The organism is Klebsiella sp. RCJ4 (assembly GCF_009025755.1).
Taxonomy (GTDB): domain Bacteria; phylum Pseudomonadota; class Gammaproteobacteria; order Enterobacterales; family Enterobacteriaceae; genus Klebsiella; species Klebsiella michiganensis.
The window spans coordinates 49,415-107,085 of the sequence record NZ_WCIN01000049.1; the positions used below are offsets into that span (position 1 = coordinate 49,415).

Genomic DNA, 57,671 nt, shown 5'->3' on the forward strand with positions numbered 1-57,671 from the left:
CAGGCGCGTCAAGCGCCGCCTCCGGGAGAGTTTCATACAGCAGCGGGGATATCTCTGAAACAACGTGAGATGCAGCGATGCCCTGGCCCCCGCTGAAATCGGCGAACCGGAGGGCCGAAGACAAGGGCTGGCCGCCAGGGATGGCGGACAGAGGCGAATCGAGACAGCGATGTCGAGTTGAGCCGACCGCAGGCTGAGGTCCGGGAGGTGAGCGCAGTGCGCAGCACCGATTTCTTTGCGGGACCGCGGGGATTGTAAAGGGGGAGACGGTTTTCTCCCCCTTTACCCGTTCACCTACCACGGTGAGACATTTTCTGCGAAATAGCGGTGAACGGAACCCCTACCACACCGTCCCGGAGGCGGCGCTTGACGCGCCTGTCCGGGCTACTCAATCAGCCTCCCTCAGGCTCCGGACCTGGAAATCCCGGGTCGCGGCGTAAACGCCTTACCCGGGCTACTGCCCCGCAGGCAGCTGGAAACCCGTAGCCCCGGTAAGCGCAGCGCGACCGGGGAGAGCGGCCGTTTATACCACCCGCGCGTACTGCAGCATCACCTGCAGCAGCACGTTCGCACCGGCCTCAACGTGCTCCGGCGACGCATACTCAATTTCGTTGTGGCTGATCCCGTCCTTGCAGGGGATAAAAATCATCCCGGTCGGCGCCAGATAGCTCATATACACCGCGTCGTGCCCGGCGCCGGAGACAATCTCCCGCGCCGGATAGCCCAGCCGCTGCGCGGCGTCGGCGATTGCCGCCTGGCACTCCGGGTGGAACGGCGCCGCCGGATAGTGGCTCACCTCTTTCAGCGCCACCTTCAGGCCGCTCTCCCGCTCAACCCCGGCGATAAACGCCCGCAGCTGGCGGTCCATCTCATCCACCAGCGCATCGCTGAGATTACGCATATCAATCGAAAAAGTGACCTCTCCCGGCACCACGTTGCGGCTGTTCGGATAGACCTGCACCCTCCCTACCGTACCGCGCCCCTCGTCGCTGCGCCCGGCGATCGCCACGACCTCCTGCATAATGCGGGTCGCCGCCTGCAGCGCATCCTGACGCAGGCGCATCGGCGTCGGTCCGGCGTGGGACTCCTGGCCGGTCACCACGCAGTCATACCAGCGGATCCCCAGCACGCCCTGCACGATACCGATAATTTTCGCTTCATCCTCCAGAATCGGCCCCTGTTCAATATGCGCTTCAAAGTAGGCGCCAATCGGATGATCGCCCGGCGTCTGGCTGCCGATATAGCCGATGCGCGCCAGCTCCTCGCCCACGGTTTTACCGTCCGCATCCTGCGCGGCATAGACTGTTTCTAGCGGGAATACCCCGGCAAACACCCCGGAGCCCATCATCACCGGCACAAAGCGCGAGCCCTCTTCGTTGGTCCAGAACACCACTTCAATCGGCGCTTCGGTTTCGATATGCCGATCGTTCAGGGTGCGCACCACCTCCAGCGCCGCCAGCACGCCGTAGTTGCCATCAAATTTGCCGCCGGTGGGCTGGGTATCAATATGGCTGCCGGAGACAATCGGCGGCAGCGCCGGATTACGCCCTTCCCGGCGCATAAAGACGTTGCCGATTTTATCGACGGTGACGCGCATCCCCGCCGCCTGCGCCCAGCTAATCACCAAATCCCGCCCCTGGCGATCGAGATCGGTGAGCGTCAGACGACAGCAGCCGCCCTTCGGCGTGGCGCCGATTTCCGCCAGCGCCATCAGCGACTCCCACAGACGCTCGCCGTTAACCCGGCAGTCGGTGGTTTCGGTCATCGGGGTAAAAAGGACATCACTGCTCATTTCGGTCTCCTTGCATAAACGCGGCGGCCAGCTCGACAAGCAGACGATCGCTGCCGCGCGGGCCTAAAAATGACATCCCCAGCGGCAGACCGCCCGTCTGGGCGACCGGCAGCGTCACCTGCGGACGTTGGGTCATCACGGAAATTAACAGCAGGTCGTGAGACAGGCGCCGGACCGCTTCTATCTCTTCGGCCTGCGCCGTCAGCAGCGGCGCGCCATCGGGAACGGTCGGCATCACCAGGACCGCATCGCCCAGCTGCGCATCCCACCAGGCGGTAAAACGCTCGCGCAGCTGGCAGGCGGCGTCAAACTGCGCGCGGGTGACCGCTTTGCCCCAGAAAAAGCGCTCGCGGACGTCCGGGCCTAGCTGCAGACCATAGCGCTCAATGGTTTCGCCCTGCGCCTGCCACGCTTCGTAGCCCTGAATCTGGCGGAAGGCGAGATAAATATCGTCCGCGTCGGGCAGCGGCGCGTCGAGCGGCGCTAACGGGCCGAAAAAGCGCGCCAGCCGTTGGCGGACCGGCAGCAGCGCCTGCTGGCTGCGCAGCGGCAGGCGGGAAAACAGCCCATCGTGGCAGGCCAGCCGCACGCCGTTGAAATCCGCGCGTTCAGCATCGAACAGACAGGCGGCGACGGCGGAAAAGACCTCCGGCGAGCGGGCAAAGAAGCCGCAGGTGTCCATGGTGGCGCACAGCGGCTGGCAGCCGTCGAGGGAGAGACGGCCGTGGGTTGGACGCAGGCCAAACAGTCCGCAGTAGCTCGCCGGCGTGCGTACCGAGCCGCCGGTATCGCTGCCGAGGGCAAAGTCGCACGCCGCGTTCGATACCGCCGACGCCGAGCCGGACGACGATCCGCCGGGTATATGATTCGGCGCGGCGCCGTTGCGCGGGGTACCGTAATGCACGTTGTGCCCGCTCATCGAATACGCCAGCTCGCTGGTATGGGTTTTGCCGATAAAGCGCGCGCCGTTATCTAACAGCTTTTGCACCACCGGCGCGGTGCGGTTTTTAATCCCGGACAGCGCCAGCAGGTGCGGATTGCCCCCGCCGGTGGGGTAGCCCGCCACGTCGAACAGATCTTTGACCGCAAAGGTTAAGCCGCTCAGCGGCCCGCTGAGCGCATGCGCCACCGGATGCGGCGGATAGGGCATAAAGGCGCGAATGTCGTCCTGCATGATGGTTTCCTCCTGGCCTCAGGCGTAAAGCGCCTGGTTTTCAACGGACGGGCTCAGCTCACGCCAGCGATGGCAACTTACCACGTGACGCGGCCCGGCCGGTTCGGTCGTCGGCTGGCTTTGCGCGCAGGCGGGGCGCGCGTGTGGACAGCGTTCGGCAAACGCGCAGCCCGGCGGCAGGCGCGAGAGATCCGGCGGTGAGCCGGGGATACAGTGCAGCGCATCGCCCTTTTTCAACCCCTCTTTCGGCCGGCTGCCCAGCAGCACCTGGGTATAGGGATGGCGCGGACGATACAGAATCTCCTCGATCGACGCCTCCTCCACGATGCGCCCGGCGTACATCACCGCCACCCGGTCGGCGATCTCCACCGCCGCGCCGATATCGTGGGTCACAAATATAATCGACAGATCGCGCTGCTTTTGCTGCTCGCGCAGCAGAATCAGGATCTGGATTTGCACCGTGGCATCGAGGGCGGTGGTCGGCTCATCTGCCAGCAGCAGCTGCGGGTTGCAGGAGAGCGCGAGGGCAATCATTGCCCGCTGGCGCATCCCGCCGGACATCTCGTGCGGGTAAGCATCCAGCCGCCGCTCGGGGCTCGGAATGCGCACCTGACGCAGCGCCTCCAGCGCCCTTTCCCGCGCCGCCTGCCGCGACAGGCCTTCATGGCGACGCAGCCCCTCGACAATCTGCTGGCCCACGGTATAGACCGGGTCGAAGGCCAGCAGCGGCTCCTGGAAAATCATCGCGCAGCGCGCGCCGCGGTAGCGCCGCAGCTGCCCGGCGCTCATGTTCAACACATCCTCTTCCCCGACCCTCAGGGTACCGGAAAGCACGCTGCTTTTCGGCGGGTGCAGCCGCATCAGGGCGCGCAGGGTGACGCTTTTCCCGGAGCCAGACTCGCCGATCAGCGCCATCACCTCGCCTTTTTGCACATCAAAGGAGACGCCGTTGACCGCGTTGACCGTCTGACCGTCGCGGCGAAACTCAACCCGCAGGTCGCGGATATGGACGTAGGCTTCATGCGACATGGCTGACCTCCTGAATGGCGATATTTTGATGCCAGGGCGACGCGGGCTGCGCCATCAGGCAGGCGCTCTGGTGCCCCTCGCCGACGCTTTCGAGCGTCGGTTTCACCTCGGCGCACACCGCTCTGGCGTGCGGGCAGCGGGTATGAAAGCGGCAGCCGGAGGGCGGAGAAATCGGGCTGGGCGGATCGCCGCTCAGCGGCGAGGTTAAGGTGCGATTGTGCGGGTCCATCGACGGCATCGAGCTTAACAGCGCCCGGGTATAGGGGTGGGCCGAGGCGGTAAACAGCTGCTCCGCCGGGCCAATCTCCACCACCTCGCCGAGATACATCACCAGAATGCGGTCCGACAGCCAGCGCACCACGTGCAGATCGTGGCTGATAAACACATAGGTCAGCGCCAGCGTCCGCTTCAGCTCCTGCAGCAGCTGCAGCACCTGAGCTTCCACCGACTTATCCAGCGCCGAGACGGCCTCGTCGAGGATCACCAGACGGGGCTTCATCGCCAGCGCGCGGGCGATATTCACCCGCTGGCGCTGGCCGCCGGAAAGCGCGTGCGGATAACGATGGGCAAAACGTTCCGGCTCAAGGCCGACGTGCGCCAGCAGATAGCGGGCGTACTCGCTGGCCTCTTTGGCGCTGACGCCGTGTACCCGCTGGCCGAACGCAATGCTCTCTTCCATGGTCATGCGCGGGTTGAGCGAGGCGTAGCTATCCTGGAAAACCATCTGCACCTGGCGGCGATACGCTTTCATCGGCAGGCGCGATGAGCCCACCTCCAGACCATCGAAGATCAGCTCCCCGCTGTCCTGCTTAAGCAGCTGCATCAGCAGCCGCGCGGTGGTGGATTTACCGCAGCCCGACTCCCCCACCACGCCGAGGGTTTCGCCTTTGATCACCGAAAAACTGACGTCGTCCACCGCCTGCACCACTTCGCGCGCTTTGCCGCCGCCGGCGGGAAAATGTTTCAGCAGATTGTTGACCTTCAGCAGCGGCTGCGCCGGTCCGCCGAGGTCGATATTGATAAAGGGTTGCATCGCTTACTCCTTAATCGCCATTGCCGCACGCAGGCGGTCCGCGAGGATATTGAACGAAATGGAGGTGATAAAAATCATCAGGCCGGGCAGCGCCGCTACCCACGGCTGGGTATAAATCGCCGTACGCAGGGTGTTCAGCATCAGCCCCCATTCCGGCTCCGGCGGGCGAACCCCGAGACCGAGAAAAGAGAGCCCGGAGGCGAGGATCATGCACACCGAAATCAGGCCGGTGGAGAAGACGAAAATCGACCCCAGCACGTTGCCCAGCACCTGGACGCGAATAATGGTGAACGCGCTGGCCCCGGTGGCCCGGGCGGCGTCGATATAGTCCATATGCCGCACCTGCGCGGTGACGCTTTCGGCGATACGCGCCACCTGCGGCACGAACACCAGGGTCAGCGAGAGCAGCGCGTTACCGATCCCCGCCCCCAGCGCGCCGGAGAGCGCGATCGCCAGCAGCACCGAGGGAAAGGCGTAAAACACGTCCACGGTGCGCATAATCAGGGTGTTGGTTTTACCGCCCGCATAGCCGGCGATAATGCCGATCGCCCCGCCGATGAAAAAGGCGAACACCACCGGGACAATCCCCATAAACAGCGACAGCCGGGTGCCGAGAATCAGCCTTGATAGCATATCGCGCCCGAGCTCATCGGAGCCCAGCGGAAAGCCGTCGGCGCCAATCGGTTTGAGGCGTAAAAACATCGACGTTTGATACGGATCTTTCACGATTAGCCAGGGACCGAACAGCGCCAGCGCCAGCAGGATGAGAATGATCGCGCCGACGAATACGCCGCCCGGGTCGCGCAGCAGGCGGCGAAACACGCCGCGCCAGTAGCCTTGTCTGGCAACCGTCGCGGCAGAGACGGTAATGCCTTTGGTCGTCACGGTATCCACCATCGTCAGCTCCTCTTAATTCGCGGATCGAGACTGGTTTGCAGAATATCCACCAGCAGATTGAGCAGGACAAAGAACAGCGCCAGTACCCAGATGGTGCCCTGCAATAGCGGCAGATCGCGCTGGAAGATAGCGGTGTTGAGCAGCAGACCGGTGCCGGGCCAGGAGAAGACGGTTTCCACCAGAATCGAGCCGCCCATCAGATAGCCGACCTGCAGCCCCATCACCGCCAGCGCGGTCGGGGCGGCGTTTTTCACCACGTGCAGAAAGATCCGCGACTCGTTGAGCCCCCGGGCGCGCAGGCCGACGATAAACTCCTGGCTGAGAATGTCCGCCACCTGCGAGCGAACGGTGCGGGCGATAATGCCGGTCGGGATCACCGACAGCGTGAAGGCCGGCAGCAGCATAAACTGCAGGTGTTCCCAGTTCCACTGCCAGCCCACCTCGCCGATTGGCCCGCCGCCGGTCGCCGGCAGCAGCGCGAATTTGACGCTAAAAACGATGACCAGCAGCATCCCCAGCCAGTAGTGCGGTACGCTGACGCCAAACACGGATAGCACCGAGGCCAGACGGTCAATAATGCTGTTACGAAAGTAGCCGGCGACAAAACCGAACAGACTGCCCAGCGCAAACCCGATCGCCGTCGCCAGCAGCGCCAGACGCAGAGAGTAGGCGACCGCCGTCATCACTTCATCGATGACCGGGCGCCCGGTAGCGACCGACATGCCCAGATCGCCGTGCAGCGCCCGCCATAGCCAGTGCACAAACTGCAGCGGCAGCGGTTTATCAAAGCCGTAGGCCTGCATTAAGGTCTGACGCAGCGATTCCGAAGCGTCCGGCGGCATCACCGATACCAGCGGGTCGCCCGGCGCTATCTGCACCAGCATAAAACAGATCACCGCGACCCCGAGCATGGTGGGGATGGCCAGCAGGATGCGATATAGCAGCGTATTGATCATCTCTTGCTCCCGTGTCGATTACTCTTTTTTGCTCACCAGGCTGAGGTCGATAAACCAGCTTTGCGGCTGTACCACACCGGTGACGGCTGGCGATATCGCCCTTGGTCCGACATCGTGGGCGACGAACAGGAACGGCACCTGATCGACCAGCGCGGCGTGCAGTTCACCCGCGGCTTTATCCATTTCAGCCGGGGTAAACGCGTGTTTCACCGCCGCCGCCAGCTTTTCGGTTTCCGGGGTCGAGAAGTAGCCCCAGTTGGTCGCCACCGGCGGGAAGGCCTTCGCGGTGGAGAAGCGGATCATGCCGAAATAGGGATCGTTAACCGCGGCGCTGACGTTGATCGCGTCGATCCCTTTCGCCGACGGATCTTTCGCCCCGAGACGCCAGTTGGTAAACAGGGTGTTCCATTCGTTGACCTTAATGTCGACGTTAAAGAAGCAGCTTTTCAGGCTCTGCTGGATGTACTCGTTCATCGGCAGCGGCTGCATCTGCCCGGAGCCGGAGGCCGAGGTGGCGACCGTGACGTGCAGCGGTTTCCCGGCGCTATACCCGGCTTCGGTCATCAGCTTACGGGCGGTATCCGGGTCATATTTGATCTGGAAGGTGGGTTTACCGTGCCACGGGCTGCCGGCCTCGTAGACGCCGGTCGCTTCGGTCATATAGCCGCCGAGATAGCTTTTGAGCTCCGCGCGGTTCAGGCACAGGTTGGCGGCTTTGCGCACGCGAATATCTTTCCACGGCGAGCCCTCTTCGAAGGAGAACTGCCACGGCCACAGGTGCGGCTGGGTGTTGGCGTAGATTTTAAAGCCCTGGGCTTTTATCTGATCGACCGCGTCCGGGGCCGGGGCTTCGATCCAGTCCACCTGCTTCGAGAGCAGCGCCGCCGTGCGGGCGTTAGCTTCCGGCAGCGGGATCAGCACCACTTTGTCCACTCGCGGAATGCGATCTTTGTTCCAGTAGTCGGGGTTCTTATCGAGGATCAGCTGCTGGCGAGGAACCAGTTTTTCCATTTTGAACGGACCGCTGCCCACCGCGTGGGCGGCGAACTCGGTCCACGCCTGCTTACTACGCGCGGCGGCATCGCCGGCGTTTGCCGGCACCGCGTCATACAGCTTCTGCCACGCCGTCGGCGAAACGATAAACAGGTTGGTAAGGTTGTACGGCAGCAGCGCGTCCGGTTCGGAGGTGGTCAGCGCCACGGTGTGGTCGTCAATCTTTTCCGCGCCGGTCAGGGTCGGCATGCGTGAGAGGGTGTTGCCTATCTGGCCCGGGGCATACTGCGGCGCGGCTTTATTCAGCACCTTATCCACGTTCCAGACGATGGCATCGGCGTTGACCGTTGAACCATCGTGAAACTTAACGCCCGGGCGCAGGGTGAAAATCCAGCGGCTTTGATTTTGCGGGTCAACGTGCCACTCGGTCGCCAGCCCCGGCACCAGGCCGCTGGGCTTTTCTCCCTGAGAGAGATCCCATTCAACGAGGGCGTCGTAGAGCGGAATGCCGGTGAAGCGATTGCCCTCAAAGCCCTGATCGGGCTGGCCGAGGGTCAAAGGGATATCGGCGGCGGTCATGGCGATCCGCAGGGTTGAGGCATTGGCCGGCAAAGAGGCGATCAGCGCCAATGCTCCGCTAACAGCAACGGCGAGATGGCATTTACGCGAAAATATTTTTTTCTTCAGCATCACATTGTCCCTGTTAAATAAAAGTCGCTATTTAACAGGCAAGATACATACCAGTTCTGAACGCGCGGGGAATAAGCGTGAAATGGCTTATAAAATAAGAATGACTTATATCATCTATATGATTTTATTTAAAAAATAGAATAACCTTATCTTTTTGCACCACCGGCGGGAATTCTGTTGCAGGATTGCACCAGCCTTACTTTCTTTTTAAAGGGATAATCACGTGGCGTTATTTTCTATAAATTAAATTCATAATGTCCGGCAGATCATCATTTTGAGGCGTTGTCTTCTATACTTTCTGATAAAGAGAAAGAGGGAGTCGCCATGCCGTTACCTGATTTTCACCGCTCCGAGCCGTTTACCCTTGGCATCGAGCTGGAGCTCCAGGTCGTCAACCCGCCGGGCTTCGATCTGAGCCAGGACTCTTCTGCGCTTATTGATGAGGTCCAGGGCACGCTGAAAGCGGGCGAGGCCAAACATGACATCACCGAAAGCATGCTGGAAATCGCCACCGGCGTCTGCCGCGATATCCACCAGGCCACCGCGCAGCTGAGCGCGATTCAACAGGCGGTGCTGCGCGCCGCCTCCCGCCATCATGTGCAAATCTGCGGCGGCGGAACGCATCCGTTTCAAAGCTGGCAGCGTCAGCAGATCAGCGATAACCCGCGCTACCTGAAAACCGTCGAGCACTTTGGTTACCTGGCGAAGCAGGCGACGATCTTCGGCCAGCACGTGCACGTGGGGTGTCAAAACGGCGATGATGCCATCTATCTTCTGCACGGCCTGTCGCGCTTCGTACCGCATTTTATCGCGCTGAATGCGGCATCGCCCTGGCTCGACGGGACCGATAGCGGCTTTGCCTGTTCGCGGCTTAACCTTTTTGCCGCCTATCCTGATAACGGCCCGATGCCGTGGGTAAATAACTGGCAGGCTTTTACCGGTCTGTTTCGCCGTCTTAGCTATACCAGCATGATCGACAGCATGAAGGATCTGCACTGGGATATCCGCCCCAGCCCGCGCTTTGGTACCGTCGAAGTCCGGGTGATGGATACGCCGCTGACGATTGCTCAGGCGGTGAATATCGCCGGGTTTATTCAGATCATCGCCTGCTGGCTGCTGACGGAGCGGCCGTTTAAGCATCAGCCCGAGGATTATCTGCTCTACCCCTTCAACCGCTATCAGGCCTGCCGCTACGGGCTCGATGGGATCAATACCGATGTTAACGGCGGCGAACAACGAACATTGCGCGAAGAAATTTTACAGCTGGCGGATAGGCTGGCCCCCAGCGCCCACAAGCTGAATGCCGGCAGCGCGCTGGAGGCGATTGTGCGCCAGGCGAAGCAGGATCACAGCGAGCCGCAGCAGATGCGCGAGTTCGTCGCCAACGGCGGTTCATTGATCGGGCTGGTACAAAAGCACTGCGAAATCTGGACGGCGTAGCGGCGATAAAACGCTATACTGCACGCTTTCGTCGTCTGTCTGGAACCTGTCGTGCGCTTTTTCTCTCTTCTGCCGCTGCTGCTGTTATCCCTGCCCGCTTTCGCCAGCGGGAAGTGCTCGCTGACCGACCCGTCGCTGACGCTGCAAAGCTATACCGTTGATCCGCAGCGCGAACGCATCGTGATGTACTGGCAAAAAGAGGACGGCAAAGCCTGGGGATCGCTGCGCTCCCTGCTGGCGGATATCGACCACAACGGACAGGTGCAGATGGCGATGAACGGCGGAATTTATGATAAAGCCTATGCGCCGCTGGGGCTGTATATCGAGAAAGGCAGGCAGCTGACCCCGCTTAACCGCGCTTCCGGCGGCGGCAACTTTTTTATTCGTCCCGGCGGGGTGTTTTATCTGCGCGGGCAAAACGCGGGGATTGTCAACATCGATAAATTCAGGCCGTCGCCGGCCATCCGCTACGCCGTGCAGTCCGGGCCGATGCTGATTGAAAACGGCAAGATCAACTGGCGGTTGAAGCCGTCCGCCAGCTCGCGCAAGCTGCGTAACGGCGTGGGCATCACCGGCGATGGCAAAGTGGTCTTTATGCTCAGCGCGCGCGAAACCAATTTCTATGATTTTGCCTGCTACGCGCAGTCCAGGCTCAACGTGCGCCAGATGCTCTATCTCGACGGTACCATTTCGAAGATGTACCAGAAAGGCGGCAGCGTGCCGTGGCAGTACCATCCGTTCGTCACCATGATCGCGGTGGAGAGCAGATAGTTTTCATAACATCGTCTGCGGGGAGTAGCCCGGGTAAGGCGTCTACGCCGCGACCCGGGATTTCCGGGCCCGGTGCCTGAGGGAGGGAGATTGGGCAGCGCCGCCTCCGGGACGGTGTTGAGGGGTTCCGTTCACCATCAAGTCGCAGAAAATGTCTCATCGAGGCACGTGAACGGGTAAAAGGGGAGAAAACCGTCTCCCCCTTTACAATCCCCGCGGTCCCGCAAAGAAATCGGTGCTGCGCACTGCGCTCACCTCCCGGTCCTCAGCCTGCGGTCGGCTCAACTCGACATCGCTGTCTCGATTCGCCTCTGTCCGCCATCCCTGGCGGCCAGCCCTTGTCTTCGGTCCTCCGGTTCGCCGATTTCAGCGGGGGCCAGGGCATTGCTGCATGACACGTTGTTTCAGAAACATATCCGCAGCGGCATGAAAATCTCCCGGAGGCGGCGCTGCCGCGCCTGTCCTGGCTACGGATTACCGGCAATCTGCGGCCCGGTAGCCCGGCTAAGCGCAGCGCAAGCCGGGAAGAAGCCACAGCAATACCACGTCGCGGCATATTCCCCGGGTTGCGGCGTAAACGCCTTACCCGGGCTACGGGTTATCGGCAATATGCAGTACTGTAGCCCGGACAGGTCCGGGCCACCTACATCCGGCGGTGGGCCCACTCGCGCAGCCGCTGGAACAGCACGTACAGCGAAGGAATAAACAAAATGCCGATTACCGTCGCCACCAGCATGCCGCTGAACACCGTGGTACCGATAATCCGCCGGCTCTGCGCCCCGGCGCCGGTGGCAAGCATCATCGGCACAATCCCGATGATAAAAGAGACCGCCGTCATCATTACCGCGCGGAAGCGGCGGGTCGCCCCTTCGCGGGCGGCATCGACGATCGACATTCCCTCTTCGCGCTTCGCCCGGGCAAACTCGACGATCAAAATCGCGTTTTTCGCCGCCAGCGCGATCAGCAGCACCAGACCTATCTGTACGTACACATCGTTGGCATAACCGGCCCACCAGAGCCACAGCAGCGACCCGCCGATGGCGAACAGCACCGACAGCATCACGCTCGCCGGCAGCGTCCAGCTCTCATACTGGGCGACGAGGAACAGCCACGCCATCGCTACCGCCGCCAGCACGATCCACACCGCCTGGTTACCGGTCTGCTGCTCCTGCCAGGAGATGCCGCTCCAGGCGTAATCATAACCGTGCGGCAGGTTCGCTTGTAAAATCTGCTCCATCACCGCCATTGCCGTCCGGCTGCTGACGCCTTCGGCCGCCGACCCGCTCACCGATACCGACGGGAACTGGTTATACTGCTGAATAAACGGCGCGCCCACCGTCGGCGTAATCGTCACCAGATTACTCAGGCGAACCCGCTCGCCGCTGTCGCTGCGCACGTACAGCTCGCTTATCTGCTCTGCCCGCTCGCGCCACTGCATCTCGTTTTGCATCACCACGTGGTAGACACGATTGTTGATGCTGAAATCGCCGGCGCGGGTGCCGCCAAACGCGGTTTGCAGGCTGCTGAAAATCCTCGCCACCGGTACGTTCAGGCGGGCCGCCTGGTCGCGATCGACGGTGAGCGTCAGCTGCGGCACGTTGCTGCTCCAGGTGGTAAATACCCGGCTCAGCTGCGGGTACTGGTTAGCCGTCCGCAGCACCTGATGCGTCACCTGCTCCAGCTCCGCCGGCGATTGTCCGGCCTGGGCCAGAATGCGTAAATTAAACCCGGAGGCGTTGCCCAGCCCCGGCAGCGTCGGCGGCGCAAAAGTCATGATCGTCGCCTCCGGTAGCCCCATCAGCTGGCCCTGCACCTTTTCCATCACCGCCTCCAGCGGCGGCCGCTGGTGCCAGTCCTTCAGCATCACCGAGATAAATCCGCCGTTTGAAGCGCTGGTACCGTTGAGAATATTAAAACCGGAGACCTGAATCACATCCTCAACCGCCGGATTCAACAACAGCAGCTCGCGCGCCTGGGCCATCACCGCTTCGGTACGCTCCAGCGAGGCAGCTTCAGGCAGCTGCACGCTGGCAAAGAAGTAGCCCTGATCTTCCTGCGGCAGAAAACCCTTTGGCATAGTGGTAAAGCTAAACACCACCACTCCGGCCGCCGCCATCGTCGCCGCCAGCGCCAGCCAGGGGCGACGATTCATCCTCCCGACCAGACGCCCGTAACCATCGCGCACCGTATCCAGACCGCGGTTAAAACCGCGCCAGATGGCGGCTGGCTGCTGCGGCCGCGGACGCAGCAGCAGCGCGCACAGCGCGGGCGTCAGGGTCAGCGCCACCACGCTCGACAGCGTCACCGCCGTCGATAAGGTCACCGCAAACTGGCGATACAGCTCGCCGACGATCCCCGGCAGCATCGCTACCGGCACAAACACCGCCAGCAGCACCAGAGTTGTGGCGATCACCGGCCCGGCGATTTGCCGCAGCGCCTCGGCGGTCGCGGCGCCGCGATCCAGCCCCTCCGCCATTTTCGTTTCCACGCTCTCCACCACCACGATGGCGTCATCCACCACCATCGTCAGGGCGAGAATAATCGCGAACAGGCTCAGGGTATTGGCGCTGTAGCCCAGCGCATAAAGCACGGCAAAGGTGCCGATAAGCGACACCGGGATCGCCAGCGCGACAATCAGCGTTGCCCGCCAGCTCTGGAGGAACAGCGAAACCACCACCACCACCGCCATAAGGGTCAGCGCCAGCGACACGCCGATCTCTTTGATCGTCGCCGCCACAAAGCGGGTGGTATCAAACTTCACTTCCCAGGTGAGATCCGCCGGGAAACGCGCGTGCAGCCGGGTCAGCTCAGCGCGCACCGCGGTGGCGACCTGCAGAGCGTTGGCGGTGGGCGTCGGATAGATACCGAGATAGGCGGAATCTTTACCGTTCAGCTGCGCGCCGGAGCTGTAGCTGCGCGCGCCCAGCTCAATGGTCGCCACGTCAGACAGGCGCACCAGCTGGCCGCGTTCGCCGCTGCGAACCACAATTTGCCCGAAGCCGGCGGCGTCGCTGAGTCGCCCGATACCGTTGATGGTCAGCGTCTGCAGCTGGCCGTTAAATACCGGCGGCGTCCCCACCTGCCCCGCCGCGCCCTGCACGTTCTGCTCGCGCAGCGCCTGGGCAATATCGTCGGTTGTGATATTCAACGCGTTCATGCGGTCGGGCCGCAGCCAGATGCGCATGCTGTAGTCGCGCGCGCCGAACATCTGTACTTCCCCGACGCCGGGTAGACGCGCCAGCGCCTCGCGCACCTGAGTGCTGGCGTAGTTGCTGACAAACAGCGGCGATAGCGTGCCGAGCGGCGAATAGAGACTCACGCCCATCAGCAGGTTCGTCGCCCGCTTGCGCACCTGTACGCCGTTCTGCTGCACGTCGGCAGGCAGCTGCGCCACCGCCTGCGACACGCGGTTCTGCACATCGATCGCGGCTAAATCGGCATCGGTCCCGGCGGCAAAAGTCAGGCTCAGGCTGTAGGTCCCCTCATCGGAACTGGTGGACTCCATATAGAGCATATGATCGACGCCGTTGATCTGGGTCTCCAGCGGCGCGGCAATGGCTTCCGCCACGTCCGCCGCGCTGGCGCCCGGCCAGCTGGCGCTAACGTTGATGACCGGCGGCGTAATCTGCGGATACTGCTCGACCGGGATCAGCTTCAGCGAGACCGCGCCGACAAAGGTCATCAGCAGCGCAATCACCATCGCAAAGCGCGGGCGACGGATAAAAAATGTGAGCATCGCCTCTCCCTTATTCACTCAGCAGCTGAACGGCCGCGCCGTCACGCAGGCGCTGGGCGCCTTCCGTCACTACGCGCTCCCCCGCTTTCAGACCATCGGCCACCACGAAGCTTTGGCCATGCTGACCGGCGGGCGCTAAACGGCGCATCGTCACGGTGTTGTCCGCCGTCAGTACCCAGCAGTAAAAGCCCAGCGCATCCTGCTGTAGCGCAGAGGCCGGGATGATCGGGCTCTCCTTAAGCTGCTGCGGCCGGAAGAAAACCGTGACGTTGCCGCCCGGCAGCAGACGGTGCTGCGGGTTGGCAAACTCAGCGCGCAGCGCCACGCTGGCGGTGCGGCTATCAATACGGTTATCGACGGAGGTCAGGGCGCCGACTTCACGCCGTCCATCGACATCCACCTGCGCCAGCCACGCCTGCTTTAGCGCGGCGATATCCGTGTGCTGCCCCGCTTTCGCGAAAAAGGCGGTTTCATCCAGCGAGAACGCCACGCGAATGGGATCAAGCTGGACCACATCGACCAGCACGCCGCTGGCGGGATTCACCAGACCGCCGACGTGAAAAGGACTATGGCCGACGCGCCCGGTGACCGGCGAGGTAATGCGGGTGTAGCCGAGCGTAATCTGCTGGGCGGCAATGCGCGCCCGGGCCTGCTCGACGGCGGCGGCGGCGACATCGCGCTGCATCTGCGCGGTGTCTACGTCGTTGCGGCTGATTGCGTGGTTATTTTTCAGCTGCTGGTAGCGGCTCAGCTGCTGCTGGGCCTGGCGTAGCGAAGCCTGCGCGCTTTTCAGTTCAGCCTGGGCGAGCGCCAGCGCGGCTTTCGGCTGGGCGTCATCCAGCGTAAACAGCGGATCGCCCTGGTTGACGTACTGCCCATCCTGGAAGTGGCGCTGCACAATCTTTCCTTCGGTGCGGGCGCGAATATCGACGGCGTGAATGGCCTCAACTCGGCCGGAGATTTGCCGTTCATCGGCATGCGGCGCGTTTTCCACGGTGGCGACGCGCACCGGAATAGCCGGCGCGGCGGCGGCAATAAGCGCGTAGCCTGCCAGGCCGCAGGCCAGCAGGGCGGAGCGGATAATCTTGTTCATGGGGAATTCCTTACGACGATGCGGCGTCCCTCCCCCCTCAGGAGAAGGGACGCCGGGCGGGTCAGACACGCTATGCGGCTTTGCGGAAACGACGGGTCAGGCGCTTCTCAACTTCCACCACCAGGAACATCGCGATACCGATGACCAGCGTGATGAACCAGTAGCGCAGCGGCAGCCCTTCGGTGCCAAACATCGTCTGCATCACCGGTACGTAGATGATGACCAGCTGCATCAGCAGCAGCACGCCGCTCACCAGCCAGATGCCTTTGTTGCGCAGCAGTCCCATGCTCAGCGAGAAGCTGTCGCTGCTGCGGCAGTTAATCATATAAACCCACTGTGCGGTGACCAGCATCTGCAGCAGGACGGTGCGGATAAACTCCGGACTGTGGCCGCGCGGCGCCAGCCAGGCTTCAAGCATAAAGGCGGCGACGGCGATCATGGTGCCGACGAAAGCGACGCGCCAGACGGCGAAGGCGCCCATAACGTGCTGGCCGGTTTTACGCGGCGGCCGGTTCATGGCGTTGCGCTCGGCGGCTTCAAACGCGAGGCCGAAGGAGAGCGTCGCGGAGGTGGCCATGTTCATCCACAGAATCAGCACCGGCGTCAGCGGAATGATGTTCCCCGCCAGCAGGGCGATGATAATCAGCAGCCCCTGCGCCAGGTTGGTCGGCATGATGAACAGAATGGTCTTCTTCAGGTTGTCGTAGACCCGACGCCCCTCTTTGACCGAACTGGCGATGGTGGCAAAGTTGTCGTCGGTCAGGACCATGTCGGCGGCCTCTTTGGTCACCTCGGTGCCTTTAATCCCCATGGCGATCCCGACGTCGGCCTGGCGCAGCGCCGGGGCGTCGTTGACGCCGTCGCCGGTCATGCCAACTACTTCGCCGTTATCCTGCAGCGCTTTTACCAGGCGCAGCTTGTGCTCCGGGCTGGTACGGGCAAAGATATCGTACTCAACGGCGGCTTTCGCCAGCTCGGCGTCGTCCATGTGCTCCAGCTGATAGCCGGTCATCGCCTGGCTGCTGTTGGTGATCCCCAGCATCTGGCCAATGCTCATCGCCGTCTGCGGGTGGTCGCCGGTAATCATCTTCACGCGGATCCCCGCGTTCTGGCAGGCGTGGATAGCGTCAATCGCTTCCGGACGCGGCGGGTCCATCATTCCGGCAATGCCGAGGAAGACCAGACCTTCGCGCAGATCGTCGTGGGTCAGCGTGGTGCTGCCAACGGTGGCCGGTTTGTAGGCGGCGGCGACCATACGCAGGCCCTGGCGGGCAAAGCGCGCCATCTCCTCTTCCCAGTACTGCGGCTCGAACGGCACCGCCCCCTGCTTGCTCAGCTGATGGCGGCACAGGGCAAAAATCACGTCCGGCGCGCCGGTAATCAGCACCTGCTCGACGTCGCCCATTTTCTGGTGGGTCGCCATGTACTTGTACTGCGAGTCGAACGGTATCTTCGCCACCAGGCGCGCGTCGACGGGCGCAAGCTGCGCTTTCGCCGCCAGCACCTTCAGCGCCCCTTCGGTCGGCCCGCCGGTAATGCCCCACAGGCCGCGCTCGTCCTGAATCATCTGGCTGTCGTTACACAGATCGATGGTGCGCAGATAGGTTTCCAGCACGCTGCCCGGTTTAATCTGCACCGGCTCGTTGCTGCCTTCCAGGCAGATGTTACCCTGAGGCTCGTAGCTGTCGCCTTCGACGCGGTAGCAGCAGTCGGCGGTGATGATCGCTTTGACGGTCATCTCGTTCATCGTCAGGGTGCCGGTTTTATCCGAGCACACCACGGTCATGGCGCCCAGGGTTTCCACCGTCGGCAGCTTGCGGATAATCGCCCGCTGACGCGCCATCGCCTGTACGCCCAGAGAGAGAATAATCGAGATAATCGCCGGTAAGCCTTCCGGCACGGCGGCCACCGCCAGGCTAATCAGGGAGAGCAGCAGCTCGCCGAGAGGAATGTCGCGCAGCGCGAGGCTGAAGACGAACAGCGCGGCCATCATCGCCAGGATGATAACGAAAATCGCTTTACCGAGCTTATCCATCTGCACCAGCAGCGGCGTGCGGTGCTTCTCAATCCCCGCCATCATCTGGTTGATGTGGCCGAGTTCGGTCTCCTGACCGGTTGCGGTCACCACGCCAACGCCGCCGCCGGCGCTGATGGTGGTGCCTGAGAAGAGCATATTGGTACGGTCGCCCAGCGGCAGTTCGCCTTCCAGCGCGTCGGTGGTTTTATCCACCACCGTCGACTCGCCGGTGAGAATCGCCTCTTCGACCCGCAGATTATGGCTCTCAATCAGGCGCATATCGGCAGGTACGCGGTCACCCGCGCGCAGTATCACGATATCGCCCGGCACCAGGTCGCGGGTCGGGATGGTTTCATGCTTGCCGCTGCGCTGCACGCGCGCGTCGCTGGAGAGCATATTGCGGATGCCCTGCAGCGATTTTTCGGCGTTGCTCTCCTGGATATGGCCGATCAGGGCGTTGATCACCGTGACGCCCAGGATGACGAGCGTATCGACCCAGTGGCCCATGACCGCGGTGAGCGCGGCGGCGGCCAGCAGGACAAAAATCAGGACGTCGTTAAAGTGGGCAAGGAAGCGCAGCCAGGCCGGCTTGCCTTTTTTCTCCGGCAAGGCGTTGGGGCCGAAGGTCTTCAAACGCTCGGCGGCCTCGGCGGCGCTTAGGCCGTTGGCATGGCTTTTATTCTGCGCCAGCACCGCATCAACCGTCTGCTGATATGCGCGGCGTGGCGCGACATCCCCTGAGGGGGTGGTATTATTAGTTTTGATCGTTTTGGTCAAAATATATCTCCCTTAAAATTCCGTGAGGCGGAAAGCCTGGAATCATTCCGGGCCAATGAGAAAAATTTCAAACAGGCGGGAGATAATTTGAGCTTGCGCAATATTTACTCTCTCGCCAATACAAAATTTATGGTAAGTTAATTCTATAAAACAACTATTGCAGAATATTAATAAACCAAAACTAAACGAGGTCTACTATGTTTGGAATCTATCGCGGACGCCGTCTGGTGCTGTACATCCTGCTGGCCATTATTATCGCTACACTTGTAGGATATAGCACCTATACTTTTGTAAAAGCGCTGGCTTAATAATGACGTTAATTTACATTGCAATGTAATTAACTTAATCACAAATATTACCAAAATAATTAACATGGGAATAAACGAGGACGTTTAAATATAATATCTAATGCGTATTATAATTACGTACGAAACGATATTGCATTGATTCTCTTTTTACCGGACAATATGTTTTTAACTGATGATTAACAAATAATGAAACATCCGCTAGAAACGCTCCTCAGCGCCGCCGGCATTTTGCTGCTGGCTTTACTCTCCTGCCTGCTGCTGCCGGCGCCCTCGCTGGGCCTGACGCTGGCGCAGAAGCTGGTTGCGACATTCCATCTGATGGATCTCAACCAGCTTTATACCCTGATCTTTTGCCTGTGGTTTTTAGCGCTGGGCGCCATAGAGTATCTGCTGCTGCGCTGGGTCTGGCGTCGCTGGTTTTCCCTTGAGCGCTAAGCCGGTCAGGTCGCGCATGCCGTTGACCAGCGCTTCGCACCAGGCGGCGTAATCGTGGCCGCTGGAGGAGGGATGAAAGCTCACCGTATAACCCTTCTCTTTTAGCACCCGCTCAAATTCAAGCGTATTGGCATAAATGCCGCCGTCCGGCCCGCTGGTTTCGAATTTCCCCGCCTGCAGCCAGAAGCGCACCGGATAGCGCGGCGACTGCTGGTACTGGCGGGTCAGCCAGCCGGCCTCCTCCCCTTGCGGCGCCCACCAGTATGACCCGGACAGGCTCAATACGTTGCCAAACTGCCGGGGGTAGCGCAGCGCTACCCAGGACGCGGCCAGCCCGCCGTAGCTGGACCCGGCAACCACGGTTTTTTGCCGGGTCAGGCTGATCCCCTGGCGGTTCAGCCAGGGCAGCAACTCATGGGCCATAAAATCGGCAAAGTGCGGATTTGGCGGCAGCTCCTTCGCCCGTCGCGAATGATCGAGACTATCGATAAACACCACGTTAATCGGCGGCAGCCGGTGACTGGCGATCAGGGCGTTCAGCACGTTGGCGAGGCGGTATTCGTGCTGGTAAGTTTTACCGTCAAAGAGCAACAGGGTCCAGCGCGCGGGCTGCGGCAACCGCGGGCGATAAATCAGCACTTCCCGCGTATTTTGCAGAAAGTCGCTGCGCAGCTGATGGCGGGTTAAGGTTCCGTAGCGTAGCGGCTGCGCCATACGCTGGGCGGTGCAAAAACGCGCGGCGTTGAGGGCCAGCAGAGAGTGGCGATTCCAGCGGTCGTGGGCGGCATTGATGCTGTTCGGGTTGAGCGGGTCAGCCTGGGCGCTGACCAGAATCGCCCGCCGCTGCTCCCGCGCGCTGCCGGTTACCTGCGGCACGTCCGGGGCCAGCTTATACTGCATGAGGGTATCGGCGGGCACCACGTAGCTGCGAAACCAGACGTCAGAATCCCCGAGGCGAAACAGCGGATCGTGATCCCCCGCCGGCGAACCCAGAATAAACACGTTGCGGCTCGCCCCGCGCCACAGGAAAGTTACCCGCTTATGGCCGGCGTCCACCGGTTCCACCATTGGCGTCCCTTCCCGCTCGCGCTCCTGCCAGAAATGCGCCGTTGAACCTCCCGCCGCCAGTTCACGCTTCAGCCGCAGCAGGCGCGGGCTGACCGGATCCAGCGGCTGAACTTTGGCCAGAGCGGTGGTTTCCCGCATCTGCCACTGAAAGCGCCAGCGCGCCCCCTCTTCGCCGTGCAGCACCAGCGAGGAGGCGCGATTTACCGGCAGAGAAAACAGCAGGGTTTGCTCGCCGTCCGCCGGACCGCCCGTCAGCAGCGTGCGCAGACGGCGGTTATTGTCATCCAGCAGTCGGGCATCGGTGACGCCGGAGAGGGTCGCCGCGACGTAGTTCTCGCCCAATGTCGGCAGGTCAAAACAGACCTCGCCGCTGGCGTCGAACTTCCCCTCCAGTTCCCCCTGTAACGAAGGAGATTCGCAGTTCATCGCCGCCGCCGGTAGGGTACTCATGCCAATCAGCAGGCCGCTCCACGCCGTCTTCATTAGCCAATAGTTCCTTGTAAGAATTTGTTAATAACGCTAATGCAAATAATAACTATTTGCAATAACATTAACACCGTTAATGATAACCGCCGGTCGATTCCCCTCGACTCGGGCGTTTTTTGATGGCGATTCAACCAAGGATAAAAAATAAACATGTTTAAATATAATAAGATAACAGCTTTCTGGGCCGCGGGCGTGGCGGCATCTCTGTTTGGCGGGCCGGCGCTGGCAGCGGAGGAAACGATCGTCGTCACCGCCGGCAGCGGCGAGGATCCTACAGCGCCGCTGAAGGGAATAGTGGCGACAAAAACCCTGTCGGCAACAAAGACCGCTGCGGAGATCGTCAAAACGCCGCAGTCGGTATCGGTGGTCACCCGCGATCAAATGCGGGCGCTGGACGTCACCTCGGTTTCCCAGGCGCTGCGCTATAGCGCGGGCGTTTTTACCGAATACCGAGGTTCATCTAACCGCAACGACGAAGTATTCGTGCGCGGCTTCAGCTACGTGCCCAAATTCCTCGATGGCCTGAGCTACGGTGCCACCGCCTCGTCACAAACCGGCACTTTCGACCCGTGGCTGCTGGAACGCGTCGAGCTGGTGCGCGGCCCGGCCTCGGTGCTGTTTGGTCAGGTCAACCCCGGCGGGCTGATTAGCATGACCAGCAAACGCCCGACCAGCCAGCCAATTCATGAGGTACAGTTCCGTACCGGCAATAACCAGCTCGCCGAAGGGGCTTTCGACGTTGGCGGCCCGCTGAGCGATGACGGCCACCTGCTCTATCGCCTGAACGGGATCGCCCGCACCCAGAATAACCAGATCGATGACTATAAAGAGACGCGGATGGCTATCGCCCCCGCCCTCACCTGGTATCCTGATGACGCCACGCGCTTTACCCTGTTAACCAGCTATCAGAAAGACCCGGACGCCGGCTACCGTAACTTCCTGCCGCGTTACGGCACCGTGGAAAGCGTCGACGGCAGCTATATTCCTCGCGATTTTAACGTCAGCGATCCCAGCTACAACCAGTCGTGGCGTGAACAAACGATGATTGGCTATGAATTTGATCACCAGCTCAACGATACCTTTACTCTGCGCCAGAACGCCCGCTACGCCACCATCAAACAGAAGTATCGCTACCTGGTTTATTCCACCAGCGCCGCCAACAGCTCGGTACTCTCCCGCCGCGCCCAGCATGAACAGCGTCAGACCGATGAGTTTGGCATCGATAACCAGCTTGAAGCGCAGTTCGCCAGCGGTCAGGTGGCGCATACGGTGATTGGCGGTGTGGATTACAAAACCAGTAAGGATAAGCAGTACCTTGGTCGGGCCGGCGGCTCGCAGTACGATATCGACTGGCGCAGCCCGACCTACGGGGTTAGCGTCGATGAAAGCGTCTTCAGTCCCGCCACTAATGAACAGCAAAATCTCGACCAGGTTGGGGTGTATATTCAGGATCAGCTGAGCTGGCGAAACTGGGAACTGTTAGTTTCCGGGCGCTACGACTGGGCGGAAGTACGCACCACCGATTTTACCGACGCCAGCAGCACCCAGCAGAATGATAATAAGCTCACCTGGCGCACCGGCCTGCTGTACGCCTTTGATTCCGGTCTTTCCCCCTATATCAGCTACAGCACCTCCTTCGAACCTAACCTACAGACCAACCGCGCGCCGGGCGTCGGACCATTCGATCCCAGCGAAGGCAAACAGGTAGAGGTGGGTCTGAAATACCAGCCTGACCCAAACGCGTTAATGACCCTCGCGCTGTACGATCTGACGCAGAGCAACGTCGCGACCTACAACAGCGCGGCCGGGTGGTTTGAAAACAGCGGTAAAGTGCGCTCGAAAGGCGTTGAAGCCGAAGCGCACGCGACGGTCTTCGATAACCTCAATCTGATCGCGTCTTACACCTATACCGACGCGGAAACCGTCAATACCACCGTCGTCGGTACCGAAGGGAAAACGCCGGCACGCATTCCGACCCATATGGCTTCGGCGTTCACCAGCTATACCCTGCCGGACGGCGCGTTAAAAAGCCTGACCGCGGGCGTTGGCGTACGCTATATCGGCACCAGCTACGGCGATGCGAAAAACACGTTTAAAGTACCGGCAGTGGATCTGTACGACGCTATGGTCAGCTATGAGTTAGGCGAGCTGAATTCGAGCCTGAAAGGGGCGAAAGTGCAGTTCAACGTCAACAACCTCGCCAATACCAAATACGTGGCCTCCTGCGCCAGCGATAGCGCCTGCTTCTACGGCATTGGTCGGACGGTGACGGCGACGGTCAACTACGCCTGGTAAAAAAGCGTCCGCCGGTCTTCCCCCGGCGGGCGCTTTTCAGTGCGCGCGGCTGTGATTTTCTTTACGGTAGGCACCCGGCGGCTGATTAAACGTGCGGGTGAAGATGCGGGTAAAGGTTTGCTGCGAGTCAAAACCGTATTTCAGGCAAATATCGTAGACCCGCTGATCGGTATCGCGCAGATCGCGGGCCGCCAGCAGCAGCTTACGCTCGCGGATATAGCGCCCAAGACTCTCCCCTTTATACTGTAAAAACAGTCGTTGCAAATGCCACTTCGAATAACCGGCGTGGCGCGCAATATCGTCAATACGTAGCGGCTGATGCAAATTATCATCAATCCACTCGACGATAGTATCAATGACCTGAGCGGAAATAGTCATATGTCCTCTCTCCTCCTGAACCACTCTCATCGTTAGCGCCACCAGGCGTTAAATGATTGCGTTTTATCAGCGACCCAAACCGGCTCACCCAACATTGGCGTCAGCAGTCGCCACGGTCGCCCTGTGCTGGCCTCCGCCAGCCTTTTGTACGGATCGTCCCATGTGTGTTTTGCCAGCACGAAGCGCCCGGCGTGACCCGGCAGTACCGCGCGTGCATGAACATCGTCAGCGGCTTGCGCCGTCTCTTCCGGCATCATGTGGATGTACTTCCAGTCCTGGTCATACTGACCGTTTTCCATGATCGCCAAATCCACTTCGCCAAACTGTTCGCCGATGGCTTTAAAGTGCGGGCCGTAGCCGCTGTCGCCGCTGTAGTAAATTTTCTGCTGCGGGGTAACGAACATAAAGCTGGCCCACAGGGTCTGGTTGCGCTTGAGGCCGCGGCCGGAAAAGTGGCGCGCGGGCAGGACGTGTACCGTCAGCTCATCGCTCACCTGCAGCGACTGATTCCAGTCCGCCTCGCTGATGATCGCGCTCTCCATTCCCCAGTAGCGCAGGTGCGACCCCACGCCCAGCGGCGTCACCACGCGCTTGACCTTCGGCATCAGAGCTTTGATGGTGGCGTAATCGAGGTGGTCGTAATGATCGTGCGAGATAATCAGCAGGTCGATATCCGGCATGCCCTCAGCGTGCCACGGGTAATCCCCGGCAAAGGCCTTATTAATAAACGAAAACGGTGCGGCATAGTTGCTAAATACGGGATCGATCAGGATGCGTTTGCCCGCCAGCTGCAGGTACCAGGAGGAGTGACCGAGCCAGACCATCACGTCCTGCCCTGACGGCAGGCTGGCCAGATCGGTGTTCACCAGCGGCAGCGGCTGCGCCGGTCTGGCATTTTCACGTTTGGCGACCAGAAACTCCCACCATGCGGCCAGCATATTTTTTTGCCCGGTAAACCCCGGCGTCGGAAGCTGATTGTGAAACTGACCGTCGTGATAGTGCGGCGACTGCTCCACCAGGCTGAGCTGCGCGCCCTGCGGCGCCTGACCAAATCCGGCATTTAACACAAACGGCAAAGTTGTTGCTGACGCTAATAACATGATGGCGACCACGCTGAAAGTGACACGGTTCATATCCTGACCTGGCGAAATCCCCCTTCCTGGAGGTTTTTGTTATAAGGCTTGATTATGAGTGAGTAAGCACTCATTATTAGGAAGAAGCTGAAAGTCGTCAAGACGATTTTCAAATTTTGACAGACAGCGTTGCAGCGCCCATGCCGGGCGTGCTTAGATCGTGGTTTTATTATGAGTGAGGTAAAGTGTAGTGGCTCGTCCTAAGAGTGAAGATAAAAAGCAAGCGTTACTGGAGGCAGCAACCGCCGCCTTTGCCCAATCGGGAATCGCCGCCTCAACCTCCGCCATCGCCCGCAGCGCAGGGGTTGCCGAGGGTACGCTGTTTCGCTACTTTGCCACCAAGGACGATTTGCTCAACGAGCTTTATCTGACCATAAAAGCAGACCTGGTTCAGACAATGATAGCGGGTCTCAACCCGAACGAAACCCGGCCAAAAGAGAACACGCGCAATATCTGGAATAGCTATATCGGCTGGGGCGTACGTAACCCCATGGAGCATAAAGCGATTCGCCGGATGGCGCTGAGTGAACGGATCACCGACGAAACCCGCAACCGCGTCCAGGAGATGTTTCCCGAGCTCAATGAACTGTGCCAGCGCTCAATCAAACCCGTTTTTCAATCCGACGAGTACCGTACCTTCGGCGATGCGTTGTTTCTTTCGCTGGCCGAAACCACCATTGAATACGCCAGCCACGAGCCGGAGCGCGCCGTCCGTTTTGTCGAGCTGGGCTTTGAAGCCATGTGGCAGGCCCTTGCCGAGGACAATAGCTGATGGATCACCGCTCGCTGCATGACAACGCGCATCGTATCGCGCTGGAGCTCCCCTTTACCGAGCACTGCTGGCCGTTTGGCCCGGAGTACGATGTGTTTAAAGTCGGCGGGAAGATTTTTATGCTCACCGCGACGGTACGCGGCCGCGCGCTGGTCAACCTGAAGTGCGATCCGCAAAAATCGCTGCTTCATCAGGCGATTTACCGCAGCATCGAGCCCGGCTATCACATGAACAAAAAGCACTGGATCACCGTAGTTCCCGGCGAGGACATCAGCGTGGATCTGCTGGCGGAGCTGATCGATGATTCGTGGAATCTGATCGTCGATAAACTCAGCAAAAAAGAGCAGCAGCGCCTACGTCCGGGTTGATTTTCAGCGCTGCGCGATAAGTGTTATCGCATTTTTGCCCCTTATCATTTGCCCGCCATCGCTGTACTCTTCCTTCACGAAACGCACCCGCAAGGGGTTGTAAACAGTGAGGAAGAGTATGGATATCGTATCGGTTGCCTTAAAGCGCTACTCCACCAAGGCATTTGACGCCACCAAAAAGCTAACTGCCGAGCAGGCGGAAAACCTGAAAACGCTGCTGCAGTACAGCCCGTCAAGCACCAACTCCCAGCCGTGGCACTTTATCGTTGCCAGCAGCGATGAAGGCAAAGCGCGCGTTGCCAAAGCGGCGAGCGGCACCTACGTGTTTAACGAACGTAAAATTCTCGATGCCTCCCACGTGGTGGTGTTCTGCGCCAAAACCGCAATGGACGACGCCTGGCTTGAGCGCGTGGTGAACCAGGAAGAGGCCGATGGCCGCTTCGCAAACGCCGACGCCAAAGCCGCGAACCATAAAGGCCGCACCTTCTTTGCCGATATGCACCGCAAAGAGCTGCACGACGACGATCAGTGGATGGCGAAGCAGGTTTATCTCAACGTCGGCAACTTCCTGCTGGGCGTGGCGGCAATGGGCCTGGACGCCGTGCCGATTGAAGGCGTCGATTTCGCGATTCTCGATGCCGAATTCGACCTGAAAGCCCAGGGCTACACCAGCCTGGTGGTGGTGCCGGTCGGCCATCATAGCGTCGAAGACTTCAACGCGACGCTGCCGAAATCACGCCTGCCGCAGGCGACGACCATTACCGAGATTTAATTCCCTTCAGCCGGGAACGCCCGGGTCATGGCGCAGCTGCGCCTCGCCCGGGGCTTTCTTCCCCCTCTCTTTCCCCCCTCTTTTTCTGCCGTTAGCGCTCCGCAGGAAGGATATCGCCGTTGACCCGCCTTCCGGGCGCGAACATCAACCGTCTCTCGGTCAAATACCCTGAAATAGCAGCATATTTGCCACACCGGCTAACGCCAGCCACGGGCCGAATGCCAGCGGCTGATTGAGATCTTTTTTTGCCCCTCCTCGCTGTACGAACGCAAACAGCAATCCGCTTAACGCCGCCAGTAAAACCACATGGGGTAATGCTTGCCAGCCTAGCCAGGCTCCCAACGCGGCCAGTAGCTTAAAATCGCCATAGCCCAGCGCATCCTTGCCTGTCAGTAGCTTGAACAGCCAGAACAGGCACCACAAGCAGAGATATCCTGCCACTGCGCCAATCGTCGCCTGCGGCAACGAAACAAAATACGACTGAAGATTAAACAGTAAGCCGATCCACAATAAGGGCAGCGTCAGGACATCGGGTAGCAGCTGTCGGTGATAATCAATAACGGCCAGGATCAATAAAAAAGAGACGAATACCCAGGCGCCACACAGCGCCAGCCCCGGCGGAAATACACGTGCGGTTAAGACAAACAGCGCAGCGGTGGCCGCCTCAACCAGCGGATACTGCGCGGAAATAGGCGCGCCGCAACAGCGAGCCTTGCCCTTTAACAACAGGAAACTCAGCAGAGGTATATTATCCCTTGCGGCAACAGGAGTATGACAATATGGGCAACGAGAGTGCGGCAATACCAGATTAAAGCGCGCCGTGGGTTCAGGTGAAGGCAGTGACAGCTGCAGCAACGCCTCACGCTGCCAGTGTTTCTCGAGCATTACGGGTAAGCGGCAGATCACCACATTCAGAAAACTCCCGACGATAGCGCCTGTCGCCCCAAGACCAAACCACCAAATGATGGGATACGTGGATGAAAAAGCCACTAATAATGTCATAAAGCGCCCTCTGCGGGTCCAGCATCTCCCTCTTTTTCCTGTCGGAGGGGGACATCACGGATCAAAATAATTGCCCCTGCGTTTGCCAGGCTATCTGGCCCTGCTCGTTAGCCCGGCCAACCTGCGCTATCAATGGTTTCATGACCTCAGGCAGCATCGGTCCGCTCCGCACCAGTCCGTTAAATCGATAGCCGCCGCCAGCCCCCACGACTCCCCTTCCCTCGATGTTCAGATGAGGAGAGTCCTGTTTCAGGACCAACGCCAGTTCCCCTTTTCCGTTGCAGCTCAACTCTCCGTCAACATCGGTGAGATCCAAATCGCCCAGAGGCGTCGCCATCTGAGCCTGCCGCCACTTGATGACGCCGCCAAGACGCTGGCAGCCATGGGAGGTAAACTCCCCCTGGTGCAATTGCAGCTGCAGCCCCCCTTTGAGGGTCATCGCTAACGCCAGCGACAGCTGCTGGCGGACAAAATCGGCAGGCGCGGAAAGTTGCCACTCATACCATTCAAGATCGTGCCAACCGCGTAAAGTTCCGGTTCCCTGCAAGCCCCGGGGATCCCGCAACGCGACTTTTATTGCAGGCCGCCAGGAGGAGAAAGTGAGCTGCCAATGGACGTCTTCAATCGTAACGTTGCGCCAGGTGAGCTGGTACACGCGACCTTGCCATAAAGACCCGGAAAAGCGACCGGCCTTAATATCGGCGGGCATAAAAACGCGCACTACCCCGGCAGGGGCATTTCCCGCCAGCAGCAGCAGATAACAGACCAATACAAGCACCAGCTTCTTGAGTTTAAGGCTCATCTTTACGCTCCAGCGTCAGTTTATTTACCGCTACCCATCCCGGTTTATCGCGGTACGCTGCCACCTCCAGGGCCGTAATATGGATGCGATGCTGTTGCTCCAGAGTAATCAGCCAATGCATGAATCCGTTAAAGTCGCCGGGCTCCAGCGTTATTGCCAGCTGTTGTCCCTGCGGCTGAATACGCGTGATACTCACCCCCTGAGCTGCCGCGCTCTGCGTAACAACCGCCGACACGCTGAGATTTTCGTCACGGGCGGATAGCGGCCGTGTATCCTGTTGGCGTATACGTGGCGCCAGCTGCAACATCCGCTCTATCGTGCTCTTTTCATCGGCAATCGTGCGCTGCCATTGCGCCGCCTGCTGCCGCCACGGTAACCACAGGATGTAATAAAACAGACACGCGACAGCCAGGCCTCCGCCCCCCAATACCAGGGCACGCTCCCGTAGGCTAAGCTGTTGCCAGTAGCGCTTAAATGTATTCATCTTTTATTTCCAGCGTCAGCCGGCTCTCGACCCCATGCGGATTCTGTTTAACCTCGCCCGGCTGCACCCGATAATGTTGCCCCGCGCCGCTCTGGAACTGCTCTAACACCAGAAAAGATGCGGCATAGAGATCAATTTTCAGCGTTTTACGCCCGGCATCATAGGACAACGCCCGCAACTCGATGTGCGGATGCTTCGCCATCAGTTGTTGCAACTGATGCATGTGTACAGCCAGTCCATCCTGCCCGGCCGGCCGTAGCTGCTGTAGATGCTTTTGCAGCTGCGTACGAGGGTTAAGCACATTTTTATCCGCCGGGAACAGCGCCTGGTAGACCCGACGGCTTTCCTGCCGCCAATGGTCTGCCTGTTGTCCCAGCTGATAGTGAGATAAACCGGCATTCACGCACGACAAGAGTAAATAGCCGATGAATAACATCATCACCGGCCGCCAGGGCCGTAGTCCCGCTCGCAAAGTCCCGACGCGGGCAAATTCACCCTGACGAAGATCGGCGCCATCATAGGGTTCCCCCCCGGCCGCCAGTTGCAGAAAATTCTGCGGCGTATGCGCTCGCCATTCACAATAAGGGGGGCTTAACGCAGGCGGTTGGGAATAGCTCTCAATCACCTTCGGACTCCAGATGGCCAAAAACTCGGGTAGCCAGGACGATTCCACCGCCATCCCGGCGTGAGCCTCTCGCCGAAATAACCACCGATCATCGACGTTCACCGCGCTCCAGCCGTGGTCGACCCGCGGCAGCGCAAGCACATCCGGAAGCATTGTCAGCACCCGTACCCCTAGCCGATCGCAACGGCTGATCCACTGACGCATATCGTGTTTGTCGACTACCGCAACGTCACATACCTCGCCGCGCTGGTGTAAAATGGCAAAATGAAGCCCATCAACCTCGGTTGCCAGCTGCTCCTCGAGCATGAACGACAGCAGCTGCAGACGCTGGCGCCCGGCGTTAGGCGGAAGCGTCACTTGATGGAAAACAAACTCACTCGCAGGGACCAGGATATGTGCCGGATAAGTCGCGAAAAGATGCGTTAATCTCTCATCGTTTTCCCCCGCCGCCAGTTCGCCTTGCTCATCCCCGTCTGGCGAACGGAAAGACCACCGCACGGGCTGTTTTTCATCACCGGGCAAATGCAGTATCAACCGGGCCTGTAGACGCGATTTTTTGCTTTTCATTAAGGCTCCCTCAGCATGCTCAATCCAGGCTGTCGTCGTATCACCTGGAAGCGATGACCCGACTTGCTCAACAGGCTGCGCTGGCTATAGTGAATGTCCCCCACCTGCACATTAAAATCGGCAAAAAACAGATCGCTCTTTACGGTCAATACGTACTTGATCGCAGAGGTATCCCTGTCCTTAAGCGCCTCCTGAGCCAAAAATGCTGTTGTGCTATTCCAGCCGCCGTGCGGACGTTGCTGTAGCAGCTTCATCGCCCCCGCGGGATCCAGTTCCCCCACAAATAGCGCCGCGAATAAGGGACTTTGCGACTCGCTCAACGTATTGATATTTATCGACAGCGTCTGGACAGGCAGTACGCAAACATAGGGCAAAAGGCGACGATAAAGTTCGGCATCAACGCCGGAAACGGTCCGCAGCTCGCTGATATCCTGCATCGGTTGATGCGCGGGTAGATAAGGCGCCGATTGCGGCCCGTCGCGCGCATCTTCACTCCCCTCGATTCCCGGCGCATTATCGCTGTCTATCCAGTCGCTCAGGGCTGCGGTTATCTGCGTCGCACGCAATGCCCCCTCCCCCAGGTTGATAAGTAACTGTCTAAAAACCTGTCTGGAGTAAGGTAACGTCGACTGCCTTCCCTCGCCGGCGCCCCCCTGGTTAATCGCATTGAGATTAAAACAGGCCTGTCCATCAACGATCAGCCCGGAGACTTCGCCATCATCAATGGTAAAACGGCGAGGCCCCTGCGCCCACTTTTGGGCTAAATCCATTTTATTCGGTGAACCAGATGCGTCTCTCTGTAATATTTTTGCGGCCAATGATTCCGCCGACCGGGCATACCATTTCGCCCGCAGACGCTCCACTTGAGCCATCGTCCGCTGCCAGGCTCGGCCATTACGCTCGGCTATCGTTGTCGACATGGTCACCATGAGCGCCAGAATCAGCAATACCACCAGCAACGCCACGCCTCTTTGCCGCCGCTTCATGCTTGCTCCCCGGTCGTGACGAAAAATAAGCGGCTCACTTCACCCACGTCGGCCACGACTAACGACACTTCAATTCCCTCGGGTAAACGCGTTGTGTCGTTCCAGCTATCGCGCCACATACCGTTGGCAAAAAAGCGCAAACGAAAAGCGCTCACGTCTTTCAGCAAAACCTTCACGATTGGCTCTTCCCCAGCCTGCGGATCCGTATGAACATAGCTCAGCCGCTCCAGCTGCTGATGGCGCAGACGATACCCCACCCGCTGCAGCTCGGAGCGGGGTAATATTCCCATCGGGTTTTGCCAACCGTTACGCATGAAGGAGATGCTCCAGTCCGCACTTTGGCGCTGATAACGAGCAGCGTAGAACAGACGTTCATCCCCTCGCGGAGGGCGCGGAATGATCTGACCAAAGTCGCCCTCCAGGTAAACGAAGGCGCGCTGAAGCTCGGTTAACCGCTGCACCTGACGCTGTGCCATCTCATCATTGCGCATCACCCCCTGTAATATCTGGAAAGCGCTGAGACTCAACGCCGCAAAAATGGCTAATGCGAGTAGCATTTCCAGCAGCGTAAAACCTCGTTCGCGGCAACGGCTCATTCGTGCACCACGTAGCTGCGTAAAGAAAATATCGCCGCGGTATCTTGTTTATGGCGCCGCACTTCAATATCCAGCGCCCGTAGCTGGCTGAACTCTGTATCAACCCCCTGCCAGCTGAGATACCACTCTTCTCCGGCATAGGTCACCAAAGCGCCCGTCGCGCTTTTTTCGGGCCATAGTTTGTTGAGATGTAATCTGACCTGTTGGTTATCGGCCAGCCAACTTGCCAGCATTTTCTCTTTCATCATGCCAGCGTTTCTGGCCTGCTGGGCGGTGGTTTGCAGCAGTGTCAGCCCGGCCAGGGAAAAAATGGCCAGCGCCACCAGAACCTCCAGCAGCGTCATCCCTTTTTGTTTATTCATGGCGCGCCTCCTTTTGCCGATGTCGCGATCGCGCCGCTTTCATCTACCCGCAGCCAGACTTCGGAGCGATCGTCTTTCTCGCCGAAAATTAATGTAAAGGGCGTAATCTCCCCGCCAGGCAATAGCAAAATATCGGGGTCCGCCGCCGGTTCCGCGGTTGGCGGCCACTCCTGCGGAGGAGGGAGACGTAGCGTGAGCGGCTGGTTATCCGGAACCTGGCCGCCTAACGCAGCCTGACGCGGTTGCCATATTTGCCAGACATAGCCCTGCCAACGATCCGAATGCGCCACCGAAGAGCGCGTTTCCGCCGCCTGGCTTTGCAGTACCTGAAACTGCCAGCCATTGGGTCGAATCTGGATCCCCAGTAGCCGATCGTTTTGCATACCGCTATCCATGGCAAACTCCAGCTGCGCCTGAAAGCGTTGCAACTGCCGCTCCGCGGTATCCTGCTGCATGGCCGGAAATGACATGATGACCAGACTGGCCGCACTCCCCATCAGCAGCACAACAAGCATCATTTCCAGCACGGTAAAACCACGCTGACGCACTATTTCTTACTCAGCGTCCAGTTACCGATATCATCGTCAGTACCCGGCACGCCATCTTGCCCGGAGGAGAATATGTCTATCTGTCCGTGCTGACCCGGACTGACTAGCTGATAATCCCCACCCCACGGGTCCTGGGGCAAACGGCGAATATAGCCATCCTGGGGATAATAACGCGCTTCGGGTGGTACCGACGGTTTAGTGATTAGCGCCTGCAGCCCCTGCTCCGTGGTGGGATATCGGCTGTTATCCAATTTATACATATCCAGCGCGCTCTCTAACGCCACAATATCGCTGACGACTTTTTGACGATCGGCTTTATCTTTATTTCCCATCAGATTAGGTACAACTAAACTTGCCAGAATGCCCATAATGACAATGACCACCATGATTTCCAGCAGCGTAAAACCACGCTGACTCTGCCGCCGCATTTTTATCTCCTTATATTTGCCCATCAGATTCACATACTGATTAAATTATTTAATTGCAGGATCGGTTGCAGAATGGCGATGACGATAAATAACACTATTGCCGCCATACCGACGATCAAGAGAGGCTCAAACAGCCCCAGCGCTAATTGCATGTGAGACGTAAATTCCCGGTCCTGGTTATCCGCAGCATGTTCCAGCATGCTGTCCAGTTCCCCACTACGTTCACCGCTGGCGATCATATGGCGCATCATGGGGGGAAAGAGTTCGGTCATTTCCAGCGCGCGATGCAGGCTAACCCCCTCGCGCACCGATTCCGTCGCTAACGACAGCTGTTGACGCGCATATTCGTTGGTGAGCACCTCGCCGCTAATACGCATCGCTTGCAGCAACGGCACGGAACTGGCGTTCAGAATACTCAGCGTTCTGGCATAACGAGCGGTATTCAGGCCGCGCGCAACGCGCCCAATAACGGGCAGGCGCAGCAGCCGATGATGAACGGCAATACGTCGACCTTCATGACGTAGCAATCGACGTATCAGCACCAGCCCGGCGAACAGCAGCAACAGTATCCCGGGACCAAAAGTGCGAACCCCGTCGCTCATCGCCATGAGCACTCGCGTTGATAGCGGTAGCGCCTGCTTCATATGAATAAACTGCTCAACGACCCTGGGAACGACGGCAGAAAGAAGCGTGGCAACGACGCTAATAGCGACAACGGTAAGTACGCAGGGATAAATCATGGCCTGCATGATGCGCGCTCGCATTTGCTGGCGCTGTTCGGTGTAATCAGCGAGTCGATTCAGAACCTGGTCCAGGTGACCAGAAGCTTCACCCGCCGCCACCATCGCGCAGTACAACCGCTCAAAACTGGCAGGATATCCTGCCATCGCTTCCGCCAGCGAATGACCTTCAAGAACTTTGCTACGCACGGCGGCCATCAGGCTACGCTGGCGCGGTTTTTCACTTTGTTTTGCCACCGCATCCAGCGCATCTTCCAGAGGTAAAGCGGCGGCGACCAGCGTCGCCAGCTGGCGAGTCAGCAGCGCCAGATCGGCGCTGCTTATTCCACGCGACCAGGAAATACGCCACCCGCGTTTATTCCGCCGGGCCTCATTCAGCCCTTCGACCAGCGCCAGCGGAACCAGCCCTTGTTCTCGTAAGCGTTGACGCGCATGACGAGCGGAATCTGCCTCCAGGCTCCCCCGCCGCTTTTTACCCCGCTCGTCTAACACCTGATAATGGAATAACACGCGGTCACTCCTTTTCCTGCGACTGGTTTTCAGTCACCCGGATGACCTCTTCCCAGCTTGTCTCGCCGGACAGGGCTTTTTCCAGCCCGGCATAGCGTAACGTTTTGTATTCATGCTGCAGTAAGCGGGCAATCGCGAACTCGCCGTGGCCCTTATGGATTGCGGTACGGATCCTATCGTCAATCAGCAGTAATTCATGTATCCCGGTACGCCCACGATAGCCAGTAAAGCCGCATTGCGGACATCCCTTCGGCTGCCATAAGCGAGCTCCGGGCGCAATCCCCATCTGATGGGCCAACGCGGGAGCGACTAAGTAGGGCTGGCGGCAATCGGGGCAAAGAGTCCGCACCAGCCTCTGCGCCAATACGGCCAATAACGACGTAGACAGTAAAAAAGGTTCAATCCCCATATCTTGCAGACGTGATAATGCCCCCAACGCACTGTTGGCATGGAGCGTTGAAAGAACCAAATGCCCGGTCAAGGATGCCTGAACCGCAATCTGCGCGGTTTCACTATCGCGGATCTCCCCAACCAGTACGACATCAGGGTCCTGACGCAGAATGGCGCGTAAACCGCGCGCAAAAGTCATCTCCACTTTGGCGTATACCTGCGTCTGGCCAATCCCCTCGAGCTCATACTCAATAGGATCTTCAATCGTCATAATATTGCGTTCACTCGCATTGAGACGACTCAACGCCGCATAAAGCGTCGTGCTCTTCCCTGAACCTGTCGGACCGGTGACGAGGAGAATACCGTGCGGCCGCTGAATCAGTTCATCGATCTGCTGCTGGTGTGATAACGACATGCCTAACGTCGACAGATCCAAATTCACGCTGCTTTTATCCAGCAAACGCAGAACAATTCGTTCACCGTAATGAGAAGGTAAAGTCGACACTCGCACATCAATCGCCCGGCCGCCAATGCGTAACGCCATGCGCCCATCCTGAGGAATACGCTTTTCCGCGATATCCAACCGCGCCATAACCTTAATACGAGAGATCAATAAAGAAGCCAGACGGCGCTGAGGGCGTAATATTTCACGCAGTACGCCATCTACCCGAAAGCGAATTTGCAAATGACGTTCATAGGTTTCGATGTGAATATCTGACGCTTTATCCTTAATCGCCTCGGTCAGCATGGCATTAATCAGACGGATTATCGGAGCATCATCATCGGCATCCAGTAAATCATCGCTGTCAGGTAACTCTTCCGCCAGGGTATAAAAATCCACTTCGTTGCCGATATCAACCATCAGTCGCCGCGTTTCGGTTGAGTCTCGCTGGTAACTACTAATCAGTTGTTTCTCAAATTCCGCATTCGATAGCGTACGAATATTCAGGGCACACCCGGCAACCCTACGGGTTTCAAGCAACGCTGCGGCTGTCGTTTCCACGACGCGCAGCACCCGGCATTCAGTATTCTCCCACTGCAGTAAAATGCGTTGAGCATGCGCATAGGCAAAGGGAAGCTGCGGATGCGGTTTATTCACGTCGGCAACAGACATATTCATTACCCCTCCTGCGAATAAAATGCGCTAATCGCCGCGCGAACCTTCAGGAAGGTGGCGCCATTTTGATCCGGAGGCAGCTTTAATACGTCATTGTTTAACGTCGCTGGGTTATCCTGATGACCACGCTGCTGAACTTGTTCCTGATTAAAAGCATGATATTTATCAGCGGATGCATGACGATACTGATCGCGATCGCGGATAATTGATGGGCGAATAAAGAGCATCAGATTACGTCTGGAGACTTTTTTACTGTTAGAGCGAAACAGGTAACCCAGAACCGGAATATCTCCCAGCACCGGGACTTTATCCACGCTATCCGTCACGCTTTTATCCAGCAGCCCTCCGACGACGACCGTTTCGCCACTTCCCACCAGCACCGCATTATTAACCGTGCGAGTATTGAAGGTCGCCCCCAGGTCAGCGCTACTGCTGGAGGCGGCGTCAGCCACGCTGGAAACCTCCTGTTCGATTTCCAGTAAAACAGAATCCCCTTCGTTAATCTGTGGCTTTACCTTCAACTTAATTCCGACCGTTTTGCGCTCCACGGTATTGAAGACGTTATCGCCAGAGGTTGTTTGCGAGCCGGAGAGCACCGGTACCTCCTGGCCAACATTGAACATGGCCTCCATATTATCCAGCGTCACGATGCTCGGCGTCGCCAAAATATCATTCTTGCTATTACTGGAAAGCGCGCTCAATAACATCGCCCAATTCCCTTGATAAAACCCCGCCGCAATACCATTAAGACCGTTGAGCGTACTGGCAATCGAGCTATCCACCGCGCCCTCTTTTTTATATTGATTGGCTCCGGCAATTGCGGTCGTAATAGGTAGGCCCGTATTGGTAAATTGCGACATGCCGCTATTTTTATTGGCCCACTGAATGCCCAGATTGAGACCATCAGCATCCTGTACTTCGGCAATAATCGCTTCGACCAGGACCTGGGCGCGACGAATATCCAACTGAGCTATCACCCCCTCCAAATCCCGCATAACGTCCGGGGCCGCCGTCAGGATCAGCGAGTTGGTTTGCTCATGCGCTTTGATAGTAATGTCTTTGCGTAATGCGATGGCCGGTTTAGCACTCTTTTGCTCGCCCTGAATAGTGTCGCCGATCCCCGTTAAGACCTCGACCAAATCGGTCGCTTTGGCATACTTCAGATAAATAACCCTGGTGTTGCCCTGAACAAATTGTTCGCGATCCAGCTGCTTAACTATCGCGATAATTAATTGACGAGAATTCGGTTCGCCGCTAATCAATACCGAATTCGTACGTTCATCCGCAACAACATTCGCTATCATTAAGCCCGATGACGCTGATTTACCGGCATCCCGGGTTAATTCGGTCACCATTTTGACAACGTCGGCAGCGGACGCGTAGGCCAGCGGTAACGTGACGACGCTGCGATCGCCCGCTTTATCAACGCGCTCAACTATTTCCATCAAATGCTTAATCACTCCCGCCCGTCCCGTCATCAACAGGACGTTGGAAGGCTCATAATGCACAACGCTGCCCACCCCGGCGTTATCATTCAATTGACGAAGTAACGGGACCAAATCACGGGCAGGCACATTATTGACGGGCACAACGCGCGCCACGACTTCATCTCCCTTTCCCGGTTGAGCATCGCTGGCGAGAGGTACCGCCGCGGTTTTTGCATCTTTGGCGCGGACCACCTTCAGCACGCCGTTCTTCATGTCCACCACGGCAAAGCCGTATACATCCAGCACGCTCAGGAAAAACTGGTAATATTGTTCATCGTTGAGCCTATCGTAACTGCGCACCGTAATCGTGCCGTGTACAGCCGGATCGATAATAATCGTTTTATTCAGGTTCTTGCTGACGGTATTAATAAACTCCTGAATATCCACCCCCTTAAAGCTGGCAGAAAACTCAGCGCCCGCGCCCTGCCGAATGACCAGCGAAAAAAACACCAAGACAACGATACAGAGTCTTTTGATTATTTTTATATTCAACAATTAATCATCTCCAGGCACAAAATAAATATTCTGTCGCTTACCGTCCCGCTCAACGGTAAGATTCAACTCACTGAGTTCAGCAAGCTGTTTCAGTGCCTGCTGAGCCTGTTGAGTGTCGCGTAAATCCATACCATTAAGCACAATAGCAAGATCGTTGTCCTGCAAACCTGATTGATAAAATAAATCCCTATTCTTACCTGCATTAAGGCGATAGCCTGCAAGTTTGTTCTCCACCATGACGGGTGTCACCTTGATATAATCAAGAATATTTTGCGGGTGTTTTTGCAACCGGGTCTTGATTTGCGCTACTGATGATTTATTGATGCTTCTTCCGGCATCCGATTGTTCATTAAACAATAACGATTCATAGCGCCCCTGGTAAGAAATCACAATGCGATCAGAAAAAATAGACATAATTTTGGCAGAATAACCCGGCAGGCTGTCACCGACAAAAAGCGTCAATTGCTTGCTATCTTTGGCAATAATCGCCATCGAATTTTGGGGGTCGGAGCTCACCACAACCCCGGCCAAACGGAGTTTGAGCGACGACGGCGGCGCATGACGAATGATATTGTCGGATACCGATGGGCCTGAGGCGGAGGAAGCGGACGACGAAGTCCCAAAGAGGGTAAAACGATCGTTTTCCGCCGCAATTCCGCGGTCTGGTTTTGCTGGAGCGGAATTGGCTTTCGCTTTCGCCAGGTCCACATGGTATATATCGTCAGCCAGCCAGCTCCGCCAGCTCAGCAGAGCGAGCTGATTTAATATCAAGAGCGATAATCCCCATATCATCCAACGCGGAGTCAAAAACCGCGAAGCCGCTTCTCTGCATGCCAGCAACCTGCCAGATAATTGCATCTCGCCCCCCCTACCCAGCTTTCTGTTTATTTACAGAAGAACTTTTATGGAACGCGACATTTATGCCTTTGGACATCACAATGCTAATCCTTGCTCTGTTATCTCATCAGGACAATATTTATTAATATAACTTCCGCAATATGAACCGCGGCATACGCAGACAATAAACCAATTGGTTTCACACAAGCACGGTTGAATATTTTACGATTATCCAGACCGCGCTTGCGTGATTAAAAAAACGAACCAACGGTAAAGTATTACGCGATACTCGCTTAATATTTTATTTATCTGCCCAGATTGATTTCAGAGGCCAGATAGTCAACGATTTTACGTTTATATCTCCACCTTTACTGTATATCTCAATGCCTTGACTGGTCGGCTCCGGGAAAATCTGATCCGTCAGCACGACTTCGCCTTTCCCTGAGAAGACGGTAACAGATGAAGTATCGACAATAATACGCAGCGCTACCGAGGCGTTATCCGACAACGGCAGCGGAGCGCTATGGCGGGCCGCAAATCCAGAATTAAACGCATTCGTTCCCGATTTTGTACGATCGATAAACACTTCGCCGGCCGCGGCATCATAGCCGACCAGCGTCTCCTCGCCGTGGCTCCCCGTGCGAACCTTAAAGCCCGCTTCGCTCGCGCTGCCTGGCTGCAGCTCCGCCTCGATTTCATACACCTGGCCCTGAACCTGGCTATCCGCTAATAGCGTGTCGCCAGGGGCAACCACCTTCTCCTCGGACAGGGTAAACAAGGCGTTATTACGCAGCGATTTCAGCGCATCCACCGGCGTTTGTACCAGGCGAATCTTATTATCAATCGTCTGCAAACTTAACTCTCTAACCAGAGTCTGCCCGCCCCGCCACGGGGTGGTAGGAATGCTGCCCGCGTAGTTCCAGTTGCTCATCCAGCCAAGCCAATAGCGTTTACCATCAGGTGCGCCATTCCAGGTCACTGCCGCGTAAAAATCCGACCCGAAGTCCCCCCAGTTCGCAATCTGCCTGGGCCGATCGGACTGTATGATGTGATCGACCAGCACATGACCAAAACCGGCGGTGCTATTGTCCACAATGCGGATTTGCGCCATCTCTCCCTTCAGTGCGGCCACGTTCCAGGAACGCCAGCCCAGCGTTTCCGAATTATCCCCGGTTACGCTATAAACGACCTTGCCATCCACCAGCAGGTTAACCGTGGTCTCCGTTGATACTGGCTGCGCCGGCTCATCCCCGGCCATAAACTGGTCAGCCAGAATATGGCCATATCCACCGGTATTTTCATCAACGATCATTATCCGGGCGGGCTTACCCTGATACTCTTGTACATCCCAGTGCGTCCAGTTCAGCGACTCACTGTCGCTACCGGTCGCTGACCTGACGACTTTATCATCGACCAACAGCACGACGGCCGCCGCGCCTTCCGCGCCATAAGGATGATTACCGCCGCCAACGAGGAAGTTGATATAGGGTTTATTGATGGTGAAGTTCGCTGAAGTCAGGGTCCCCGTCACTGCATCTCCCCCTTTACCCACTAATTCACCAAAATAGCTGTTGACCAGTTTCCTGCCCATAAAACCGGAGACCTGCTGCTGCGTCGCTATCGTGCCGCTGGCAACGACCTGGCCAACAAAATCGCCGCTTGAGGTCCAACCAATATCATCATAAGTTGCGCCATCTTCCCCCTCAAAATCGGCACCGGCAAACAGCAGATCGCCGGAAGGCGGAACGCTGTCTTCGACCGCATCCGGGTTACGCGGATGATTGCCGCCGCCGACCAGCAGATTGATGTAGCGATCGGTAATTTTAAACGCCGGGGACGTTACGCTGCCGACGCTGGCATCACCATTAACGAAGGTATTGACGAGCTGCTCTCCCAGATACTGGCTAACGCCAGACTGCCCGGCGCGGTCGCCTTTAGACAGATAAGCCCCCTGCAGATCTTTTGTCGCCGTCCAGCCGGATTCGCTCTCGCTTTCCTCGAAATCGGCAATGAGTGAACCGACGGGCGCCTCGCCGTTGAACACGCTATCATCATCAGGCGTGAAACGTTCACCATCAAAGTGACCAATAAAATACTGATTACCCGATCCGCCAGCAGGCCCGCCGGGATTAATATTTATAACCATTACCCATTTTTTATTATTACTGTCACCGTCAACAGGCAGTTCAAATAAATCAGGACATTCCCAGACGCCACCAACGGCATTCGCCGGACCAAATTCGCTCATAAAGTTCCAATCACGCAAATCGGTCGATGAATAAAATACCGCTTTATGCTGAGTCGCAATGACCGCCACCATGATCCATTTGTTTTCCGGCGCATACCAGAATATTTTAGGATCGCGAAATTCCTTAAACTGACTCTCATAGCCCGCTGGCGGTAAAGGGATGACCGGATTATCTTCATACTGCGTCCAGGTTCGCCCTTTATCCAGGCTATAAGCAATAGACTGCGCCTGGGTTCCTGCCGCGATAGTCTTTCCATTATCCAGCGTCATGTCGGTTGGATAATAGCTGGTGTACATAGCCACCATTGCCGGCCGATCCGCTTTACCAAAACCGCTACTATTATTGAAATCAACTACCGCGCTGCCGGAAAAATACATCTGCGTGACGTTACCATCGGCATCTTTTTCCACCGGCAGCGCAACGGGAAGCTCCTCCCAATGGACCAGATCCCGACTGACGGCATGTCCCCACGAGAGATCTCCCCAGCTATTGCCATTCGGATTATATTGATAAAAAAGATGATATTCGCCGTCAAAATAAACCATGCCGTTAGGGTCGTTTTGCCAGTTTTTAGCCGCAGTAAACTGTAGCTGAGGGCGATATTTCTCAAGATACGATGACTGCTGATGTGAGGGATGATTCTCGCTATAATCATCCGAATTATCACACCCCGCCAGTAACGCTAAACTTGCCAGAGTAATAAGGCTGAGTCTATTTTTCTGAAAAAAATGATATTTCATATACTGTCCTTATATATTCTTCCGTTCTGTTCCGATGCTGGATATGTAAAGAACAAGTTTAATGAGGAGATATAATGTGTTATCCATAACATGTAATATTTTAATAATTTGTACTATCTCCTCATTATTATTTATGCCAGGAACCCGGCCCAGTAGCCAAAAATGCCGATGATAAATATGACGATAATCATCAGCAGCGGGTTCACCTTCTTACGGAGTAGCTTTGCCACGAACAGGGTCAACAGCAGCGGTAACATACCCGGCAATAGCTGATCCAATATCCCCTGAACCGTTGTCACGACGACCTGCCCATCCGCGCCGGTAATGCGGGAGACGACAATCGGCACATTGATCGTTGTCCATCGACAAACCAGCGCTCCCATAATAAACAGGCCCAGGATTGACGCTGACTCGGTCAGTTTCTGGATTCGATTACCGCCGAGATCGGTTAATATCTCACGCCCTTTTTCATAACCGTATTTCAAACCGAAATATTTCACCGCCAGACGAATAGCGTTAAAAGCGAAAAAGAAGAACAACGGGCCAAGCACATTTCCGCCCAGGGCCAGGGAAGCCCCCAGCGCCGCGAGAACCGGACGAATTGTCCCCCAAAAGATCGGATCTCCGACGCCAGCAAACGGCCCCATCAGGCCCACTTTTACGCCGCTGATGCTGCTACCATCAATATCCGCGCCGTTGGCCTTCTCTTCCTCCATCGCCCCTGTCACCCCCAGAATCGGCGCAGTACAGAAAGGCTGCGTGTTAAACCATTCAAGGTGACGCTTCAAGGCTTCATTACGTTCCGCGCCCGGCCCATACAGGCGTTTAATGGCGGGGATCATGATGAAGCAGTAGCCCATCGCCTGTACACGTTCAAAGTTAAATGAACCGAGCAAGAAATTTGAACGGATAAACATGTTAATAATATCACCGCGGGTTAATTTTTTTTCACCCAGATTGGCGGCGTGTCTCGTCATCATAGTGTTCTTCATTATGCATCCAAATCGTCGTTATTATTTAAAGAAGCCGGCCCACCATCCGCCACGGCGGTCAGGGTTTTAGGCTGGTATTTTGGACTCAGCTGTATATACAGCAACGCACCGACTAATCCCATTCCCCCTAAACCAACAAGGTTGAAACTGGTAAAAGCCGCAATCAAGAAACCGGCAAAAAAGAACGGCATAAGATATTTGACGCTCATCATATTGATGACCATGGCATAACCCACAACAACAATAATACCGCCGCCAATTTGCAGACCATGCGTCACCACTGGCGGAATACCGTTCAACATGGCCTGCACCGAATCAACGCTCATCATGACCACCACAAAGGTAGGAATCATCACGCGCAGCGCCTGGAAACCAAGCGCAGTGATATGCATGATTTCGATACCGCGCATATTGCCCTTTTCAGCATAGGTATCCGCCCGGTGGATCAAGAACACCGTCATCGTTCTGACAAAAATCGTCAGCGCCTGACCCGCAGCGGCTAACGCGACGGCAATCGCGATGCCTTCGCCAATCCCCTGATTTGTATTAATCACCAGAATGGTCGATATCACCGAGGCGATGGCGGTATCCGGCGCCATCGCCAGCCCAACGTTCATCCACCCGAGGGCCATCATTTCCAGCGTACCGCCAAGAATGATACCGGTAGTCATATCGCCAAGTACCCAGCCAACCAGCGTACAGGCAACAAGTGGACGATGCGTTTGCCCTTCATCCAGCACGCTACCCATCCCGGTAATGGCTGCAATCACCAGCAGCAATATAATTTGTATAGTGGTCATGATTCCCTCGATTATTTTAATTTGGAGATAAAGTCGACGGCGGCATCGGACGGCAGTTGGCGTAATTCCAGACCTACGCCCAACGCATGCAGAGCATGAAATGCCGCAACATCGTCTGAGGTTACGCTGACGGATTTGGTGATTTGCTCGCGATCGTTCTCAAAGCGCATTCCGCCAACATTCACGCTTTTAATCGCGACGCCGCCCTCGATTAATCGCAGAACATCCCCCGGTTTTTCAAATAGCAGAAATGCGCTGACCCCTGCGTAGCGAGGGCTATGCCAGGCGTTAATCATTTTTTCCACGGACACCACGCTAGCAATCATGCCTGAAGGAGCAACGGAGATGAGCAGAGACTTGCGCAATTCATCCGCCGCCACGGCATCAGAGACGACAATTAAACGATCGGCTGGATACGCTTTTACCCAACGGGTAACCACCTGGCCATGAATAAAACGATCGTCGATACGTGATAATAAAACATTCATTTCAAAGATGATCCTCTTCTGTATTATTGTTATTTAAACTGTATTTGAGAGACTTAATGCCATCTCTTGCCGTTTGTTTTGAGATATCGACTAATTGCAGGTATTCCCCCACGCTCTCTCGCTCTAAAAACACGTTGATCAGCATCGGAACATTGACCCCGGTTATTACATCCCAGTTATCTTTTTTCATCGATAGCAAGCTGGCCGCATTGAAAGGGCTACCGGCGTAAATATCAACCAGAAAGATAACGCCATCTCGTTGATCCAGCGTCTGGAGAACGTTTTCAAACTTAGTGACCAACGTATCAACGTTTTCCCCAGGTAGAAAATCAATCGTGGCGATATTTTCCTGCTGCCCGACGATCATCTGAGTGGTATTAATCAAAGGTCCTGCGGCTGCGCCATGAGTAGCAACTATGATTGCTGTATTCATTGATTCAAATTCCTGTTTAAACCATCACGTCTGCTTTTAGTAAATGAAACCATAATCTTATTGAGCGAAAATAATATACGAGTCTGTACCAGCAAAGAATGTGCCAGGTTAGTGTATTAATGACGTTAACAGGGCTGAGAAGTCGATGAACTCGGGGTTTGTGAAAGGGGCTATATTTTTGTGTATTAAAATATCAATACACTAGAACAGGGAATTAAGGATACAAATCCATGTGTATCACACTATTATTATAGCGTGAATATTAAGAAGTGTTAGCCGAAGGCGTGATGGATTCACTGGGGGATAAATCAGAAATTATAAAAGCAAATATGAGAACAAGATCGCAATAAAGTAAGCCGGCCGCGCTAATTCGTGACAACCGGGGGTAACTTGCTAGAATGCTGTTTTTTAGATAAGAGTAAGATTATTGCCATGCGGTCATCTCGTTTTTGCCATTTTATGCTGATTGCATTTCTGCTAGTCAGCACAGGTTGTCAACAATCCCGTTCTTCATTACAACAAAAGCCTATTCCTCCTGACGAGCAAATAGAACAACTGGCCTCCGTGAGCGCCAGCGCAAAATATCTGAAATATCAATGTCACCGCAGTGATTTACCCAGCGACGCGGTCATGACCAACGCTATTGATAAGGTAGCCAGGCAGCGGGGTTGGGATATCGCTGAAGATAAAGCCGTATCGCAGCGGAGTGAGCAAATTTATCAACATCTGCAGCGCGACAGCACGCCAGAATCAACCAAGTGTAGTAGCTTTAATCGTCTACTGAAGCCTTTCATCGACGATCTACCCACAGCATTTAACGGCCAGTAGGCGAAAAACGTCACGCTTCACCGGACAGAACAAACCGCCCGGCGCCGGAGAACCTGCGCATTCTGAAAGAGGCCATTAAACGACTACGATAAATCTTCCTGTTGTGCAGCCGAACGCTCGGAGAGTTCCGCGACCATCTCCAGGATGTAGCTAAGCTCGTCGCGATCCAGGGTAATCGCCAGCTTTTTCTGGAAGCAACGAGCAATCGTCTGGTAGGTATCCAGTTTTTTCTGGTTGTCTTCGCTAAGGCTACCATCATACTTCAGGCCACAGTGTTGTACCATTCGCTCCAGCGCGCTCCCGATATGCACGCTGATGCTGACCTTCATGCCATTATCGAAGGGGAATCCCTCCAGCTTCTCCAGCTCACTGATATACTCCAGCACCGGATCGACCACTTTTTTCGGGTTAAGGTAAGTCAGAAACTCGGTCATACTCTCCTCGCTAATTTTGCGCACCATCGCATGCGGCCGAATAACCGACTGTAAATGGCTCCGTTGAACGAGAAGCGTAAACTGCGCCTCACCGTTGCTGGAAAACAACGTTTCCAGAGGTAAGAAAGGGGCATTGATTCTGGGATCTGCTATCCCCAGAGACATAATGAACTCGTAACGTTTGAGTAAAAGGTCTCTTTGTATTTCGACTTCATTCAGCGGCATCGCGATAACGTTAATATCGCAACGTTCCATATTACACAGCATACCGTCGACAAAGGTTTTCAGCTTCTCCGCCGTTCCCTGCCCGGTTGAGCACACGCAGAGGATCGCCTTCACTTTCTGATAAAGCATGGATGTATCCAGCTGCTGCGTCGTTTTACGATAACTGCCATATCCCTTGAAATCGCACAGCGAAAAGTAGATATCATCCAGTTCCATTCCCATGACCGCCGATTTTCTTACTGCCTCAATGACCGTGGGCGTCGAAGCCATGGTTAATGTGCGTATCTGTATTCCCGTTTCCTGCATGATAATGTCGCCAAAACCGTTCAACGATCCCATATCCACCAGCAGCAGCACGCCTTTGTTGCAATTCAGCTCTTTAATACGCTGGCGCATTTGATCGAGCACCAGTTTGGGACTGATGTCCAAAGGCATATCAATGCTGTCAATATTGCCCTCACCCAGTAACTTTTGGGCAACGCTAGCCATCGAACTGGCGGTATGGCTCCCGTGCATTACGACAAGTACCGCAACACGCTCTTCCTGCTGGGTTTTCAACAAAGAACCAATCAGCAACGTTAAATACATCTCTTCGACGACAGGCACATCAATGCCAAATTTGTCTTCAATGTGCTGCTTGACTATTTTAGCGGCCTGATACTCCTGCCCCTGGTTCATCAGTAGATGCTCAATACGGGGAAGCAGAGCGGTATGGCGATTTTCCGTTCGCGCTAAAAAAGATGTTAGATGTAAACTAAATGCCAATAAAAAGCGCTCCGTCAGATGATGATTCAATTCCCGTTCCACGATTTTTTTCATCTGCTGTGAGAAATGCAGGATATCCTCATTGACTACTTTTAATATATTTTCCTGCATCCCGGCATTGTTCTGAAACTTCATATAAAAAGTATTCAGATGAATGCTGATGTCCAGTAAAATAAAGCGCGTAATTTCCTCATGGGACAGGCCATGATCCTGCATAAAAGTGACTTTATCTTCAATAATATTATACAGGTTGAAAGTGGGTTCATATTGATCGTCTTCCTGCAGCGGCGACGGCTCGCCTCCCGGCTGAATAACTAAAAAATCCTCAAGGTAATCATTGATCTGCTGCATTTCATCGCGCCGTGCGCCGAGATGAAACAGGCCATTTTTAATTTCGCTGGGCAGATCGCGGAAGCGGATATCAATAATATCTTGATGCAAACAGTGTAAAAAGCCATTCGCACATACCAGCTGCACATTGGATTTCATTTGCCCAATGTTGCCAAAAGAAGTGTTACCTATCAGCGCCTTCATTGCTTCTACATCAATTCTGATCGGTTTCTGAATACGCTGTGCTTCTCTATTCAATAAGAATTTCAATAGCGATATTTTCTCCTGGGTGCTGCGCCGTTCGAATGTTGGCAGATGAATGATGATTGGAATACGGCGAATGAAGGTCTTGAGCATTGCAGATTCTAAATTCTCGGTAGTGGCTCCCACCAATAAAACGCTCGCTGTACGTCTTCTTTCCGTTTCCCCCAGCCGGCTGTAGGTACCGGTATCCATAAAGTAGAAGACCATCTCCTGCCCTTCCGGCGGTAATCGGTGTATCTCATCCAGAAATAACATTCCGCCGTTAGCTTTATCAACCAATCCCTCTTTGTCCTCGCCAGCGCCGGTAAACGCCCCTTTGATATGACCAAAAATATGCGCCATCAGCAGCTGCGGGTTCATTGCATAGTCTGCGCAGTTAAACACAATGAAGGGTTTTTTCGCATCAAAACGGCCAACAAAACACGCATAGTTGAACATAACTGAAGCAAACAGGCTTTTCCCAACGCCTGTCGGCCCGGTAATTAATGTATGCAGGCTGGACGGTGGATACAGGATAGCGGCTTTTGCCTGTTCGACCTGCGTTTTTAAGCTGCCATCGAAGCCAATCAGCAAACTAAAAGGATCGGCGCTCCGGTGCTCAGAAACCCGCGAATCGGCTGGCGCCTGCGCCGCGACTTCCCCGCCAGGAGAAACCAGCGCATTCAGCGCATCAAAACTGTCAAACTCCACCTCTGACAGAGAGATACCCAACGCACGTTCAACGCTGACTTTAGGAATGTAGGCTATCGGTCTTCCTTTCACTTTAACGATCTGCTGCATACGTAACAAATTACCCAGTTCGAAACTGACATTGTTTCGCAAAATACGCAGCCCATCAGCAATATCGTGGGTATTGAACCCTCTCTGCAAACACATATCATGCCAGCTCATTTTGTCTGCGTGTTCCAGCAGCCAATGGTAAACCCGGTCAATTCGTTTCATTCAACTTCCCGTTATATTTAGATGTTCTGAAAATATATAGATTTATATGAATTTATTATTTAACAAGCAACCTATCACAATAGAGGAAACCATGCATTCAACGCATGTGAAATATATTCTCAACAAGCTCAATAATTGTAATTATTTGTACTGTGTCACATAACCCGCCGGAACTATCATCATGGATAATGATAATAACAAAAACACTTATTTAATCTTTGGATAGTTTTCCCAGGATGACTCAACCTCCCGCCGCCACAATTAATAGATTCCTGGCGTAAATGATTATTTAATTATCGTCTTCACCCTGGCCACGCTATCGCCAGAATAAGCAAACAGCCGGGTTATTGGCAATAAACAGAGAAATATCTATCCCCGCCATACTTCAGGTTGCCTGTGCGTTGTCTTCGGATTACTCGGCCCATCCATGGGCCTCGCCCTGATAGGCCGCCGTTACCCGGCGTTCAAATCCGCTCCCGGCGAACCTTACCCGCGGAGGATTTACCCCTCTGGCAAAACGTGGCTGGAGAGTCCCGCTCTGACTCTCCAGCAATATATGGTTTTATTTATCCAACCACGCCAGCGCCCGCTCGCCCGTTTCATCCATCGGCAAATAGACCAGCAGGCGCGAGCCGTTGCGCGGGGCCGAGTACCAGTACATCTGCTGCAGGCTGAAGCGTCCGAGCTGCGGATGGTTAAAGTGTTTCACCTGATTTTCCACCCCGCGTACCTCATAGCGCTGATGCCAGAGCGCCTCGAACTCCGCCGACGCGGCGAAAAAGCGCGCCAGCTTATTCTCCCACAGCGGATCGCCGCGGTGCTCCGCCATCGCCGCGCGGAAATAGGAGACAAACGTCGCCAGCACGTCGCGATTTTCAATACGGCTGCGCCAGGTTTCATTGGTCAGATACAGATAAATGCAGTTGCGATCCTCTTCCGGAATGGTGGCGAAATCGATGCCCATCAGGCGGCAGAAGCTGTCGTTCCACGCCACAATATCGAAGCTCGGCTTCTGAATACTGGCGGGCTGCGGCATCAGGCTATCGAGCATCCGCCGGGTGCCGGGGCTGATGCCTTCGCATACCGTGACCTGCGCGGCTTCCGGCGGCGTCAGTCCGGCCAGGACAAACAGGTGCCGGGTCTCCAGCGGGCTGCACTGCAGCGCGTTCGCCACCGACACCAGCACGGCCTCGGACGGATTCACTTCCCGCCCCTGCTCCAGCCAGGTGTACCAGGTGACGCCGACCTCCGCCAGCATCGCCACCTCTTCCCGCCGCAGGCCCGGCGTGCGTCGTCGGCCAACGCGCGGCAACCCCAGGCGCTGCGGATCGAGGCTCTCACGCCGGGCGCGCAGAAACGCCCCCAGCTGTTTACGGGCATCATCGGGCGCGGCGATCGTCGATTCACGTTGCGGCATGGTCGTCATAAAACCTCCAGCATGGTAGTGCCAATACCAGTATAAGCAGGAACTGGTACCCGTTTAATTTATCGGTGATGCTACGGCCATCCGCTGAATGACGCAATGGAGAGATCCGATGAATTCGTCTGCTGTTTCACCCGGCCGCGCCGGTTTATTCCTTCTGTTGACCGGCCAGATGCTGCCGCTGATCGACACCTCGATCGCCAACGTCGCGCTGGACTCCATCACCCAGTCGCTGAACGCCAGCGCCACCCAGCTGGAACTGATCGTCGCGCTGTACGGCGTCGCCTTTGCCGTTTGCCTGGCGATGGGCAGCAAGCTTGGCGATAACTATGGCCGCCGCCGTCTGTTTATGTGGGGCGTGGCGATTTTTGGCGTCGCCTCCCTGCTGTGCGGGATGGCGAACTCCATCAGCACGCTGCTGGCGGCGCGCGCGGTCCAGGGCGCCGGCGCGGCCCTGATCGTGCCGCAGATTCTCGCTACGCTGCATATCACCCTCAAAGGCACCGCCCACGCCCGGGCCATCAGCCTCTACGGCGGCATTGGCGGAATCGCCTTTATCGTCGGTCAGATGGGCGGCGGCTGGCTGGTCTCGGCGGATATCGCCGGTTTAGGCTGGCGAAATGCCTTCTTTATTAACGTGCCGATCTGCCTGCTGGTGCTGGCCTTCAGCCCGCGATACGTCCCGGAGACCCGGCGCGAAGCGCATTCGCGCATCGACTGGCAGGGCACCTTCAGTCTTGCGCTAATCCTCTGCTGCCTGCTGTTTCCGATGGCGCTGGGGCCGGAGCTGCACTGGCCGTGGACGCTGCAGCTGATGTTAGCTGCGGTGCTGCCGCTGCTGGTCTGGATGCGGGCCAGCGCGCTGAGTAAACAGCAGCGCGGCGAGCAGCCGCTATTGCCGCCTCGCCTGCTGAAGCTCACCAGCATTCGCTTTGGCATGGCCATCGCCCTGCTCTTTTTCAGCGCCTGGTCCGGGTTTATGTTCTGCATGGCGCTGACCATGCAGGCCGGTCTGGGGATGGCGCCGTGGCAGTCCGGCAACAGCTTTATCGCGCTCGGCGTGGCCTACTTCATCTCCGCGCTGTACGCGCCGAAGCTGATTGCCCGCTACAGCATGGGGCGCATTTTGCTGACCGGCCTGTCGGTGCAGATTGTCGGCCTGCTGCTGCTGAGCGCGACCTTTTATCGCCTTGGTATCCACACCACCACCCTGGCGCTGGTCCCCTCCACGGCGCTCATCGGCTACGGGCAGGCGCTGATCGTCAACAGCTTTTACCGTATCGGGATGCGCGATATCAGCGCCTGCGACGCCGGGGCCGGGAGCGCGATTCTCAGCACTCTGCAGCAGGCGACGCTGGGCCTGGGCCCGGCAATTCTCGGGTCGCTATTCTTAACCCTTGCCCAGCGCAGCGGCGGCGACTATCCCCAGGCGCTGATCGATTTCCTGGCGGTGGAAGTGGTGATGATGCTGGTCCTGGGCGCCATCGCGCTGTGGCTACGCCATCACCTTAACGTCCGTCCGGCGGTAGCGACCCCATAATTCACAACAGCGTAACCTGCGATTTGCATAATAGACATCCAGCGGTCATCATAACCGCTGGATGTAAAGGAGACGTTATGCAGGAATTCATATCGCAAATCGCCGCATTAGGCATCAAAATTACCCCCACCACCTCACTCATTATTATCTTCGGCATTATTTTTCTGACGGCGATTGTCGTTCATCTCATTCTGCACAAAGTGGTGCTGCGCACCTTCGAAAAGCGGGCGAAAGCCAGCAGCCACCTGTGGCTGCAAATTATTACCCAGAACAAACTGTTTCATCGTCTGGCCTTCACCCTGCAGGGGATTATCGTCAACGTGCAGGCGGTGTTGTGGCTGCAAAAAGGCAGCGAGGCCGCGGAAATACTCACCACCTGCGCGCAGCTGTGGGTGATGATCTACGCGATGCTGTCCTTCTTTTCGCTGCTGGACGTGGTGTTCAATTTATCGCAGAAATTCGCCACCGCTTCTCAGCTGCCGCTTAAAGGGATATTTCAGGGTATTAAGCTGGTCTGCGCGATTATTGTCGGCATTCTGGTTATTTCCTTACTGATTGGCCAGTCGCCGGCGATTCTGATTAGCGGACTCGGCGCGATGGCCGCGGTACTGATGCTGGTATTCAAAGATCCTATTCTTGGCCTGGTGGCGGGAATTCAGCTCTCCGCCAACGATATGCTCAAGCTCGGCGACTGGCTGGAGATGCCCAAATATGGCGCCGACGGCGCGGTGATTGACATCGGCCTGACCACGGTGAAGGTACGCAACTGGGATAACACCATCACCACCATTCCAACCTGGTCGCTGGTTTCCGACTCATTTAAAAACTGGAGCGGTATGTCGGCATCCGGCGGTCGCCGCATTAAGCGCAGCCTGAATATCGATACCACCAGCATTCATTTTCTTGATGAACAGGAGCAGCAGCGCTTGATTCAGGCCAGGCTGCTGAAGCCGTATATGGATTCACGTCACCAGGAAATCAGCCTGTGGAACCAGCAGAACGCCGCCGATCAATCGATATTGAATCAGCGCAGGATGACCAATATCGGCACCTTCCGCGCCTATTTGCAGGAGTATTTGCGTAATCATCCGCGCATCCGTAAAGATATGACGCTGATGGTGCGCCAGCTGGCGCCGGACGCCAGCGGCCTGCCGATTGAGATTTACTGCTTCACCAACACCGTGGTATGGGCGGAATATGAAAGCATTCAGGCGGATATATTCGATCACGTTTATGCCGTGGTTGACGAATTCGGCCTGCGGATCCATCAGTCCCCTACCGGTAACGACATTCGTTCGCTGGCGGGCGCGGTGTCTCAGTAATATCCTCAGGCACTGGCGCGGGAAATGACGCGCCAGTCCATCATCACCCGCTCGACCGCGGCGTCGGGATTGTCGATTCTTTTCATCAGCAGCGTGACCGCCGTACGGCCAATCTCGCGCGAAGGCTGTTCCACGGTGGTCAGCTGCGGCGATACCACTTCAGCCAGTTCGGTGCCATCAAAACCGACCACCGCAATATCATCCGGCACCCGCATTCCGGCCTGAGCGATAGCCCGCAGCGCGCCCGCCGCCAGCGAATCAGAGACGGCAAACACCGCGTCCGGCTGCTCTTCCTGCGCCAGCAGCGTCTCCATCGCCTGTTTACCGGCCGCGGCGCTCAGATCGCTGGCGTAGATCACCTGTTGATACGCCAGTTCGCGAACGTGCAGAACGCTTTTATAGCCGCGCTCGCGCAGGCGCGAGTAGCGATAGCTGAGATCGTGGTTGATTAAAGCAATGCGTTTACGCCCGCCGTCAACCAGCCGGGAAACGGCGCCCTGCGCCGCGTCGACGTCGTTGATGCCGACGCAGGAGATGCTGCCGTTATCAGCATATTCCGCGCACTGAACCCAGGGCGCGTCGCCGATCATGGTGGTGAGTTCCGGCAGGCTGGAGAGCGCGTTCATGGTGATGATGCCGTCGACCATTTTGCCGGAGAGCAGCTGCAGCCCAGAGGTTGAACGGGCTAAATCCGAACCTGAATTACACAGCAGGATCCGGTAGCCGTTCTTTTCCGCCTCTTCTTCAATGCCCTTGACCACTTCGGCGCAAAAGGGGTTGGCGATATTAGAGACCATCACCAGAATCATATTGCTGCGGGCCGTTCGCAGCTGGCGGGCCAGCAGATTCGGCTGGTAGTTACTCTCTTTGATCGCCTGCAGCACACGTTCGCGATTCTTCGCTTTAACGGTATCGCTGTTATTCAATACTCGCGATACCGTCGCCACCGAGACGCCCGCCAGGCGAGCGATTTTCTGAATTGACATAGAGGCTGCACTTCCCGCATAGACGTTATATTTCGCAGGCTATCATAAATGAGCCCCGCCTGCGCCGTCAGCAGGTTTTGCGATAATCGACGGGATTGATTAGCACGCTAAGGTCGCTATCATGATAGCGCCGGCGTTGTTTCGCGAGAGATGAAACGTACGCTGGCCGTTGAACATCATCGGCATATAACTGGGGTATCTCTTGAACACAATAAAAAATATTCATATCGCGGCGGCAGTGATCGCCGACGGCCAAGGACGCTGTCTTTTAGTGCGCAAACGAGGGACTGAGTACTTTATGCAGCCCGGTGGAAAGCCTGAAATCGGGGAAGCCCCGGAAGCGGCGCTGATCCGCGAGCTCGAAGAGGAGCTCAACTTCATCGTCTCACCTGAAGAACTGGTCCCGGTAGGCCGCTTCACCGATACGGCGGCAAACGAGCCGGGCCATACGGTCTCTGCGGATATCTTTCAGATAGCCACCAACAGAGCGAGCTTTACACCGACGGCAGAAATAGAAGAAGTTATCTGGTATACGCCGGGCCAGGATCGGCATATTAAGCTTGCTCCCCTTACCGAGAACCACCTGCTTCCTCTGCTGAAAGGGGCGTAAGCGCCCGGGGCGCATCGAAAGTATTCGCTCATTTGTCTGCAAGTCAAAATCCACACTGCCATCGTCCCGGTTGCGCTACGCGGCTTGCAGGCAGAGCCAGTTCAGGCTGCAGCGCCATGTCTCTCCGAAAATCCTTTGTCCTCTTTTTCTGTTTAAGATTTAATGCATCCTTCTGATTCACTCCCCTTCAAACGCCGACGCGTTTTAGTGCATAAAAACGCCCTGTTTTGTACGCCAGATCATATTTCACCAGACTATCCTTTCCCCATTAATCCAAAATATCGCAACTTTCCCTTACAAAAAGCAGGTATTTACAGAATAAACCCCATAAAATAAAACAAAATAAAAACACAAAATTAACAAAAAGTGATGAAATAGCGTTTTTTTTGACTTATTGTGCTGTTTTTTTTTAACCAATCTTCTCCCATTCAGCGAGAAAATTCCTGGTCACCATGGATAATTCTTAAAGAGGAATCGACATAAAACTCTGCACCTTCAGATTTTTCTTATTCATTAGAGTAGGTTAGTATAAATCCAGACAGTTTTTGGCATTAAGAATTTACACATTTTTCATCTATATAACCATCCAGAAATTAAAGTTGTCACATTTATTAACTAGCCATAATATAGCCACATCATTGAACGATAGGGTAAGACAATATAGGGAAATAAATCGACATATGGCTCCACAGAAATATGAGAAGGTACACTGCATAAGCTGTCAGTATCAATGCGAAATCTATCCCCGACCTACGATAAAATCGATTAACTGCATTGAAACCCGCTATTGCGTATGGCCCGATAAAAACATCTATTTAAAAAATGGTGTGCATTGTTTTTTAATTAACAAGCACTACAACCTCTCTAACTCTGGCTTTATTTTTGTTGATTTTTCTCGCTACAACATCAGATTATTCACCAATAATAAATGGCTTGAATATCTGATCAAAACAGGATTGCGGGTAGTGTTGATTGCCGACAGATTAGCACAACCGCTCGCGCTGTACTGGAAACACCGCTGTCAGCAGATAATTTCTATTATCAACGCCAGCGATACCCGGCATGAGATTGGAAAGAAAATACAGCTTTCGTTTCTCGGTCAAAGAGATGGTCGAGGTTACCGCCAAAAACTCAGCGACCAGGAAGTGTTGGTTCTCGATCTTTTACTCGCAGAAAAGTCGATTAAGCAAATAGCCAACGAATTGCAGATGGCAGAAAAAAGAATCTACGCAATCAAGCTCAGCTTGCAGAATAAGATGGGAGGCAGAGGGAAGTTAAACATTATTCTATCTGGATAAAGTCATTATCAGTATTTGTAGCAATAACTCCATAAATGGAACTAACTTAATTATTCTCAGGAAATTTAAAATGAAAAAAATCGTATTAGCGGGTGTTGTGGCTGCGGCTCTTATCTCTTCCAACGCAATGGCTGACGTGACCACTTCCGCCACGGCAAGCTGGGATGCAAGCGCAACTAAAGACACCACCAGCGCGCTGGTCGTCACTCCGCTGAAATCCCTGAACTTCCAGTACGCTGAAGGGATTAAAGCGTTTAACGCCCAGAAAGGCGCTTTTGACATCACCATCCAGGGCCAGTCTGGCGCGACCGACTTCACGCTGACCTCTCAGATCGTCAGCAACACCCTGAGCCGTACCACTGATGCCTCTACTCTGGCCGTTGGTGTGAGCTGGAACGGCAACGCGCTGAACAAAACCACGCCGGTAACGATGATTGATACCGCCAACAACATCTCCGCGGGTCTGGATGCGCTGGCTGTCGCTACCGCCTTCGCAGGCGCCGATCGCGTCAGCACTCAGGGTAACTTCGATTTCACTGTCGACTCTGCGACTTCTGACGGCAGCACCGCCGCTGAGTTCAAAGATTTAACCGACGGTTACTGGAGCGGCGACGTTCGCGTTCAGTTCAACGCGGTCTGGACTATCTAATCAGGTGTAGCCAACACCTGTCCGGTATGACAAGGAGGCTTCGGCCTCCTTATAAGGATGCGCCATGAAACTGAATCCATTATTACTCTCTCTCTTCTTATTCACCGTGACGCCCTCCTCCTATGCGATTAATGTCGGAGACGTCACCTCAATAATGGGGCCGGATGCCTCGACTCTGGCAAAAGAAATCATTAATACCACCGATACGGCGCGTTACGTTAGCGTCAGCGTGGAGCGTATCTCATCGCCTATGGCCGGCGGCAAGGTTATCCCGATGGCGAGCAGATCGGAATTATTATCAACGCCAGCCAGTCTGATATTACCCGGAAATGCCAAAGAGAACTTTCGTTTTTTTTACAAAGGACCTCAGGACAACCAGGAACGTTATTACCGCATATCCTGGACCGATGAGCCGGTGACCGAATTCGAAGCCAGCAAGAAGAAAAAACAGGGTGAGGCAACGACCTCTGCCATTATTGGTACCATTCTGGTGGTCGCGCCGCGTGAAGAAAGATTTGACTATCGTCGCGATAATGACACGGTCACCAATACCGGCAACGCTTCATTCCGCGTTATCTCCTACGGGCCCTGTCGTGATAAAGCGAAGGATGAGGGTCAAGGCTGCCGTGAACGCTATTATGTCATGCCTGGTGTCAGCGTAAAAATAAAGCATACCGATCTCACCAACAAACAAACGCGAATTGGAATATGGCACGGTGAGCAATATATAAATGTAAACTGAGTAACATTATGGATAATCTTGGTTATGTCAAAGGGACGTTGTTCGCTGGGTTATTGATCACGGTAAACCAGGGTTGGGCAGCTAATGCTACAGCGCCAGTGAAAGTCAGTAACTATGTTATTCCTTCGGTATTTGCTAACGCGTTATATCAGGGCATGACGGTCCCTGTTTTTATTCGTTATGAAGGCGATAATAGTACCCAACGCAGCCAGCAAAAAATCGCCGATGCTGTCCTCACAATCAAGGATAATGAGTTTCGCCTGAACCAGATCGCGCTGAGCGATCTCCCTGAGCGAACCGAATTATCACCGCAGATAAAATCGTTGCTCAACGAGATGCAGGACAAAAGCATCGGCGACGGTCAGCGCGTTTATATCAACAAAGACGCCTCACTTTCACTCGATACGCGTTCCTTTTATCTTGAGCTGACGGTTAACCGGGCAGCCATGCAGGCCGCTATTTTGCCGCGTACCAACATGCTTGGGGAATCCACTGCTCAGAATCTCTCGAGCGTGCTGAATTACTCGATGGGGAGCTATTACAACAAATATGAGAATACCGATAACGCCAGCAGCTACCTGACGCTGGACAATACCTGGTCGCTGCGCGAGCACCATCTGAACTTTAACGGTTCCCTCTACGGAATTGGTACCGGCAACCAGCAGGGTAAACTGTATCGCTCGATGTACGAACGTGACTATCAGGGACGCCGCTTCGCCATGGGAATGGTGGATACCTGGAATCTGCAATCGATCGCCAGCATGAGCGCCCTGAACTCCAGCCGCATTTACGGCATCAGCTATGGCAATAAAAGCAGTTCCCAAACGCAAGACAATACGCTTGCTCTGGTGCCCGTAACGGTGTTCCTGCCGGCCGCCGGTGAAGTGCACGTTTACCGTGACGGTAAACTGCTCAGCATTCAAAACTTCTCCATGGGCAGCTACGAACTGGATACGTCGCGCCTGCCGTTTGGCATCTACAACGTTGATATACAGGTGGTCGTTAACGGGCGCGTGGTCAGCAGCCGGACGGCGAACATCAATAAAACGTTCGCCCGGAAATCGAGCGTCACCGGCGATCTCTCGTGGCAAACCTTCGCGGGCAGCCTCGAATACAACAAGATGAACTATCGTCACAACTACAACATCAATTATGGTACACGGAATACGTGGATAGCCGGGGTCGCCGCTGCAACCAGCCAACCCTGGCTTTCCGGCGTGAA

General features: G+C 56.1%; 49 protein-coding genes (1 of these 49 cut by a window edge). 15 read left to right on the forward strand and 34 right to left on the reverse strand.

Annotated elements, in window-relative coordinates; all coding sequences use genetic code 11:
- Positions 1-523: 523 nt before the first annotated feature.
- The 7 genes from F8562_RS28665 to F8562_RS28695 are packed head-to-tail and all read right to left on the reverse strand — an operon-like array spanning position 524 to position 8,564.
- Positions 524-1,792, reverse strand: a complete 1,269-nt coding sequence (locus F8562_RS28665) for a Zn-dependent hydrolase (RefSeq protein ID WP_014228322.1) — start codon at positions 1,790-1,792, stop codon at positions 524-526.
- The gene (locus F8562_RS28670) at positions 1,782-2,966 is read right to left on the reverse strand and encodes an amidase (RefSeq protein WP_014228321.1); all 1,185 of its coding nucleotides are present in this window, start codon (positions 2,964-2,966) and stop codon (positions 1,782-1,784) included. The genes F8562_RS28665 and F8562_RS28670 overlap by 11 nt, the downstream gene beginning before the upstream one ends.
- An 18-nt stretch (positions 2,967-2,984) precedes the next feature.
- Positions 2,985-3,995: an ABC transporter ATP-binding protein gene (locus F8562_RS28675; protein WP_014228320.1), complete on the reverse strand. Its 1,011-nt coding sequence runs from the start codon at positions 3,993-3,995 to the stop codon at positions 2,985-2,987.
- Positions 3,985-5,028 (reverse strand): ABC transporter ATP-binding protein, encoded by a 1,044-nt coding sequence (locus F8562_RS28680; protein ID WP_004848592.1) that lies wholly within the window; start codon positions 5,026-5,028, stop codon positions 3,985-3,987. The genes F8562_RS28675 and F8562_RS28680 overlap by 11 nt, the downstream gene beginning before the upstream one ends.
- 3 nt (positions 5,029-5,031) lie before the next feature.
- Positions 5,032-5,925 carry an ABC transporter permease gene (locus tag F8562_RS28685; RefSeq protein ID WP_014837750.1) on the reverse strand — a complete coding sequence of 298 codons (894 nt, stop codon included), beginning with the start codon at positions 5,923-5,925 and terminating at the stop codon, positions 5,032-5,034.
- A 2-nt stretch (positions 5,926-5,927) separates the two neighbouring features.
- Positions 5,928-6,881: an ABC transporter permease gene (locus F8562_RS28690; RefSeq protein ID WP_014228318.1), complete on the reverse strand. Its 954-nt coding sequence runs from the start codon at positions 6,879-6,881 to the stop codon at positions 5,928-5,930.
- A gap of 18 nt (positions 6,882-6,899) precedes the next feature.
- The gene (locus F8562_RS28695) at positions 6,900-8,564 is read right to left on the reverse strand and encodes an ABC transporter substrate-binding protein (RefSeq protein ID WP_014228317.1); all 1,665 of its coding nucleotides are present in this window, start codon (positions 8,562-8,564) and stop codon (positions 6,900-6,902) included.
- Between the two features lie 324 nt (positions 8,565-8,888).
- On the opposite strand from F8562_RS28695, the gene F8562_RS28700 reads away from it, so the two are divergent.
- Together F8562_RS28700 and F8562_RS28705 are read left to right on the forward strand one after the other, a co-directional pair.
- Positions 8,889-10,004 carry a YbdK family carboxylate-amine ligase gene (locus F8562_RS28700; protein WP_014837747.1) on the forward strand — a complete coding sequence of 372 codons (1,116 nt, stop codon included), beginning with the start codon at positions 8,889-8,891 and terminating at the stop codon, positions 10,002-10,004.
- Between the two features lie 51 nt (positions 10,005-10,055).
- Positions 10,056-10,775: a phosphodiester glycosidase family protein gene (locus F8562_RS28705; RefSeq protein WP_014837746.1), complete on the forward strand. Its 720-nt coding sequence runs from the start codon at positions 10,056-10,058 to the stop codon at positions 10,773-10,775.
- 643 nt (positions 10,776-11,418) lie between these two features.
- On the opposite strand, the gene F8562_RS28710 is transcribed toward F8562_RS28705, so the two are convergent.
- From F8562_RS28710 to F8562_RS28720, 3 genes are all read right to left on the reverse strand, one after another.
- Positions 11,419-14,511 carry an efflux RND transporter permease subunit gene (locus F8562_RS28710; RefSeq protein ID WP_014228315.1) on the reverse strand — a complete coding sequence of 1,031 codons (3,093 nt, stop codon included), beginning with the start codon at positions 14,509-14,511 and terminating at the stop codon, positions 11,419-11,421.
- A gap of 10 nt (positions 14,512-14,521) precedes the next feature.
- Positions 14,522-15,604, reverse strand: a complete 1,083-nt coding sequence (locus F8562_RS28715; protein ID WP_014228314.1) for an efflux RND transporter periplasmic adaptor subunit — start codon at positions 15,602-15,604, stop codon at positions 14,522-14,524.
- A 70-nt stretch (positions 15,605-15,674) separates the two neighbouring features.
- Positions 15,675-18,398: a cation-transporting P-type ATPase gene (locus tag F8562_RS28720; RefSeq protein ID WP_179294842.1), complete on the reverse strand. Its 2,724-nt coding sequence runs from the start codon at positions 18,396-18,398 to the stop codon at positions 15,675-15,677.
- A gap of 494 nt (positions 18,399-18,892) precedes the next feature.
- On the opposite strand from F8562_RS28720, the gene F8562_RS28725 reads away from it, so the two are divergent.
- Complete coding sequence (locus tag F8562_RS28725; RefSeq protein ID WP_014228312.1) at positions 18,893-19,141, forward strand: DUF1158 domain-containing protein; 249 nt, start codon at positions 18,893-18,895, stop codon at positions 19,139-19,141.
- Here F8562_RS28725 and F8562_RS28730 read toward each other — a convergent pair.
- A complete protein-coding gene (locus F8562_RS28730) occupies positions 19,070-20,692 on the reverse strand; it encodes an alpha/beta hydrolase (protein WP_014228311.1) in 1,623 nt (540 codons plus the stop codon). The two genes, F8562_RS28725 and F8562_RS28730, sit on opposite strands and share 72 nt — an antisense overlap.
- Before the next feature lie 153 nt (positions 20,693-20,845).
- Here F8562_RS28730 and F8562_RS28735 point away from each other — a divergent pair, with 153 nt between their 5' ends.
- Complete coding sequence (locus tag F8562_RS28735; RefSeq protein WP_014228310.1) at positions 20,846-22,990, forward strand: TonB-dependent siderophore receptor; 2,145 nt, start codon at positions 20,846-20,848, stop codon at positions 22,988-22,990.
- Between the two features lie 36 nt (positions 22,991-23,026).
- On the opposite strand, the gene F8562_RS28740 is transcribed toward F8562_RS28735, so the two are convergent.
- On the reverse strand, positions 23,027-23,368 hold the full coding sequence (locus F8562_RS28740) for a RamA family antibiotic efflux transcriptional regulator (RefSeq protein ID WP_004848570.1): 342 nt from the start codon (positions 23,366-23,368) through the stop codon (positions 23,027-23,029).
- 32 nt (positions 23,369-23,400) lie between these two features.
- Positions 23,401-24,501 (reverse strand): MBL fold metallo-hydrolase, encoded by a 1,101-nt coding sequence (locus F8562_RS28745; protein ID WP_014228309.1) that lies wholly within the window; start codon positions 24,499-24,501, stop codon positions 23,401-23,403.
- 190 nt (positions 24,502-24,691) lie between these two features.
- Between F8562_RS28745 and F8562_RS28750 the strand changes: the two genes are divergently transcribed.
- The 3 genes from F8562_RS28750 (at position 24,692) to nfsB (ending at position 26,413) form a co-directional block, all read left to right on the forward strand.
- Positions 24,692-25,273 (forward strand): TetR/AcrR family transcriptional regulator, encoded by a 582-nt coding sequence (locus F8562_RS28750; protein WP_004848568.1) that lies wholly within the window; start codon positions 24,692-24,694, stop codon positions 25,271-25,273.
- Positions 25,273-25,641 (forward strand): MmcQ/YjbR family DNA-binding protein, encoded by a 369-nt coding sequence (locus F8562_RS28755; RefSeq protein WP_014228308.1) that lies wholly within the window; start codon positions 25,273-25,275, stop codon positions 25,639-25,641. The genes F8562_RS28750 and F8562_RS28755 overlap by 1 nt, the downstream gene beginning before the upstream one ends.
- A gap of 118 nt (positions 25,642-25,759) precedes the next feature.
- Positions 25,760-26,413, forward strand: coding sequence for an oxygen-insensitive NAD(P)H nitroreductase (nfsB, locus tag F8562_RS28760; protein WP_014228307.1), 654 nt, complete (start codon positions 25,760-25,762; stop codon positions 26,411-26,413).
- 159 nt (positions 26,414-26,572) lie between these two features.
- Here nfsB and F8562_RS28765 read toward each other — a convergent pair whose 3' ends face one another.
- From F8562_RS28765 to F8562_RS29835, 18 genes are all read right to left on the reverse strand, one after another.
- Entirely contained in the window at positions 26,573-27,415 is an 843-nt protein-coding gene (locus F8562_RS28765) for a prepilin peptidase (RefSeq protein ID WP_014837743.1), read from the reverse strand.
- Between the two features lie 61 nt (positions 27,416-27,476).
- Positions 27,477-28,217, reverse strand: coding sequence for a type II secretion system protein N (locus tag F8562_RS28770; protein ID WP_014228305.1), 741 nt, complete (start codon positions 28,215-28,217; stop codon positions 27,477-27,479).
- On the reverse strand, positions 28,207-28,701 hold the full coding sequence (gene gspM, locus F8562_RS28775) for a type II secretion system protein GspM (RefSeq protein WP_014228304.1): 495 nt from the start codon (positions 28,699-28,701) through the stop codon (positions 28,207-28,209). The genes F8562_RS28770 and gspM overlap by 11 nt, the downstream gene beginning before the upstream one ends.
- Positions 28,688-29,893: a type II secretion system protein GspL gene (gene gspL / locus F8562_RS28780; protein ID WP_014228303.1), complete on the reverse strand. Its 1,206-nt coding sequence runs from the start codon at positions 29,891-29,893 to the stop codon at positions 28,688-28,690. The genes gspM and gspL overlap by 14 nt, the downstream gene beginning before the upstream one ends.
- Entirely contained in the window at positions 29,893-30,879 is a 987-nt protein-coding gene (gene gspK / locus F8562_RS28785) for a type II secretion system minor pseudopilin GspK (RefSeq protein WP_014228302.1), read from the reverse strand. The genes gspL and gspK overlap by 1 nt, the downstream gene beginning before the upstream one ends.
- Positions 30,876-31,475 carry a type II secretion system minor pseudopilin GspJ gene (gspJ, locus tag F8562_RS28790; protein WP_014228301.1) on the reverse strand — a complete coding sequence of 200 codons (600 nt, stop codon included), beginning with the start codon at positions 31,473-31,475 and terminating at the stop codon, positions 30,876-30,878. Before gspJ ends, gspK begins: the two co-directional genes overlap by 4 nt.
- Complete coding sequence (gene gspI, locus F8562_RS28795) at positions 31,472-31,837, reverse strand: type II secretion system minor pseudopilin GspI (RefSeq protein WP_014228300.1); 366 nt, start codon at positions 31,835-31,837, stop codon at positions 31,472-31,474. The genes gspJ and gspI overlap by 4 nt, the downstream gene beginning before the upstream one ends.
- Positions 31,834-32,385 (reverse strand): type II secretion system minor pseudopilin GspH, encoded by a 552-nt coding sequence (gene gspH / locus F8562_RS28800; RefSeq protein WP_014228299.1) that lies wholly within the window; start codon positions 32,383-32,385, stop codon positions 31,834-31,836. The genes gspI and gspH overlap by 4 nt, the downstream gene beginning before the upstream one ends.
- Positions 32,385-32,813 carry a type II secretion system major pseudopilin GspG gene (gene gspG / locus F8562_RS28805; protein WP_014228298.1) on the reverse strand — a complete coding sequence of 143 codons (429 nt, stop codon included), beginning with the start codon at positions 32,811-32,813 and terminating at the stop codon, positions 32,385-32,387. The genes gspH and gspG overlap by 1 nt, the downstream gene beginning before the upstream one ends.
- A 29-nt stretch (positions 32,814-32,842) precedes the next feature.
- Positions 32,843-34,063: a type II secretion system inner membrane protein GspF gene (gspF, locus tag F8562_RS28810; RefSeq protein WP_014228297.1), complete on the reverse strand. Its 1,221-nt coding sequence runs from the start codon at positions 34,061-34,063 to the stop codon at positions 32,843-32,845.
- 4 nt (positions 34,064-34,067) lie between these two features.
- Positions 34,068-35,573, reverse strand: a complete 1,506-nt coding sequence (gene gspE / locus F8562_RS28815; RefSeq protein ID WP_151891960.1) for a type II secretion system ATPase GspE — start codon at positions 35,571-35,573, stop codon at positions 34,068-34,070.
- On the reverse strand, positions 35,573-37,537 hold the full coding sequence (gene gspD / locus F8562_RS28820; protein WP_369816083.1) for a type II secretion system secretin GspD: 1,965 nt from the start codon (positions 37,535-37,537) through the stop codon (positions 35,573-35,575). Before gspD ends, gspE begins: the two co-directional genes overlap by 1 nt.
- Positions 37,538-37,552: 15 nt before the next feature.
- Entirely contained in the window at positions 37,553-38,410 is an 858-nt protein-coding gene (gspC, locus tag F8562_RS28825) for a type II secretion system protein GspC (protein WP_071881718.1), read from the reverse strand.
- Positions 38,411-38,690: 280 nt separating this feature from the next.
- On the reverse strand, positions 38,691-41,378 hold the full coding sequence (locus tag F8562_RS28830; protein WP_014228292.1) for a glycoside hydrolase family 32 protein: 2,688 nt from the start codon (positions 41,376-41,378) through the stop codon (positions 38,691-38,693).
- A 131-nt stretch (positions 41,379-41,509) separates the two neighbouring features.
- A complete protein-coding gene (locus tag F8562_RS28835; RefSeq protein ID WP_014228291.1) occupies positions 41,510-42,358 on the reverse strand; it encodes a mannose/fructose/sorbose PTS transporter subunit IID in 849 nt (282 codons plus the stop codon).
- An 11-nt stretch (positions 42,359-42,369) separates the two neighbouring features.
- Positions 42,370-43,170 carry a PTS mannose/fructose/sorbose transporter subunit IIC gene (locus F8562_RS28840; protein WP_014228290.1) on the reverse strand — a complete coding sequence of 267 codons (801 nt, stop codon included), beginning with the start codon at positions 43,168-43,170 and terminating at the stop codon, positions 42,370-42,372.
- An 11-nt stretch (positions 43,171-43,181) separates the two neighbouring features.
- The gene (locus F8562_RS29830; RefSeq protein WP_014228289.1) at positions 43,182-43,658 is read right to left on the reverse strand and encodes a PTS system mannose/fructose/N-acetylgalactosamine-transporter subunit IIB; all 477 of its coding nucleotides are present in this window, start codon (positions 43,656-43,658) and stop codon (positions 43,182-43,184) included.
- Between the two features lies 1 nt (position 43,659).
- Entirely contained in the window at positions 43,660-44,091 is a 432-nt protein-coding gene (locus F8562_RS29835) for a mannose/fructose/sorbose PTS transporter subunit IIA (protein WP_014228288.1), read from the reverse strand.
- 432 nt (positions 44,092-44,523) lie between these two features.
- Between F8562_RS29835 and gspS the strand changes: the two genes are divergently transcribed.
- Positions 44,524-44,919, forward strand: coding sequence for a type II secretion system pilot lipoprotein GspS (gene gspS / locus F8562_RS28855; protein ID WP_042934299.1), 396 nt, complete (start codon positions 44,524-44,526; stop codon positions 44,917-44,919).
- 83 nt (positions 44,920-45,002) lie between these two features.
- Here gspS and F8562_RS28860 read toward each other — a convergent pair whose 3' ends face one another.
- Complete coding sequence (locus F8562_RS28860) at positions 45,003-47,879, reverse strand: sigma-54-dependent transcriptional regulator (protein ID WP_014228286.1); 2,877 nt, start codon at positions 47,877-47,879, stop codon at positions 45,003-45,005.
- A gap of 562 nt (positions 47,880-48,441) precedes the next feature.
- Complete coding sequence (locus F8562_RS28865; protein ID WP_014228285.1) at positions 48,442-49,305, reverse strand: helix-turn-helix transcriptional regulator; 864 nt, start codon at positions 49,303-49,305, stop codon at positions 48,442-48,444.
- Between the two features lie 109 nt (positions 49,306-49,414).
- Between F8562_RS28865 and F8562_RS28870 the strand changes: the two genes are divergently transcribed.
- Both F8562_RS28870 and F8562_RS28875 read left to right on the forward strand, forming a co-directional pair.
- Complete coding sequence (locus F8562_RS28870; RefSeq protein ID WP_014837734.1) at positions 49,415-50,842, forward strand: MFS transporter; 1,428 nt, start codon at positions 49,415-49,417, stop codon at positions 50,840-50,842.
- A gap of 77 nt (positions 50,843-50,919) precedes the next feature.
- Entirely contained in the window at positions 50,920-52,164 is a 1,245-nt protein-coding gene (locus tag F8562_RS28875) for a mechanosensitive ion channel family protein (protein WP_014837733.1), read from the forward strand.
- 5 nt (positions 52,165-52,169) lie between these two features.
- Here the strand turns inward: F8562_RS28875 and F8562_RS28880 are convergent, their stop codons facing one another.
- Positions 52,170-53,150: a LacI family DNA-binding transcriptional regulator gene (locus F8562_RS28880; protein ID WP_014837732.1), complete on the reverse strand. Its 981-nt coding sequence runs from the start codon at positions 53,148-53,150 to the stop codon at positions 52,170-52,172.
- A gap of 211 nt (positions 53,151-53,361) precedes the next feature.
- Between F8562_RS28880 and F8562_RS28885 the strand changes: the two genes are divergently transcribed.
- From F8562_RS28885 to F8562_RS28905, 5 genes are all read left to right on the forward strand, one after another.
- The gene (locus tag F8562_RS28885) at positions 53,362-53,760 is read left to right on the forward strand and encodes an NUDIX hydrolase (protein WP_032721746.1); all 399 of its coding nucleotides are present in this window, start codon (positions 53,362-53,364) and stop codon (positions 53,758-53,760) included.
- Positions 53,761-54,440: 680 nt separating this feature from the next.
- Positions 54,441-55,058: a LuxR C-terminal-related transcriptional regulator gene (locus F8562_RS28890; protein WP_094909242.1), complete on the forward strand. Its 618-nt coding sequence runs from the start codon at positions 54,441-54,443 to the stop codon at positions 55,056-55,058.
- Positions 55,059-55,128: 70 nt separating this feature from the next.
- Positions 55,129-55,707 carry a common pilus major fimbrillin subunit EcpA gene (gene ecpA, locus F8562_RS28895; RefSeq protein WP_014228280.1) on the forward strand — a complete coding sequence of 193 codons (579 nt, stop codon included), beginning with the start codon at positions 55,129-55,131 and terminating at the stop codon, positions 55,705-55,707.
- Positions 55,708-55,771: 64 nt separating this feature from the next.
- On the forward strand, positions 55,772-56,449 hold the full coding sequence (locus F8562_RS28900; RefSeq protein ID WP_014228279.1) for a hypothetical protein: 678 nt from the start codon (positions 55,772-55,774) through the stop codon (positions 56,447-56,449).
- Between the two features lie 8 nt (positions 56,450-56,457).
- A protein-coding gene (locus F8562_RS28905; protein WP_014837730.1) for a TcfC E-set like domain-containing protein crosses the window boundary here: on the forward strand, positions 56,458-57,671 show its beginning. 1,324 nt of this gene lie beyond the right edge of the window; the window shows 1,214 of its 2,538 coding nt (coding positions 1-1,214); its start codon is at positions 56,458-56,460; its stop codon lies beyond the right edge, outside the window.

Excerpts from the sequence above, each read along its gene's own strand:
- F8562_RS28665 (WP_014228322.1), bottom strand. The coding sequence starts at position 1,792 with ATGAGCAGTGATGTCCTTTTTACCCCGATGACCGAAACCACCGACTGC.
- F8562_RS28670 (WP_014228321.1), bottom strand. The coding sequence starts at position 2,966 with ATGCAGGACGACATTCGCGCCTTTATGCCCTATCCGCCGCATCCGGTG.
- F8562_RS28675 (WP_014228320.1), bottom strand. The coding sequence starts at position 3,995 with ATGTCGCATGAAGCCTACGTCCATATCCGCGACCTGCGGGTTGAGTTT.
- F8562_RS28680 (WP_004848592.1), bottom strand. The coding sequence starts at position 5,028 with ATGCAACCCTTTATCAATATCGACCTCGGCGGACCGGCGCAGCCGCTG.
- F8562_RS28685 (WP_014837750.1), bottom strand. The coding sequence starts at position 5,925 with ATGGTGGATACCGTGACGACCAAAGGCATTACCGTCTCTGCCGCGACG.
- F8562_RS28690 (WP_014228318.1), bottom strand. The coding sequence starts at position 6,881 with ATGATCAATACGCTGCTATATCGCATCCTGCTGGCCATCCCCACCATG.
- F8562_RS28695 (WP_014228317.1), bottom strand. The coding sequence starts at position 8,564 with ATGCTGAAGAAAAAAATATTTTCGCGTAAATGCCATCTCGCCGTTGCT.
- F8562_RS28700 (WP_014837747.1), top strand. The coding sequence starts at position 8,889 with ATGCCGTTACCTGATTTTCACCGCTCCGAGCCGTTTACCCTTGGCATC.
- F8562_RS28710 (WP_014228315.1), bottom strand. The coding sequence starts at position 14,511 with ATGCTCACATTTTTTATCCGTCGCCCGCGCTTTGCGATGGTGATTGCG.
- F8562_RS28715 (WP_014228314.1), bottom strand. The coding sequence starts at position 15,604 with ATGAACAAGATTATCCGCTCCGCCCTGCTGGCCTGCGGCCTGGCAGGC.
- F8562_RS28725 (WP_014228312.1), top strand. The coding sequence starts at position 18,893 with ATGAAACATCCGCTAGAAACGCTCCTCAGCGCCGCCGGCATTTTGCTG.
- F8562_RS28730 (WP_014228311.1), bottom strand. The coding sequence starts at position 20,692 with ATGAAGACGGCGTGGAGCGGCCTGCTGATTGGCATGAGTACCCTACCG.
- F8562_RS28735 (WP_014228310.1), top strand. The coding sequence starts at position 20,846 with ATGTTTAAATATAATAAGATAACAGCTTTCTGGGCCGCGGGCGTGGCG.
- F8562_RS28740 (WP_004848570.1), bottom strand. The coding sequence starts at position 23,368 with ATGACTATTTCCGCTCAGGTCATTGATACTATCGTCGAGTGGATTGAT.
- F8562_RS28745 (WP_014228309.1), bottom strand. The coding sequence starts at position 24,501 with ATGAACCGTGTCACTTTCAGCGTGGTCGCCATCATGTTATTAGCGTCA.
- F8562_RS28755 (WP_014228308.1), top strand. The coding sequence starts at position 25,273 with ATGGATCACCGCTCGCTGCATGACAACGCGCATCGTATCGCGCTGGAG.
- nfsB (WP_014228307.1), top strand. The coding sequence starts at position 25,760 with ATGGATATCGTATCGGTTGCCTTAAAGCGCTACTCCACCAAGGCATTT.
- F8562_RS28765 (WP_014837743.1), bottom strand. The coding sequence starts at position 27,415 with ATGACATTATTAGTGGCTTTTTCATCCACGTATCCCATCATTTGGTGG.
- F8562_RS28770 (WP_014228305.1), bottom strand. The coding sequence starts at position 28,217 with ATGAGCCTTAAACTCAAGAAGCTGGTGCTTGTATTGGTCTGTTATCTG.
- gspM (WP_014228304.1), bottom strand. The coding sequence starts at position 28,701 with ATGAATACATTTAAGCGCTACTGGCAACAGCTTAGCCTACGGGAGCGT.
- gspL (WP_014228303.1), bottom strand. The coding sequence starts at position 29,893 with ATGAAAAGCAAAAAATCGCGTCTACAGGCCCGGTTGATACTGCATTTG.
- gspK (WP_014228302.1), bottom strand. The coding sequence starts at position 30,879 with ATGAAGCGGCGGCAAAGAGGCGTGGCGTTGCTGGTGGTATTGCTGATT.
- gspJ (WP_014228301.1), bottom strand. The coding sequence starts at position 31,475 with ATGAGCCGTTGCCGCGAACGAGGTTTTACGCTGCTGGAAATGCTACTC.
- gspI (WP_014228300.1), bottom strand. The coding sequence starts at position 31,837 with ATGAATAAACAAAAAGGGATGACGCTGCTGGAGGTTCTGGTGGCGCTG.
- gspG (WP_014228298.1), bottom strand. The coding sequence starts at position 32,813 with ATGCGGCGGCAGAGTCAGCGTGGTTTTACGCTGCTGGAAATCATGGTG.
- gspE (WP_151891960.1), bottom strand. The coding sequence starts at position 35,573 with ATGAATATGTCTGTTGCCGACGTGAATAAACCGCATCCGCAGCTTCCC.
- gspC (WP_071881718.1), bottom strand. The coding sequence starts at position 38,410 with ATGCAATTATCTGGCAGGTTGCTGGCATGCAGAGAAGCGGCTTCGCGG.
- F8562_RS28830 (WP_014228292.1), bottom strand. The coding sequence starts at position 41,378 with ATGAAATATCATTTTTTTCAGAAAAATAGACTCAGCCTTATTACTCTG.
- F8562_RS28835 (WP_014228291.1), bottom strand. The coding sequence starts at position 42,358 with ATGATGACGAGACACGCCGCCAATCTGGGTGAAAAAAAATTAACCCGC.
- F8562_RS28840 (WP_014228290.1), bottom strand. The coding sequence starts at position 43,170 with ATGACCACTATACAAATTATATTGCTGCTGGTGATTGCAGCCATTACC.
- F8562_RS29830 (WP_014228289.1), bottom strand. The coding sequence starts at position 43,658 with ATGAATGTTTTATTATCACGTATCGACGATCGTTTTATTCATGGCCAG.
- F8562_RS29835 (WP_014228288.1), bottom strand. The coding sequence starts at position 44,091 with ATGAATACAGCAATCATAGTTGCTACTCATGGCGCAGCCGCAGGACCT.
- gspS (WP_042934299.1), top strand. The coding sequence starts at position 44,524 with ATGCGGTCATCTCGTTTTTGCCATTTTATGCTGATTGCATTTCTGCTA.
- F8562_RS28860 (WP_014228286.1), bottom strand. The coding sequence starts at position 47,879 with ATGAAACGAATTGACCGGGTTTACCATTGGCTGCTGGAACACGCAGAC.
- F8562_RS28865 (WP_014228285.1), bottom strand. The coding sequence starts at position 49,305 with ATGACGACCATGCCGCAACGTGAATCGACGATCGCCGCGCCCGATGAT.
- F8562_RS28870 (WP_014837734.1), top strand. The coding sequence starts at position 49,415 with ATGAATTCGTCTGCTGTTTCACCCGGCCGCGCCGGTTTATTCCTTCTG.
- F8562_RS28875 (WP_014837733.1), top strand. The coding sequence starts at position 50,920 with ATGCAGGAATTCATATCGCAAATCGCCGCATTAGGCATCAAAATTACC.
- F8562_RS28880 (WP_014837732.1), bottom strand. The coding sequence starts at position 53,150 with ATGTCAATTCAGAAAATCGCTCGCCTGGCGGGCGTCTCGGTGGCGACG.
- F8562_RS28890 (WP_094909242.1), top strand. The coding sequence starts at position 54,441 with ATGGCTCCACAGAAATATGAGAAGGTACACTGCATAAGCTGTCAGTAT.
- ecpA (WP_014228280.1), top strand. The coding sequence starts at position 55,129 with ATGAAAAAAATCGTATTAGCGGGTGTTGTGGCTGCGGCTCTTATCTCT.
- F8562_RS28900 (WP_014228279.1), top strand. The coding sequence starts at position 55,772 with ATGAAACTGAATCCATTATTACTCTCTCTCTTCTTATTCACCGTGACG.